At 53.3% G+C, this 57,048-nt stretch carries 52 protein-coding genes (1 of these 52 only partly in view); 32 read left to right on the top strand and 20 right to left on the bottom strand.

What is annotated here, in order from left to right:
- From MKJ04_RS14965 to gldN, 6 genes are all read left to right on the top strand, one after another.
- Positions 1-437, top strand: partial view of a uroporphyrinogen-III synthase gene (locus MKJ04_RS14965; protein WP_241642457.1) — the 3' portion only. The gene continues 367 nt to the left of window position 1, outside the view; 437 of the gene's 804 nt are visible here — the last part of the coding sequence; its start codon lies off the left edge, out of view; the stop codon is at positions 435-437.
- Positions 438-603: 166 nt separating this feature from the next.
- On the top strand, positions 604-1,569 hold the full coding sequence (locus MKJ04_RS14960) for a type IX secretion system membrane protein PorP/SprF (RefSeq protein ID WP_241642456.1): 966 nt from the start codon (positions 604-606) through the stop codon (positions 1,567-1,569).
- 230 nt (positions 1,570-1,799) lie between these two features.
- A complete protein-coding gene (locus MKJ04_RS14955; RefSeq protein WP_241642455.1) occupies positions 1,800-2,819 on the top strand; it encodes an SUMF1/EgtB/PvdO family nonheme iron enzyme in 1,020 nt (339 codons plus the stop codon).
- 82 nt (positions 2,820-2,901) lie between these two features.
- Complete coding sequence (gene gldL / locus MKJ04_RS14950) at positions 2,902-3,699, top strand: gliding motility protein GldL (protein ID WP_241642454.1); 798 nt, start codon at positions 2,902-2,904, stop codon at positions 3,697-3,699.
- Between the two features lie 55 nt (positions 3,700-3,754).
- Complete coding sequence (gene gldM, locus MKJ04_RS14945; RefSeq protein WP_241642453.1) at positions 3,755-5,350, top strand: gliding motility protein GldM; 1,596 nt, start codon at positions 3,755-3,757, stop codon at positions 5,348-5,350.
- Positions 5,351-5,371: 21 nt separating this feature from the next.
- Positions 5,372-6,232 carry a gliding motility protein GldN gene (gene gldN / locus MKJ04_RS14940; RefSeq protein ID WP_241642452.1) on the top strand — a complete coding sequence of 287 codons (861 nt, stop codon included), beginning with the start codon at positions 5,372-5,374 and terminating at the stop codon, positions 6,230-6,232.
- An 80-nt stretch (positions 6,233-6,312) separates the two neighbouring features.
- Here gldN and uvrC read toward each other — a convergent pair whose 3' ends face one another.
- From uvrC to MKJ04_RS14925, 3 genes are read right to left on the bottom strand one after another with little or no spacing between them, the layout of a single operon-like run.
- Positions 6,313-8,145: an excinuclease ABC subunit UvrC gene (gene uvrC, locus MKJ04_RS14935; protein WP_241642451.1), complete on the bottom strand. Its 1,833-nt coding sequence runs from the start codon at positions 8,143-8,145 to the stop codon at positions 6,313-6,315.
- 12 nt (positions 8,146-8,157) lie between these two features.
- Positions 8,158-10,479, bottom strand: coding sequence for a penicillin-binding protein 1A (locus tag MKJ04_RS14930; RefSeq protein WP_241642450.1), 2,322 nt, complete (start codon positions 10,477-10,479; stop codon positions 8,158-8,160).
- A gap of 4 nt (positions 10,480-10,483) precedes the next feature.
- A complete protein-coding gene (locus tag MKJ04_RS14925) occupies positions 10,484-13,369 on the bottom strand; it encodes a tetratricopeptide repeat protein (RefSeq protein ID WP_241642449.1) in 2,886 nt (961 codons plus the stop codon).
- Positions 13,370-13,683: 314 nt separating this feature from the next.
- Here MKJ04_RS14925 and MKJ04_RS14920 point away from each other — a divergent pair, with 314 nt between their 5' ends.
- From MKJ04_RS14920 to MKJ04_RS14870, 11 genes are all read left to right on the top strand, one after another.
- Positions 13,684-13,920 (top strand): AtpZ/AtpI family protein, encoded by a 237-nt coding sequence (locus MKJ04_RS14920; protein ID WP_241642448.1) that lies wholly within the window; start codon positions 13,684-13,686, stop codon positions 13,918-13,920.
- Between the two features lie 5 nt (positions 13,921-13,925).
- Complete coding sequence (locus MKJ04_RS14915; protein ID WP_241642447.1) at positions 13,926-14,309, top strand: hypothetical protein; 384 nt, start codon at positions 13,926-13,928, stop codon at positions 14,307-14,309.
- 44 nt (positions 14,310-14,353) lie between these two features.
- The gene (gene atpB / locus MKJ04_RS14910) at positions 14,354-15,394 is read left to right on the top strand and encodes a F0F1 ATP synthase subunit A (protein WP_241642446.1); all 1,041 of its coding nucleotides are present in this window, start codon (positions 14,354-14,356) and stop codon (positions 15,392-15,394) included.
- Positions 15,395-15,434: 40 nt separating this feature from the next.
- Positions 15,435-15,695, top strand: coding sequence for an ATP synthase F0 subunit C (gene atpE, locus MKJ04_RS14905; RefSeq protein WP_241642445.1), 261 nt, complete (start codon positions 15,435-15,437; stop codon positions 15,693-15,695).
- Between the two features lie 143 nt (positions 15,696-15,838).
- Entirely contained in the window at positions 15,839-16,333 is a 495-nt protein-coding gene (locus tag MKJ04_RS14900) for a F0F1 ATP synthase subunit B (protein ID WP_241642444.1), read from the top strand.
- A 72-nt stretch (positions 16,334-16,405) separates the two neighbouring features.
- Positions 16,406-16,963: an ATP synthase F1 subunit delta gene (atpH, locus tag MKJ04_RS14895; protein ID WP_241642443.1), complete on the top strand. Its 558-nt coding sequence runs from the start codon at positions 16,406-16,408 to the stop codon at positions 16,961-16,963.
- A 2-nt stretch (positions 16,964-16,965) separates the two neighbouring features.
- Positions 16,966-18,546 (top strand): F0F1 ATP synthase subunit alpha, encoded by a 1,581-nt coding sequence (gene atpA, locus MKJ04_RS14890; RefSeq protein WP_241642442.1) that lies wholly within the window; start codon positions 16,966-16,968, stop codon positions 18,544-18,546.
- Between the two features lie 70 nt (positions 18,547-18,616).
- Complete coding sequence (atpG, locus tag MKJ04_RS14885; protein WP_241642441.1) at positions 18,617-19,507, top strand: ATP synthase F1 subunit gamma; 891 nt, start codon at positions 18,617-18,619, stop codon at positions 19,505-19,507.
- Between the two features lie 169 nt (positions 19,508-19,676).
- Complete coding sequence (gene pafA, locus MKJ04_RS14880; RefSeq protein WP_241642440.1) at positions 19,677-21,392, top strand: alkaline phosphatase PafA; 1,716 nt, start codon at positions 19,677-19,679, stop codon at positions 21,390-21,392.
- Between the two features lie 59 nt (positions 21,393-21,451).
- The gene (locus MKJ04_RS14875) at positions 21,452-22,024 is read left to right on the top strand and encodes an inorganic diphosphatase (RefSeq protein WP_241642439.1); all 573 of its coding nucleotides are present in this window, start codon (positions 21,452-21,454) and stop codon (positions 22,022-22,024) included.
- A gap of 122 nt (positions 22,025-22,146) precedes the next feature.
- Positions 22,147-23,073: a hypothetical protein gene (locus tag MKJ04_RS14870; protein WP_241642438.1), complete on the top strand. Its 927-nt coding sequence runs from the start codon at positions 22,147-22,149 to the stop codon at positions 23,071-23,073.
- Here the strand turns inward: MKJ04_RS14870 and MKJ04_RS14865 are convergent.
- Positions 23,045-24,562 (bottom strand): NAD(P)H-hydrate dehydratase, encoded by a 1,518-nt coding sequence (locus MKJ04_RS14865; RefSeq protein ID WP_241642437.1) that lies wholly within the window; start codon positions 24,560-24,562, stop codon positions 23,045-23,047. The two genes, MKJ04_RS14870 and MKJ04_RS14865, sit on opposite strands and share 29 nt — an antisense overlap.
- Before the next feature lie 219 nt (positions 24,563-24,781).
- Here MKJ04_RS14865 and MKJ04_RS14860 point away from each other — a divergent pair, with 219 nt between their 5' ends.
- The gene (locus MKJ04_RS14860; RefSeq protein ID WP_241642436.1) at positions 24,782-25,723 is read left to right on the top strand and encodes a GDP-L-fucose synthase family protein; all 942 of its coding nucleotides are present in this window, start codon (positions 24,782-24,784) and stop codon (positions 25,721-25,723) included.
- 111 nt (positions 25,724-25,834) lie between these two features.
- Positions 25,835-26,947: a GDP-mannose 4,6-dehydratase gene (gmd, locus tag MKJ04_RS14855; protein WP_241642435.1), complete on the top strand. Its 1,113-nt coding sequence runs from the start codon at positions 25,835-25,837 to the stop codon at positions 26,945-26,947.
- A 565-nt stretch (positions 26,948-27,512) separates the two neighbouring features.
- On the opposite strand, the gene MKJ04_RS14850 is transcribed toward gmd, so the two are convergent.
- From MKJ04_RS14850 to MKJ04_RS14840, 3 genes are all read right to left on the bottom strand, one after another.
- Positions 27,513-29,939: a DUF5686 and carboxypeptidase-like regulatory domain-containing protein gene (locus tag MKJ04_RS14850; RefSeq protein WP_241642434.1), complete on the bottom strand. Its 2,427-nt coding sequence runs from the start codon at positions 29,937-29,939 to the stop codon at positions 27,513-27,515.
- Between the two features lie 78 nt (positions 29,940-30,017).
- Positions 30,018-30,881, bottom strand: a complete 864-nt coding sequence (locus MKJ04_RS14845) for a phosphatase PAP2 family protein (protein WP_241642433.1) — start codon at positions 30,879-30,881, stop codon at positions 30,018-30,020.
- A gap of 264 nt (positions 30,882-31,145) precedes the next feature.
- Entirely contained in the window at positions 31,146-32,327 is a 1,182-nt protein-coding gene (locus tag MKJ04_RS14840; protein ID WP_410896828.1) for an NADH-quinone oxidoreductase subunit D, read from the bottom strand.
- A gap of 334 nt (positions 32,328-32,661) precedes the next feature.
- On the opposite strand from MKJ04_RS14840, the gene nhaA reads away from it, so the two are divergent.
- From nhaA to MKJ04_RS14795, 9 genes are all read left to right on the top strand, one after another.
- On the top strand, positions 32,662-33,966 hold the full coding sequence (nhaA, locus tag MKJ04_RS14835) for a Na+/H+ antiporter NhaA (protein WP_241642431.1): 1,305 nt from the start codon (positions 32,662-32,664) through the stop codon (positions 33,964-33,966).
- A gap of 205 nt (positions 33,967-34,171) precedes the next feature.
- Positions 34,172-34,708, top strand: a complete 537-nt coding sequence (locus tag MKJ04_RS14830; RefSeq protein ID WP_241642430.1) for a hypothetical protein — start codon at positions 34,172-34,174, stop codon at positions 34,706-34,708.
- Positions 34,709-34,988: 280 nt separating this feature from the next.
- Positions 34,989-35,489: a hypothetical protein gene (locus tag MKJ04_RS14825; RefSeq protein WP_241642429.1), complete on the top strand. Its 501-nt coding sequence runs from the start codon at positions 34,989-34,991 to the stop codon at positions 35,487-35,489.
- Positions 35,490-35,862: 373 nt separating this feature from the next.
- Complete coding sequence (locus MKJ04_RS14820) at positions 35,863-36,399, top strand: hypothetical protein (RefSeq protein WP_241642428.1); 537 nt, start codon at positions 35,863-35,865, stop codon at positions 36,397-36,399.
- A gap of 125 nt (positions 36,400-36,524) precedes the next feature.
- Positions 36,525-36,890, top strand: coding sequence for a VOC family protein (locus tag MKJ04_RS14815; RefSeq protein ID WP_241642427.1), 366 nt, complete (start codon positions 36,525-36,527; stop codon positions 36,888-36,890).
- Positions 36,891-36,951: 61 nt separating this feature from the next.
- The gene (locus MKJ04_RS14810; protein ID WP_241642426.1) at positions 36,952-37,434 is read left to right on the top strand and encodes a GyrI-like domain-containing protein; all 483 of its coding nucleotides are present in this window, start codon (positions 36,952-36,954) and stop codon (positions 37,432-37,434) included.
- Between the two features lie 24 nt (positions 37,435-37,458).
- On the top strand, positions 37,459-37,902 hold the full coding sequence (locus MKJ04_RS14805) for a VOC family protein (protein ID WP_241642425.1): 444 nt from the start codon (positions 37,459-37,461) through the stop codon (positions 37,900-37,902).
- A gap of 190 nt (positions 37,903-38,092) precedes the next feature.
- On the top strand, positions 38,093-38,281 hold the full coding sequence (locus MKJ04_RS14800) for a hypothetical protein (protein ID WP_241642424.1): 189 nt from the start codon (positions 38,093-38,095) through the stop codon (positions 38,279-38,281).
- Positions 38,282-39,079, top strand: coding sequence for an SPFH domain-containing protein (locus MKJ04_RS14795; protein WP_241642423.1), 798 nt, complete (start codon positions 38,282-38,284; stop codon positions 39,077-39,079).
- A gap of 213 nt (positions 39,080-39,292) precedes the next feature.
- Here MKJ04_RS14795 and MKJ04_RS14790 read toward each other — a convergent pair whose 3' ends face one another.
- The 8 genes from MKJ04_RS14790 to MKJ04_RS14755 all read right to left on the bottom strand — a co-directional run bounded on the left by MKJ04_RS14790 (position 39,293) and on the right by MKJ04_RS14755 (position 48,308).
- Positions 39,293-39,649, bottom strand: a complete 357-nt coding sequence (locus MKJ04_RS14790) for an endonuclease domain-containing protein (protein ID WP_241642422.1) — start codon at positions 39,647-39,649, stop codon at positions 39,293-39,295.
- Positions 39,650-39,767: 118 nt separating this feature from the next.
- Entirely contained in the window at positions 39,768-40,367 is a 600-nt protein-coding gene (locus MKJ04_RS14785) for an NADH-quinone oxidoreductase subunit C (RefSeq protein ID WP_317246720.1), read from the bottom strand.
- A gap of 40 nt (positions 40,368-40,407) precedes the next feature.
- Positions 40,408-40,962, bottom strand: coding sequence for an NADH-quinone oxidoreductase subunit NuoB (gene nuoB, locus MKJ04_RS14780; RefSeq protein ID WP_241642421.1), 555 nt, complete (start codon positions 40,960-40,962; stop codon positions 40,408-40,410).
- 178 nt (positions 40,963-41,140) lie between these two features.
- Positions 41,141-41,665, bottom strand: a complete 525-nt coding sequence (locus tag MKJ04_RS14775) for an NADH-quinone oxidoreductase subunit A (protein WP_241642420.1) — start codon at positions 41,663-41,665, stop codon at positions 41,141-41,143.
- 268 nt (positions 41,666-41,933) lie between these two features.
- Positions 41,934-43,109 carry a DUF4407 domain-containing protein gene (locus MKJ04_RS14770; RefSeq protein ID WP_241642419.1) on the bottom strand — a complete coding sequence of 392 codons (1,176 nt, stop codon included), beginning with the start codon at positions 43,107-43,109 and terminating at the stop codon, positions 41,934-41,936.
- Between the two features lie 146 nt (positions 43,110-43,255).
- Entirely contained in the window at positions 43,256-43,990 is a 735-nt protein-coding gene (locus MKJ04_RS14765) for a hypothetical protein (RefSeq protein WP_241642418.1), read from the bottom strand.
- A gap of 305 nt (positions 43,991-44,295) precedes the next feature.
- Positions 44,296-45,201: an L-serine ammonia-lyase, iron-sulfur-dependent, subunit alpha gene (sdaAA, locus tag MKJ04_RS14760; protein ID WP_241642417.1), complete on the bottom strand. Its 906-nt coding sequence runs from the start codon at positions 45,199-45,201 to the stop codon at positions 44,296-44,298.
- A gap of 110 nt (positions 45,202-45,311) precedes the next feature.
- The gene (locus MKJ04_RS14755) at positions 45,312-48,308 is read right to left on the bottom strand and encodes a glycoside hydrolase family 3 N-terminal domain-containing protein (protein ID WP_241642416.1); all 2,997 of its coding nucleotides are present in this window, start codon (positions 48,306-48,308) and stop codon (positions 45,312-45,314) included.
- Positions 48,309-48,532: 224 nt separating this feature from the next.
- Here MKJ04_RS14755 and MKJ04_RS14750 point away from each other — a divergent pair, with 224 nt between their 5' ends.
- The gene (locus MKJ04_RS14750) at positions 48,533-48,817 is read left to right on the top strand and encodes an acylphosphatase (RefSeq protein ID WP_241642415.1); all 285 of its coding nucleotides are present in this window, start codon (positions 48,533-48,535) and stop codon (positions 48,815-48,817) included.
- A 268-nt stretch (positions 48,818-49,085) separates the two neighbouring features.
- Here MKJ04_RS14750 and MKJ04_RS14745 read toward each other — a convergent pair whose 3' ends face one another.
- From MKJ04_RS14745 to MKJ04_RS14735, 3 genes are all read right to left on the bottom strand, one after another.
- On the bottom strand, positions 49,086-50,309 hold the full coding sequence (locus MKJ04_RS14745) for an IS256 family transposase (RefSeq protein WP_241642414.1): 1,224 nt from the start codon (positions 50,307-50,309) through the stop codon (positions 49,086-49,088).
- Between the two features lie 230 nt (positions 50,310-50,539).
- Positions 50,540-50,914 (bottom strand): type II toxin-antitoxin system PemK/MazF family toxin, encoded by a 375-nt coding sequence (locus MKJ04_RS14740; protein WP_241642413.1) that lies wholly within the window; start codon positions 50,912-50,914, stop codon positions 50,540-50,542.
- Positions 50,895-51,260, bottom strand: a complete 366-nt coding sequence (locus MKJ04_RS14735; RefSeq protein ID WP_241642412.1) for a hypothetical protein — start codon at positions 51,258-51,260, stop codon at positions 50,895-50,897. Before MKJ04_RS14735 ends, MKJ04_RS14740 begins: the two co-directional genes overlap by 20 nt.
- Positions 51,261-51,594: 334 nt before the next feature.
- Between MKJ04_RS14735 and MKJ04_RS14730 the strand changes: the two genes are divergently transcribed.
- Together MKJ04_RS14730 and MKJ04_RS14725 are read left to right on the top strand one after the other, a co-directional pair.
- Positions 51,595-52,230 carry a YczE/YyaS/YitT family protein gene (locus tag MKJ04_RS14730; protein ID WP_241642411.1) on the top strand — a complete coding sequence of 212 codons (636 nt, stop codon included), beginning with the start codon at positions 51,595-51,597 and terminating at the stop codon, positions 52,228-52,230.
- 93 nt (positions 52,231-52,323) lie between these two features.
- Complete coding sequence (locus MKJ04_RS14725) at positions 52,324-53,247, top strand: YihY/virulence factor BrkB family protein (RefSeq protein ID WP_241642410.1); 924 nt, start codon at positions 52,324-52,326, stop codon at positions 53,245-53,247.
- Positions 53,248-53,468: 221 nt separating this feature from the next.
- On the opposite strand, the gene MKJ04_RS14720 is transcribed toward MKJ04_RS14725, so the two are convergent.
- Both MKJ04_RS14720 and MKJ04_RS14715 read right to left on the bottom strand, forming a co-directional pair.
- A complete protein-coding gene (locus MKJ04_RS14720; RefSeq protein WP_241642409.1) occupies positions 53,469-54,899 on the bottom strand; it encodes a thioredoxin-like domain-containing protein in 1,431 nt (476 codons plus the stop codon).
- 196 nt (positions 54,900-55,095) lie between these two features.
- On the bottom strand, positions 55,096-56,049 hold the full coding sequence (locus MKJ04_RS14715; protein WP_241642408.1) for an asparagine synthetase A: 954 nt from the start codon (positions 56,047-56,049) through the stop codon (positions 55,096-55,098).
- A 163-nt stretch (positions 56,050-56,212) separates the two neighbouring features.
- On the opposite strand from MKJ04_RS14715, the gene MKJ04_RS14710 reads away from it, so the two are divergent.
- Positions 56,213-56,668: an Lrp/AsnC ligand binding domain-containing protein gene (locus MKJ04_RS14710; protein WP_241642407.1), complete on the top strand. Its 456-nt coding sequence runs from the start codon at positions 56,213-56,215 to the stop codon at positions 56,666-56,668.
- Positions 56,669-57,048 lie beyond the last annotated feature (380 nt).

The raw sequence follows: 57,048 nt of genomic DNA, 5'->3' as shown, positions 1-57,048 counted from the left end.
AGCGCAAGTTGTTTGTGGGCGAGAAAACGGCCAAAGACCTCTTTGAGGTGATCAAGAAGCACAAGAACGAGACATACCTGTTCCCCTGCTCCAACATCCGCAAAGACGATATCCCGGAATTCCTGACGACGAACAAGATCAAGCACACCGAGGCGATCATCTACAAAACCGTGGCGGCCGACCTGTCTGACCTGGACGACGTAACGTATGACTGTATTGCCTTCTTTAGCCCGTCCGGCATCAGCTCGCTGTTCATTAACTTCCCGGACTTCCAGCAGAACAACACGCGCATCGCCGCCTTTGGGCCCACCACCGCCAAGGCAGTGCGCGATGCCGGCCTGGAACTGGATATCGAGGCGCCCATGCCCAATGCCCCATCTATGACAGGTGCAATTGAGGTGTATATACAGACCCAGGTGCAGGACCTAAATAAATAAGGCAATACGCAACTTTTATCCTAAGAATACATAGGTAATAAAGCGCAAATGCAAGCACTGTGAGTTGGCAGGCGGGCGTTTGCGTTTTAGTGTTTTATAACTATATTTGGAAGGCGGGTTATATGTCTGCGCGCCGCTTGCGCACGTTACCCTGATGTCAAAGCCTATGAAGAAGCTTCTATACGTTTTACTGCCGCTGTTCCTGCTCGCCCCTTTTGTGGTGGTGGCGCAGCAACAACCGCAGTTCACGCATTATGGGTTTAATGGCATGCAGATTAGCCCCGCCTACGCCGGCATCACCAACAGGCCGGAGTTTACCTCTATTTACCGCTATCAGTGGCTCGGCTACACCGCTTCTTTTGATGATGGCGGCTCCCCCAAAACGTTGCTGCTCACGGCCCACACGCCGGTGCGCCTGTTGCATGGTGGCCTGGGCCTGAACCTGGTGCGCGACCAGATAGGCAATACCACGATTTTGTCGGCAGCGGTTTCGTATTCCTACCATATCAGGATAGGGGACGCGGGCAAACTGGGCTTGGGGGTGCAGGGCAACCTCAACAACTACAAAAAAGGTAACTACCGCGCCATAGACGACAATGACCCCAGCGTGCCCTACAACAGCTCCGACACGAAGTTTGACCTGGGTGCGGGCCTGTGGTATGAGTCGGCGGCGTTTTATGCCGGTGGGGGTATAACCAACTTGCTGAACGCGCAGTTTGAGTTTGCCGATTCTACCAACATGGGCAAAGGCACCTTGTTGGGAGAGAACCATATATATATAACAGCGGGCTACCATTTGCCCCTTACAGAGGACATCACGATCACGCCCACAGTCCTGCTGAAGCACGACACCGAGGCGTTTTCTTTTGACATCGGAGGGCGGGCAACTTATTTAGGAAAATATTGGGCAGGATTGAATTATAGGCATCAGGAAGCTGTTAGTGCGCTTGTGGGAATGTCTTTGTTTCAGGACAACGCGCTTCGGGTAGGATATGCCATAGACGTAACAACTTTTAACGAGGCTGCCAAGGCGGCCACATCGCATGAAGTGATGCTGAATTATCGCTTACCGGAGCCAATCATCAGATTCAAGCCGCCTGTACGAACCCCCCGCTACTATTTTACAAAATAATTGCACCGTAAAACGCCCGTTTTTTGTACTGTTTGTAGATTTTTTCTATAAATATTGTCGCAAATCATTATTTAGTAGAATAATAATCAGCTATTTAACGCGTTTAAAAATAATAAATGCGGGGGCATCTGAATTGTTTTTTAATTGATCCTATTTCTTATATATTTGCTACACCTGTCAACGTGTATTAAATTACATTATTAAAATTTTTACTTCTTTTAATAGTCATCATGAACAAACTAATAAAGCTGTCTTCATTCGCATTGGCGGTGGTACTGCTTGCAAGCTGCGGGATGAGACGTGGGCCGCAAGGAGATCTTGTAGGAGCTGAAGACCGTCCAGAGTACAATCCGCAGGCAGTGCCATACGGCATGGTGATATGCCCGGGCGGTACCTTTCACATGGGGCAGGCAGATCAGGATATTGCAGCGTCTATGGCCAACCTGAACAAGCAGGTGACCATCGGCGGCTTTTATATGGACGAAACCGAGATCACGAACAACGAATACCGACAGTTTATCAACGTGATGATGCAGGATTCGCTGGACGTGCTGGGCGAAGAATACGTGATGACGCAGCTTTACCCGGACACTACTGTATGGGTGAAAGACTATACCTATCATATGGGCGACCCTTTGATGGAGTACTATTTCTCGCACCCTGCCTTCGACGATTACCCGGTGGTGGGCGTGGACTGGTTTGCCGCCAAACAATTTAGCGAGTGGCGCACCAAGCATAAGAACCAGGCCAACCAGGAGGAAGGCATGGCACCGATGCCGCAGTTCCGTTTGCCAACAGAGGCAGAGTGGGAGTATGCTGCCAGAGGCGGCCGCGACATGGCTGTATACCCATGGGGTGGGCCATACCTGCGCAATGGCAAGGGCTGCCTGCTGGCCAACTTTAAGCCGGGCCGCGGCGACTACTATAGCGATGGCTTTACTTATACTGCCCCTGTAGCCCAGTTCTTCCCCAACGACTTCGGCCTCTATGATATGTCGGGCAACGTGGCAGAGTGGTGCGCAGATGCTTACTCGGATGCCACTGTGCCGATTACCTGGGACTTGAACCCGGTATATTACAAAGACGATGAGCCGCGCAAAGTAGTAAGAGGCGGTTCATGGAAAGACATCGCATACTTCCTGGAGACAGGCACGCGTAATTTTGAGTATCAGGATTCTGCCCGTTCATATATCGGTTTCCGCAACGCGATGATTTACCTGGGAAGATCTTCAGGCAACGAATTCAGATAAGATTTTAGTAAACAACCATTTCAATAATCAACCCAACCCTTTTCAACCTTTTTTTAACGTTCACAATTAATTAGAAAACAAAATGAGCAAAGCTAATGGTCGTAATTTCCTGTTCGACGTCTTGATGCCCAAAGTGTATGGTCTTGGTGCTGCCGTCGTAATTGTGGGTGCATTGTTCAAGATCCAGCACTGGGACTTCGCAAACGAAATGCTTATCATAGGTCTCTTGACAGAGGCGGTAATCTTCGCCCTAAGTGCGTTCCAGCCACAGGGGCATGAGCCAGACTGGGCAAAGGTATACCCGCAACTGGCTGATGATTACGCAGGTGAGGGCCTGGTGCCAGCGCATGCGTCAAGCGGACCTTCTATTACAGGCAAACTGGATGATATGCTGCGCAACGCCGACATCACTCCGGAGTCTATCAACAACCTCGGTTTTGGCCTGAACAGACTGAGCGATACCACTGCCCAGCTGGCTGACCTGAGCCAGGCAACCGCCGCCACCGATGAGTATAACGTGCGTGTGAGAGCTGCTGCCAACCAGCTTGGCGAGATTAACAAAGCGTATGCTGCCACAGCCGATGCCCTGTCGCAAATGGCTGGTACCACGGTAGATGCCAAGGAGTACCACGGTCAGGTACAGAACATGACCCGGAACCTGGGCGCGCTGAACGCTGTTTACGAAATGGAGCTTCAGGATGCCAACAACCACCTGAAATCCATGAACAAGTTCTACGGAAACCTGAGCATGGCCATGGAGAACCTGACAGATGCCAGCAAAGACACCGCGCAGTTTAAAGACGAAGTATCTCGCCTGACGCACAACCTGCACAACCTGAACACGGTGTACGGGAACATGCTGACCGCGATGAAAGGTTAGTCAATAACCGAAGTTCTTTAATCATTACGAATTAACAGTTTATATATAGTATAAAATGGCTGGAGGAAAAGAATCACCACGGCAGAAGATGATCGGTATGATGTACCTCGTACTGACCGCTATGCTGGCCCTAAACGTGAGCTCGGCTATTCTGTTAAAGTTCCAGTTCCTCGACGAGAGTTTGCAGGAAGTGAACAAGAGGACAGTAACCGATAACGCCGGGGTTGTATCAAATATTCAGGCTGCCATTGCAGAGAACAAAACCCCATCTGCCAATGACAACCGCGTGCTGAAAAACGCACAAACAGTACGGGAGCAAACCGCTGACTTAGTAAGCTATATTCAGGGCCTTCGCAAAGAGCTGATCGAGAAGAGCGGCGGAATGACAGAAGAAGGAGGCTACGCTCAGCCGGAAGGCAACGACATTGTGGCCAACACCATGATTGGTGCATCTAACAAGCGGAATGGCGCAGGGTATGTGCTGAAAGGAAAACTAAACGAGTATGCGAAGTTCCTGAAGCAGTATAATCCGAACACGCCGGAGAAACTGGCCCTTGACGGATCAGAAGACCCGGTAGCCAGCAAAGACAAGTCGCAGAAAAACAAGGACTTTGCAGAACTGAACTTCGAAGAAACGCCGATGGTAGCCGCTTTGGCGGTGCTTTCTCAGAAGGAGAGCGAGATTCTGAAGTATGAGGCGGATGCCTTGCAGAAACTTGCAGCCTCTGTGGGAGCGGACATCATCAAGTTCGAGAAAATATTTGCCATGGCGCGCGCTGAGTCTAAAACAGTGGCGGCCGGTACCAAGTACAAAGCCGACATGTTTATCGCAGCTTCTTCAGACAATATCGTTCCGAAGATGAGCTTCCAGGGCAAGCCGGTAAAGGTATCAAATGGTATGGGCCAGGTTGAGTTCGTGGCTGCGGCCTCTAACTATGATGCGGATGGCAACTCGAAGCAGACCTGGAAAGGGCAAGTAACCATCAACCAGAACGGCCGCGACACGACCTTCACCGTTACCGAAGATTATGTGGTGGCAAAGCCGGTGATTCAGGTACAGTCTGCCTCAGTGCAGGCCCTTTACTTCCAGTGCGCCAACGAGCTGAACATCCAGGTGCCAGCCCTGGGCGCTGTGTATGACCCAAGCTTTAGCGCCAGCGGCGGTTCTGCCGTAAAAGGAGCCAAGAAAGGCGAAGTAACGATCATCCCTACGGCTACTGAGGTAACCATCAACGTAAGCAGCGGTGGCAACGCCATCGGTAAGGAAACATTTAGGGTGCGCCCTATACCAAAGCCAGAAGTGATAGCGTTAGTTAATGGCCGCCCTGTGGATATGAAGCGTGGCGTTCCGGCACAGTCTTTCAGAGCCGTTAAGTTGGATGCTGTGGCAGACGAAGGCTTTAAGCAACTGCTGCCGAACGAAGCGCGTTTCAGGGTAACAAAATGGACTGCGTACCTGGTGCGTAACAACCAGCCTGTTGCTCAGGAAGAGTTCAACAGTCCGGAGGCAAACCTGACCAGCTTTGCTGCAAAGGCGAACAAAGGAGACAGGGTAGTGCTGGAAGTGAAAGACGTGAAGCGTCTGAACTATAAAGGCGTTGCCGTTGACGCCAACGTAACCGTTGCGCCGTTCAACATTCCGTTAAACTAACAACAGAAGCTTACAAGGAGTATGAAAGTATTTAAAGCAATAGGTGTAGCCGCCGGTTTGATGTTATCTGTAGGTGCCATGGCGCAGCAGGTTTCCAACTCAACCTCCAGCAACCCTTCCGCAAGGCCAATCCCCGAATCTGATATCCTGTTCAAGAAAACTGTATGGCGCAAGATTGACCTGCGCGAGAAGCAGAACAGGCCGATGTTCTCGGAGAACAGGGAGATAACCAAAATCATTATCGGCGCTGTAAAAAGCGGCGAACTGACAGCCTACAAAAACGACTCGATCAACACGCCATTGACGCGCGAGGAGTTTGTGGCCAACATGACGCCCAAGGAATCTGGCAGTCAGTTGAGCGAAGAGGAACTGGCAGCTGGTTTCGGACAGCCCGCGGAAGAGGAAGATGCCTGGGGACAAGCGGTAGGCACATCGAACGATGCGGCAGCTTCTGGTCCTGTAAGCAATGAGTTTTTCCCGAAGCAGCTATACCTGCTGGAGGTGAAAGAAAACGCGGTGTTCGACAAAAAACGCTCGCGCATGTACCACGACATCCAGACGATCAGCATCAAGGTGCCTTCTACGCTAAACCCACTTGGTTTTGAGCAGAACGTCGGCACTTTCAGAATGGACGATCTGGTGCGGGTGTTCCGCAGCAACCCAGAGATGGCGATCTGGTATAACGCGCAAAACGATGCCCAGCATAAGAACCTGGCCGATGCGTTTGACCTGTGGTTGTTCAGCTCATACATCACCAAGATATCAAACCCGAACGATAGAGGACTGGCTGATATTTATGGTGGCGGTAAAAAAGGCTTGCTGGCTGCACAGGATGCTGCTGAAGCCCTGATAGAATACGAATACAGCCTTTGGAGCTATTAAGCTCTGGGTAGCAATACCATATAAAAAAGGGAGACTTATATGAGTCTCCCTTTTTTATGCGTTATCAGAAGCGGCAGAAATTAAGAACGAATGGCTGTGTCTTGCTTGTTTGCATCGTGAAAATAGCGGTATAGAATGGCCGCCTTGGCCTTGCCCACTTCCTGGGTTAACTCTTCCTGCGTGAGCTCCCGTAATTTTTTCACGGATTTATACTTGGTGAGCAGCGCTTCTGCAGTCTTTGGCCCCAGGCCCTTTACCTCTGTCAGTTCTGTTTTGAGGGTACCGGCATCGCGCTTGCTGCGGTGGAAGGTAATGGCAAAACGGTGCGCCTCGTTGCGGAGCCGCTGAATCAGCATCAATGACTCAGACTTCTTATCAATATACAAGGGCAAGTTATCGCCGGGGTAGAAAATCTCCTCGAGCCGTTTGGCAATGCCAACAACGGCTATCTTGCCGTAAATACCCAGGTCTTTCAGCGCCTTCACGGCCATGCTCAGCTGCCCTTTTCCACCATCAATAACGATGAGTTGTGGCAAAGGCTGGTCTTCGTCCAGGAGGCGTCTGTAGCGGCGTGTCACGATCTCATACATCGACTCGAAGTCGTTTGCCCCCACCACAGTTTTAATGTTAAAATGGCGGTAGTCTTTCTTGCTGGGCTTTCCATTTTTGAAGCATACCATCGAGGCCACCGGGTTGTCGCCCTGGAAGTTGGAGTTATCGAAGCACTCGATCTGGCGGGGCAGCTCAGTCAGGCGCAGGTCCTTTTTCATCGTTTCCAGCACGCGCAGCTCCCGCTTTTCGGTTAGGTCCTTGTTCTTCTCCTGGCGGCCTTCCCGCTCTTTGCGGAGGTATAGCGCGTTTTTCAGCGAAAGCGCCAGCAGCTTTTTCTTATCCCCGATTTGTGGGTAAGAAACCGTGACGTTATCCAGCGGAAGTGTCAGCTCGATGTTAGTGATGACCTCGCGGGACGTGCTCTCAAACTCCTGGCGCAGCTGCACTATTACAGAGGCCAGAATGTCTGCATCTGCCTCGTCCAGCTTCTTCTGTATCTCCAACGACTGGGTCAGGATGATGGAGCCGTTCATCACTTTCAGGTAGTTGATAAAAGCGCAGTCCTCGTTGCTTGTTATCGTAAATACATCGATGTTGGTCAGGGTGTTGGAGACAACTGTGGATTTAGTCTGGAAGTCATCCAGCATATCCAGCTTCTGCTTATACTGGTGCGCCAGTTCATACTGGTAATCGGCGGCGGCGGCGGCCATCTTCTCCTTAAAGTAGTTTCGGGCCACTGACAGGTTGCCAGACAGGATGTTCTTGATGTGTGCGATGGCAGCATTATACTCTGTTTCGTCCACCAGCCCTTCGCAGGGGCCCTTGCAGTTGCCAAGGTGATACTCCAGGCAAACCTTAAACTTACCCGCCGCAATATTCTCGGGAGAGAGGTTATACGTGCACGTGCGCAGGGGGTATAGCGTCCGGATCAGGTCCAGGACCACATACATGGTGGTGGCGCTGGGGTATGGGCCAAAGTAGCGCGACCCATCGTTGATCTTGTTTCGGGTGGTGAGGACGCGCGGAAAGCGCTCATTCACGATACAAATGTAGGGGTATGTCTTGCCGTCCTTCAGCAGGATGTTGTATTTGGGCTGGTACTGCTTGATGAGGTTGTTCTCCAGCAGGAAAGCGTCTGTCTCGGTATCCACGATCGTAAACTCAATGTCCTTAATCTGGGAGACGAGCTTAAGCGTTTTCTTGTTGTGCTGGGTAGAGCGGTTGAAATAGGAGGAAACCCGCTTCCGGATATCCACCGCCTTGCCTACATAGATAATGCCCTTGTCATCAAAAAACTTATAGATGCCTGGCTTGTGTGGCAGGTGCGCTATTTTCTCCTTCAGCCTTTCGTTTGCTGGCATGTGTCCTCTGGGTTAAATCTCAGCGTCCAGGTCAATCTCGGTGGGCAGGTTCAGAAACTCGTCCTGTCCCTCTGTGTCGGGCTGCACACCCTGGTTATACCTGGCACAGTCTAATTCTACAGATAAAGGCGTTAAAGGTTTAGGGAATGGCTCTTTCGAAACGTCCAATGATTTATCGGCATACACTTTCTGCATAAACGCCCCGTAGATCGGCATGGCCAGCCTACCGCCCTGGCCCTCCTTCATGGTCCTGAAGTGTATGGAGCGGTCTTCGCCACCAACCCAGGTGCCGCACACCAGGTTGGGCGTAACGCCCATAAACCAGGCATCAGAGTAATTCTGCGTGGTACCCGTTTTCGCCCCGATCTCGTTCTTGAGGCCATTGCGGTAGCGCAGGCCATAGTAGGCAGTTCCGCCCGGCTCAGCCGTGGCTTTCAACATATGCACCATCATATAGGCCGTCTCCTCGCTCAGGGCCTCCACGGTTTTAGGCGAGTGCTCATAAATCAGGTTGCCGTGCTTGTCTTCGATGCGGGTGATATAAGTCGGCTCCATCCAGGTGCCGTTGTTCACAAACGTGCCGTAAGCTCCCACCATGTCGAACAGGCTCACGTCGCTGCTGCCCAGTGCCAGCGACGGCGTGGGGTCGAGCGGGGTAGTGATGCCCATGCGCTTGGCTGTTTTCACCAGCGTTTCGGGGCCGAGCTTGTTAATCAGGAAAGCCGAGATAGAGTTTACCGACTCCGCGAGGGCCTTGCGCAGGGTATACTTCTCGCCGCTGTACTTGTTGTCGGCATTGCTTGGGCACCACATGTTGCCGTCCGGCAGCGGGATGCACACTTTCGTGTCGATCACCTCATAGCAAGGGTAGTAGCCGTTTTCGATGGCGGCCGTGTACAAAAAAGGCTTGAAAGTAGAACCAGGCTGGCGGGCACCCTGTTTCACGTGGTCGTATTTGAAGTGCTTGTAGTTGATGCCGCCCACCCACGCTTTGATATGGCCAGTCTGCGGCTCCATGGCCATAAAACCGGTTTGCAGAAAGTGCTTGTAATGCTTGAGCGAGTCCATCGGGCTCATCATCACTTCTTTCTCCCCATTCCAGGTGAAAATTGTCATCGGGATTTTCTTGTTGAGGTAGTAGTTGATGGAGTCTTCGTTATCCTCAAACTGCGCTTTCAGGCTGCGGTACCGTGAGGTGCGCTTGATGGCCTGCTGCGGGAAGCTTTTGATCTCCTGGTTCGACTGGTCTACCCAAGGGTTGCGACCTTTCCAGTGCTCGAAAAACGCCTGCTGACGGTCCTTCATGTGCGCCTCCACGGCCTGCTCGGCATATTGCTGCATCCTCGAGTCGATGGTGGTATAAATTTTCAGTCCGTCGCCATACAGGTCATACCCATTCTCACGGCACCACTGGCGCAGAAACTTGCTGGCCTCAGTCCGGAAATAAGGCGCCATACCCACGTTCTGGTTCTCAACGCGGTAGTCCAGCGCTATGTCTTGGACTTTCAGCTTATCATATTCCGCCTGGGGCAGGAAATTATACTTCACCATCTGCGACAGCACCACGTTCCGGCGGTGCTTGGCGTTCTCGGGGTTGAAACGGGGGCTGTAGTAGGTCGGGTTTTTGAACAGCCCCACCAGCACCGCCGACTCCTGCACCTCGAGGTCTTTTGGCTTTTTGTTGAAGAACGTTTGTGCCGCCGACTCAATGCCGAAAGCGTTGCTGCCAAACTCAAAGATGTTGAGATACATCACCAGAATCTCACGCTTGGTATAAGACTGCTCCAGCTTCACGGCCATCAGCCACTCTTTGGTCTTATGTATGAGCGTGCGGAGGCCGGGCACGTCGTTCAGCAGGCCATTGTTCAACTCGTCGCCGCGCGTTCTGAACAGGTTCTTGGCTACCTGCTGCGTCAGGGTGCTGCCGCCTCCCTTCGAGCGGCCGGTGGCAAGCGCCGCAGCCACGCGCGCCATCGCCTCGGGGTCAATGCCGGAGTGCTCCTCAAAGCGAATGTCCTCGGTCGCGACGAGGGCATTCACCAGGTTATCGGGCAGGTCGTCGTACTCCACCGGTGTGCGGTTCTCGCGGAAGTAGCTGCCTAGCCGCACATTATCGGCCGAGTATATCTCAGAGGCGAGCTCACTTTTAGGGTTTTCCAGCGCGCGCAGGTTGGGCAGCTCCCCAAACAGGTTCAGAAAGTTGATGCTGACGGCATATAAATAGAGAATGAAAACTGCCAGGCCACTCACAAAGAACAGCCAGAGTGCAGAGATGACGCCGCCGTAAACTTTATGGGTGGGAGAGGGTGAAGATGTCTTTTGACGCGTAGCCATGTACTTAATAATTGTTTTTAAAGAAGGCCATATAGGCCTCCAAATCTTTTTTCTGCAGGAATTTTTGGTAGTTGGCAGCCGAGATCACAAAGGTAGTGAAATCTATGCCTCTAATTCTGCCAACAGGTGCCTGCGGCGCTTTTTGTTTGATGTTGAAAGACAGTGCCGTCTTGGGGTCACTGAAAGACCGCAACAGCAGCATTGTTTTGCCTCCGTCAAAAGCGACCGCGTCGATGGTCAGCTTGTCGTTCTTAAAGTAGGTGCTGTTATACTTCTCATACTTCGGCAGGATATCCTTGAAAGCGGCGGCGTCGGTAGGGTATAACAGCACAAAGTAATAGGCAGAGTCGGGGGCCACCTCATAGGCCAGCGGGTCTGCCGCAACAGGCGGCGGCGACGGTAAAGTGGCGGCAACCGTGTCGGTGGTAGAGGCAGGCGGCGTTGCAACGGGCAGTTTCTGTTCAGCGGCTTGCTCCGGTTTCGGTGTGGCTTCGGCTTCTGGCCTGGGCGGCTCGGGTGTCTGCTGCAACGGTTTTGGGCTCTTTTCCACCAATGCCAACTCCGGCGTGGCCTTTGCCGCTGACGCTGTAGCTCTAGCAATTTCTGTGCTAACTTTCTGCTCCGGAGTCAGTCTGGCGGCCGTGTTTGGCTGGGCAGGCTGTGGCGGGGCAGGGGCATCATTCCGCAGCAGGTTATTTTGCTCCAGCTCGGTATAAGTGGCCAGCAGTTGCGCTGCCTGTGGCTGCAGGGGGCTGCCGGGGTAGTCTTTCTGAAACTGCTGGAGTTGCCGCTGCAGCAGTTCCGGTTTCTGGGTGCGGGCCGTAACCAGGGCTTCCAGAAAGGAAATCTTGTCTTTGATGTCGTTGAGCGGGTACTGGCTGACTACCTGATGCAGCACCTTCGTTGCCTGCTCATACTCCTGCGCGCTGTAAAAGCTGTAGGCAGAGTCATAAAGTGCCTGGGCTTTGCGGTTGTCCACGGCGTTTTTCGACAGGAAGTCCTCGTCGTCGAGCAGGCGGGCAAACGTGGTGTTTGGGAACTCCTCCTTTAGTTTCTTGTAGTATACCTGCTGCCGGGCCATGTTTCCGGCCTTGCCATAAAGCAGGTAAAGGCTGTAATAGGCTTCGGCCGAATGCTCTGACTTTGGAAAGAGGCGCAGCAGCTCCACGTAGGTCTGCTCAGCGCGCGCGGTGTCGTTCAGGTTCTGGGCGTAGATGTTGGCCAGCCGGAACAAGGCCTCCTCCACCAGTTTTTCCGAGCGCTGCAAATCAACGGTCGTGAGCGGGATACCCTGCAGGTAGGCATCTAGCTGGGCCGAGGAGCGCTCCTCGGGCGAGAGCTGCGTCTCAAGGTTATTCATGACAGGCGCGCGGGCGATGTTCGCCTCGCTGCCCGCCTCGCCCCGGATGCGGATGCGCCAGAAATCCTGGAGGGGGCGCTCTCCCCATCGGCGCACGAACTCCGCCCGGGCCGAGGCCATGGCGGTGGGATTGTCGAAGTACCACACGCTGCTGGCACTGCCGGAGGCGTTAAAGGCATCGCCGTTTTGGTTGCGCCTGTTGTTGCGGCTGGGTTGGGCCTCGGCGCTTTTCGCCAACTCCTGCTGGCGAGCCAGCTCAAGCTGCTGTGCCTCCTCCTCGCGCGCCACTAGGGCCTGCACAAAGGCCATGCGGTCGGCCTCGCTCATGCGGCCCAGGCGCTGCAGGCTATCCTGCGTCTGGATGGTGCTGTACTGCCTCGCAAAATCCGCCAGGATATCCCGACGCTCCGCCACGGCCTCATACTCCGGGGCCCGCTGCGGGTATACCTGCACGGCGCTGTCGTAGTACGCCGCTGCCAGGTCATACTTGTTCAGGTGGTCAAAGTAAATCTCCCCCGCCGACACGTAGCTGTAGGCTTTCTGGTTGGAGAGGACGCCAGGCGTTCTGAGGGACTGCTGCAGCAGCTCCAGCGCCTTGTCGTGGTTGCTTTGCCGAAGCTCGAACTGCGCCATCTCATAGTAAATCCTGTCGCGGTACTCCAGGTTTTTCTCGTCTTTCAGCAGCTTCTGGTAGTAGCCCGCGATGCGCTCTTTGTCCTGCTCATCCGTCAGTTCCGATACCTGGCCCAGGTTCAGTCGGCTGAAAAAGCCCAGGTCGAAGGGCGGGTTGCGGCGCAGCACCTTGCTGTACTCCTGATACGCCTCTTTTCTCTGGTCGGTCAGCTGATAAAGCTGGCCGAGCGTATACCGTACCCGCGACTGGGCGTCCTTATCCTCGAAGTTGGGGAGCGAGAGCGCCAGGTTCTCGATCACCTGCGCCGTGTCGGCCTGCAGGCGGTAGTAGTGGGCGCGCACAAGGTATAATTCCCGGGCATTGGCCTTGTTCAGGCGCTCCTTGCGCAGAAACTCCGACACCTGCTGGGCGTTGTCCATCTCCTCCAACTGTATAAAAGCGCGCATCAGCCATACCAGCGCCTCGTGCCGGTCGTCGGCGTCTTTGCTCGTGGCGTTCACATATTTAAAGGTGCGCACCGCCTCGGCAAAGTTCAGCTGGTAGTAGTTGGCCTTGCCAATCTCAATGTAGCTGTTGTCGATCCACTTGCTGTTCTTATGGTACTGAATCGGGTGCGAGGCCTTCTTCTTGATGTCCTCCAGGTCGGCCTCGAAGGCTTTGGCCGTGGTAGAGTCGATGGCAGGGTAAATGGGCAGCACCTGGTTGTAGTCGTACTGGGTCTGCTCCTGCAGGCTCTCCTGCATCAGGCGCATTTTCTCGCGCGCGAGGAAGTAGCCGTTATACCGGGCGGCCGTGTTATGGTACGTCTTGCTCAAAGGGTTGTTCCGCTCCGCAGAGCAGGCCACCAGCAGCATGGCTGCCAGTATAAAGAGGATGTGCAGTGAGTTTCTGTTCAAGGCAAAAGGGTGTGTGCCATGTGGCAGCACTATATATATAAGGTATAAACGCTGTGCCGTCCGCTTTCAGTATGGGTGCGCCGCCACGCGGTTGCCGGTCCTGAAAGCCTTAACGGAATGCTGGCTAAAAGGCCTCCAACAAAATTACAATAATATGCCAATAGTTGGGTAAGCAACAGTTTTTCAGACAGCTATTGAACTATACAAATTGCCAAATGGTTTCAGGCGGGGCAACACATCGCGCAATCGGCTGTTTCGGGCGCTTGCGCCAAAGTTCGCCGCAAAATACGTATCTTTGCAATCCCCTGACAAATATGGACAATACGCCAGACCAGAAACCAAAGACGCCGCGAGAAGATAACGTGAAGCCGTACCTGAAGTACTCTGGCCTCGCCTTCCAGATGATCGGGGCGATGGTGCTGGCAGCCTTTGCGGGGATGAAACTGGACGCGCATTTCCAGACCCGGAACCCGTGGTTTACCATCGTGCTGCTGGTGCTGGCCGTGGTGGCGTCCATGGTGTTGGTTATCCTGTCATTAAATAAAAAATAGCTTACGTGAACTTCGTTCGGAACTTGTTGATTTTCTCGGGCCTTGTGGGCCTTGGCATCGGTGCCCTGGCCTATTTTACCGGCGATGCGGTGGTGCATGCCTATGTATGGTACATGCTGGCCTTCTTCGTGCTGGTAACGGCGGGCACCTTTTACATTACCCGGCTCGGCATCAGCTACGACCAGGACAATTTTCAGCTTTACTACTTCGGCTCCATGGGATTCCGGATGATGCTGAGCATCGCCGTGGTGTTCATTTATGTCTTCCTTTTCTCCGAAAACGAGCTGCAGTTCGTGCTAAACTTCTTCGTGTTATATTTTCTGTTTACCGCGTTTGAAATTTACAGCTTATTGGCTAACTTGCGGCCCAATTTGAAAAAGCAGGACTAGGTAGAAGGGTTTTCCTTTTCAGTCCTGTTGCTAAATCTCTCTTGATGAAGAAGTTATTCGTTTTCCTGTTGTGTCTTTTTACGATTTCAGCGCATGCCAATGAGGCCCCAGCTGAGGAAGGTGGCGTTTTCAAGCCAGGCGACATGATCACACATCACATCGCGGATGGGCATAAGTGGGAGTTCGCGCACGGTGTCAACCTTTATTTGCCGGTTATTCTGGTAGATAACGGGCAACTGAATATTTTTTCTTCCAGCAACTTTTTTGATGCCCACGGCGAGGAAGTGGCCCACAAGGGGTATGTGCTGGAGCATGGGCATGTTTACAAAGCCAATGCCGAAGGCGAGCCTATAGAAGGCCATGCCGGTTTGTATGATTTGTCGATCACAAAGAACGTGGCTTCCATGTTTCTGAGTGTGGCGCTGCTGCTGGGCGTGTTCCTGGTGATAGCAGGCCGTTACAAGAGCAACCCGGGCAAAGCGCCAAGCGGCATCCAGTCCTTCTTCGAGCCCATCATTATCTTTATCCGCGATGATATCGCCAAGGCCAACATCGGCCCGAAGTACGAGCGCTATATGCCGTTCCTGCTGACCATCTTTTTCTTTATCTGGTTTAACAATATGCTGGGGCTGATGCCGGGCGGAGCCAACCTGACGGGCAACATCGCCGTGACGCTGGTGCTGGCCGTGATGACCCTGCTGATCACCGTGTTTAGCGGTAACAAGAGCTACTGGGGGCACATATTTGCCACACCGGGTGTGCCGGTATGGCTGGCCCCGATCATGATTCCGGTAGAGCTGATCGGTATCATCACCAAGCCTTTCTCCCTGATGGTTCGTCTTTTTGCAAACATCACTGCGGGCCACATTATCATCCTTTCCCTGTTTAGCCTTATCTTTATCTTCGAAAGCCTCGCGGTTGCCCCGCTGAGTGTTGCCTTTGCCACGTTCATGAACTTCCTGGAGTTGTTTGTGGCTCTGTTGCAGGCATACATCTTCACGCTGCTGTCGGCCATGTACTTTGGCGGCGCCGTGGAAGAGCACGACCACGTGGATGACATGGGCCACGGAGATGGCGGGCACTAATCTGAATTTTTATTTTTTTTAACTATATATAACTATAATTATGTTATTAGCAATTCTGCTTCAAGCTCTATCATCAGGCGCAGGTTTCGCGATCATGGGTGCCGGTATCGGTGCTGGTCTAGTGGCGCTTGGCGCTGGTTTGGGTATTGGTAGAATCGGTGGCTCTGCCATGGAATCTATCGCGCGTCAGCCTGAGGCTGGTGGCAAAATCCAGACAGCCATGATTATCGCTGCGGCCCTTATCGAGGGTGTGGCGCTTTTCGGCGTGGTGGTGTGCTTGCTGATCTCTTTCAAAGGCTAGTAATAGTTTTTGCAGATCTCTCGTCCGGGCGTATGGCCCGGACGGAGAGATCTAAAGTATAGTGTATAGTTAAAAGGCAAACGTGCTGCAGTAGGGCAAACGGGGCCAACCCAATTAGAACCTGATTTTCAAATTATAGAGCAATGGAATTAGTAACCCCTGGTATAGGTCTGATTATCTGGCAGGCAGTAACGTTCTTGATCGTTTTGTTCCTGCTGACGAAGTTCGCCTGGAAGCCGATCATGAAGGCGCTGCACGACCGCGAGGCGTCTATTGAGAACGCGCTGAGCGCCGCCGAGCAGGCAAAGCTGGAGATGCAGGGCCTGAAGGCCGAGAACGAGAAACTGTTGGCGCAAGCGCGTCTGGAGCGCGACAAAATCCTGCGCGAGGCCACAGAGGCCGGTAACAATCTGGTAGAGGCAGCCCGCGAAAAAGCCAACCAGGAAGGCGCCCGCATGATCACAATGGCCCGCGAAGCCATCGACAGCGAGAAGCGTGCCGCCATCGCGGAAGTGAAGAACCAAGCCGCTTCCCTTTCCATCGAGATCGCAGAGCGCATTCTGAGAAGAGAGCTGAGCGACCCGAAGGCACAGCAGGAGCTGGCCCAGGACTACGTGCGCGAAGTAACCCTTTACTAAACAGAACATACATTGGTGCGCGCCGCGCACACCCGGAAAGGGGAGCAGGCGCACGTCATTATACACAGAAATATGTCAGATATTAGAGTTGCTTCCAGGTATTCGAAGTCGCTGATCGAGCTGGCCAACGAGAAAGGGGTGTTGGAAGAAGTGCATCAGGACATGATCCTGTTCTCCAAGGTCGTTTCTCAGAACAGGGATTTTCAGTTGCTGCTCACCAACCCGGTTGTCAAGTCAGACAAGAAGCTGGCGGTGCTCAACAGTATTTTCACTGGCAAGGTGCAGCCCATGACGCTGATGTTCTTCAACATTGTGGCGCAGAAAAAAAGAGAGTCCGTGCTTGTGTTTATTGCCGCTGAGTTTGAGAAGCAATACAACGAGATCAAGGGCATTCAGGTGGTGGACGTAACCAGCGCGATATCGCTCTCGGCTACCCAGCGCGAGTCCCTGATCAAGCGGCTTACCGCCGAGACGGGCAAGATCATCCAGCTGAAAGAATCAATAGACCCGTCGCTGATCGGGGGCTTTGTGCTCCGCGTAGGCGACAAGCAAATAGACAGCTCTGTGAAGAACAGCCTTCGCAAGCTCAGAAATGATTTTAAAGACAACTCCTATATTAATAAACTATAATCATGGCAGAAGTAAGACCTGATGAAGTATCAGCCATATTAAGAGAACAGTTATCTAACTTCCGAACTGAGGCAGAACTGGAAGAAGTAGGAACTGTCCTGCAGGTAGGTGACGGTGTCGCGCGTATCTATGGCCTTTCCAAAGCGCAGTCTGGTGAGCTTTTAGAGTTCGAAAACGGACTTCAGGCCATGGTTCTTAACCTGGAAGAGGACAACGTAGGTGCCGTATTGCTGGGAGACTACAGCGAGATTAAAGAAGGCTCCACTGTTAAGAGAACAAGCCGCATTGCCTCCATTAAGGTGGGCGAAGGCATTATTGGCCGTGTGGTTAACACACTGGGCTTGCCGATTGACGGTAAAGGCCCGATTGCCGGTGAGTTGTACGAGATGCCACTGGAGCGCAAGGCACCAGGCGTTATCTTCCGCCAGCCCGTAAACGAGCCGATGCAGACAGGCATCAAGGCCATCGACTCCATGATTCCGATTGGCCGTGGCCAGCGTGAGCTGATCATCGGTGACCGCCAGACAGGTAAGACTGCCGTGGCGATTGACACGATTTTGAACCAGCGCGAGTTCTTCGACAGAGGAGAGCCTGTGTTCTGTATATATGTGGCCATTGGCCAGAAGGCATCCACTGTGGCGCAGGTTGTAAAAGCCCTGACCGAAGGCGGTGCGATGGATTATACCGTAGTGGTGGCCGCGTCTGCCGCTGACCCTGCCCCAATGCAGTTCTTCGCGCCATTCACGGGTGCCGCCATCGGCGAGTTCTTCCGCGATACCGGCCGTCCTGCACTTGTTGTATATGATGACCTTTCGAAGCAGGCTGTGGCATACCGCGAGGTGTCCCTGCTGTTGAGAAGACCGCCAGGACGCGAGGCATACCCAGGTGACGTTTTCTACCTGCACTCTCGCTTGCTGGAGCGTGCCGCCAAAGTGAACAATTCCGACGAGATCGCGCGAAACATGAACGACCTTCCGGAGTCTATCCGTCATTTAGTGAAAGGCGGCGGCTCGTTAACGGCCCTTCCGATCATCGAAACACAGGCGGGTGACGTATCGGCATACATCCCGACCAACGTGATCTCGATTACTGACGGCCAGATCTTCCTGGAGACAAACCTGTTCAACGCGGGTATCCGTCCGGCCATTAACGTGGGTATCTCGGTATCGCGTGTGGGTGGTAACGCTCAAATTAAATCGATGAAGAAAGTGGCTGGTACGCTGAAGCTGGATCAGGCGCAGTTCCGTGAACTGGAAGCCTTTGCCAAATTCGGCTCCGACCTGGATGCCTCTACCAAACTCACTATTGAGCGTGGCCGCCGTAACCTCGAAATCCTGAAGCAGGCGCAGTTCTCGCCAGTGGCAGTAGAGGAGCAGGTAGCCATGATCTACTGCGCTACCAACGGTTTGCTGGACGAGGTTCCGGTGACAGAGGTAAGAGCGTTTGAGAAGGATTACCTGCGCACCCTGCGCGCCCAGCATGCAGACGTGCTGAACGCCCTGCGCGCCGGCAAGCTGGATGATCAGATTACAGGAACCCTGAAGCAGGTTTCAAGAGAGATTTCGGCGAATTACAAAAGATAGTCTTACAGACAAGGCGGCGGCTAGGGGCGAATACCCTTAACCGCCGCCTTTATGCTACAATAACCACCATATGGCAAGTTTAAAAGAAGTTAGAAACCGCATCACATCGGTATCTTCGACACAGCAGATCACCAAGGCCATGAAAATGGTGTCGGCTGCGAAGCTTAGGCGTGCTCAGGATAACATTTTGCGCATGCGCCCCTATGCGCAGCGCCTGAGCGGGATTCTGGCAAACCTGTCGTCGCAAACAGAAGGCTCTGTTTCTAACATCTACTCTGAGAAGCGCGAGGTGAACAGGGTGCTGATTATTGCCGTTACCTCAGACCGCGGTCTGGCAGGCGCGTTTAACGCGAACGTTGTGAAAGGCGTTGTGGCACTGATCAACAGCAGGTTCAGCAGCCAGGCAGCCGCCGGAAACGTTACCGTGCTGGCCATCGGCAAGAAAGGGCTGGACGCTTTCAAGAAAAGAGAGATCCCGGTTATCAGCAACTTCAGCGGAGTGTTCTCTAACCTCTCCTTTGATGTGGTGCGCGAGGCTGCCGAGCATGCCATGGACGGCTTTGTGGCCGGAGACTTTGATCAGGTATACCTGGTTTACAACGAGTTCAAGAACACGGCTACGCAGATCGTTCGCCAGGAGCAGTTCTTGCCGATAGAGGACAAGCCCGTAGAAGCTGCCGACGCCTCTGCCTTGCTGGTAGACTATACCTTTGAGCCGTCGAAAGAAGAGATTATCCGCGACCTGATCCCGCAATCGCTGAAAATACAGGTATACAAGGCGGTGCTGGAGTCGAACGCCTCTGAGCACGGTGCCCGTATGACCGCCATGGACAAAGCAACAGAGAACGCAGGAGAACTCCTGAAAGAACTGAAGCTGACCTACAACAGAACGCGTCAGGCCGCCATCACCAAAGAGATTCTCGAGATCGTGGGAGGTGCCGAGGCGCTGTCAGCAAAATAAGGACAGAAAAGCTATATGGAGCAGCGCCCAACAGCAATGTGGGCGCTGCTTTTTTTTCGGGGTACCGGTGCCGACATGTTATTAAATTGTAACTTATATGCATCGGCCACAATAGATTGAAAGTGCAAAGCCATGCCTGCTATATTTGCAGGAGGTTAGGAAAAAGGAAATGAGCCAAAACAAGTTTTTCAGCAACAGTATGTTCGTGAAGGCCGCCGCCATGTGCCTGCTCGTCCTGAGCGCATGTGCCGGAACGCCTTCTGCCACAGCCCCCGAGGCCAGCACAGCCAGCCATGCGCCAGACTTCAGCAAAGGCCTTCCGCGACCCAAACTGGTTGTGGGCCTGGTCGTGGATCAGATGCGCTACGATTACCTGTACCGCTACTGGGACAAGTATGGCAACGACGGTTTTAAGAAGCTGTTAAGTCAGGGCTTTAATTTCAAGAACAACCAGTACAGCTACGTGCCGACGTATACCGGCCCGGGGCATGCCTCTATTTATACCGGCAGCGTGCCCGCCATCAACGGCATCATCGGCAACAACTGGTATGCGCGCGGGCAGCAGAAAATGGTTTACTGCGTCGACGACGAAACCGTGAGCACGGTAGGGAGCACCTCCACCGCCGGGCAGATGTCGCCGGCCAACCTGCTTACCACCACCATTACCGACGAGCTGCGACTGGCAACCAACATGGGTTCCAAAGTGATTGGCATCGCCCTTAAAGACCGTGGCTCCATACTGCCAGCCGGCCACCTGGGCAACGCCGCCTACTGGTTCGACTCGCCGAGCGGCAACTGGATCACCAGCACGTATTACCGCAACGACCTGCCCCAGTGGGTTCAGGAGTTCAACAACAGCAAGTACCCTGACCAGCACCTGAGCGAGGTATGGAACACGCTGCTGCCGATCGAGGCCTATACCGAGAGCACGGCAGACGACGTGGCTTGGGAAGAAACCCTGCCCGGCGAGCAGAAGCCAGTTTTTCCGCACAATGTCCCGGCCATCCGGGGGAAAGATTACGAGCTGTTGCGGTCGCTGCCCGCAGGCAACACCATCACCAAAGACTTTGCACTGGCCGCCCTGCGCGGTGAGCGCCTCGGCAAAGGGGATTTCACTGATTTCCTGGCCATCAGCTTCTCCTCCGTGGATTATATCGGGCACAAGTTCGGCCCTAACTCCGTGGAGGTGGAAGACGCGCTCCTGCGCCTCGACCAGGAAATGGGAGAGCTGATAAAGGCGATTGAGGAAGAAGTGGGCAAGGGAGAGGTGCTGTTCTTCCTGACGGCAGACCATGGCGCCGCCCATGTGCCGGCTTTCCTGAAGGAAAAGAACATCCCGTCGGGCGTGACAACGCAAAGCGTTATCCGCGACTCCGTAGAACAATACCTGAACAAGCAGTATGGCCCCGGGAAGTGGGTGGAGCAGTATGCCAACCAGCAGCTATACCTCAACCACAAACTGATAGACGGCAAGAAACTGAACCTGGCGGATGTGCAGCAGCGCGTGGCCGCTTACGTGATGCGCTTCGAGAGCGTGATGCGTGCGGTGTCGGCGGGGGCGCTGCAGAACTCGAACTGGGGCCAGGGTCTAATGGCGCGTGTGGAGAATGGGTATAACGCCCAGCGCTCCGGCGACGTGATTGTGTTGCTGCAGCCCGGCTGGTTTGAGGGCTGGGGATCGAAAAACCCCAAAGGCACCACGCACGGTTCGTTCTCGAACTACGACACGCATGTGCCGCTGGTATGGTATGGCTGGCGCGTGCAGCCCGGCGAGAGCTCTGTTGCCACCGAAATTGCCGACATCGCACCGACCATTGCCTCGTGGCTATACCTACAGGAGCCTAACGGGAGTGTGGGAAGGCCTTTGCAAGAGTTTATGAAATAATAACAATAGCGCACGAAGCGGAGTGTGAACCGGAGCGCGCATCAAAATTAAAAAACGATATGGAGAATACAGAAAACAACAACCCCTGGCATGGCGTGAGCTACGGAGACGAGGCGCCGGCAATCCTTTCGGCGATCATCGAAATCCCAAAGGGCTCAAAGGCCAAGTATGAGCTGGACAAGGATAGCGGCATGCTGAAACTTGACCGCGTGCTTTTCTCGTCTGTAAATTACCCGGCCAACTACGGCTTTATCCCGCAGACGTACTGCGACGACAAGGACCCGCTGGACATCCTGGTGATCTGCTCGATCGACGTGCAGCCGATGTGCCTGATCGACGCGAAAGTGATCGGGGTGATGCAGATGATCGACAACAACGAGGAAGACGACAAGATCATCGCCGTGGCCTACAACGACATGTCTGTGCGCCACATCAACGATATCTCTGAGTTGCCGCCGCACACCCTGCTGGAGATGCGCCGCTTCTTTGAAGACTACAAGAAACTGGAGCACAAAGAGGTAGTGGTAGAGCAGTTCCTGGGCCGCGAGCACGCTTACAAGATCATTCAGGACAGCATCGAGCTATATAACGCCACCTTCGGGGAGCCTAAGAAAAAAGAGAAGGCGCTTTAAAAAATATTACTTTTCCTGTAAAGCCTGGCGTGGATCTTCCGTTGCCGGGCTTTTTGGTTTTTAGCGCAGATGCGCCCGGGTATTTGAATGAGGGCGGATTTGTTGCGTAATTGCAGGACAGGATGGAACAGCACACGAGCATCGGCACCGGCAACCGCATGGCGGGAGTGGCACCTCACCCACTGGGCGAGCGCGTGCTGGGCTGGCTGCTGTACAGCAGCGTGTTCATCTCGTGCTGCGCCTTTAGCCTGACCGTGGAAACATACCTGCTGGCCGGGGTGCCGGTGTCGCTGCCGATGGCGGGATTTGCTTTTCTGGCCACCCTGTTCATCTACAACCTGAGCAGCGTGCAAAGCATGCTGCGCCACCCACGGCAAACAAGGTATAAGCAAAGCGACGACTGGGGCCAAAAAAACAAGAGGCTGCTGGCGGCGCTGGGCATCGTCAGTATAGGCGCTGCCGCCGTGGTATACATCCAGTTTGGGCTCCGGATCAACGGCTGGGTAATGGCGCACCTGGCCCTCATCTCGATCGGGTATACCGTGCCCATCATGTTCAAGGCCCGGAAGGTGCGGCCCCTGCGCAGCGTGCCGCTGCTCAAGGTGTTCCTGATCGCCTATGTATGGGCGGCCGTTACGGCGCTTTTCCCGCTGATGCAGGCGGGCATGCAGGTATGGGAGCCAACGGCGCTGTGGTTCTTCCTGCGCCGTTTCCTGTTCATCCTTGCCCTCGCGCTGCTCTTCGATATCCGGGATTATACCTACGACCGCACCACCAATACTCTCACGTTTCCTGGCTGGGTAGGCGTGCGCAACACCAAGCTGCTGTCGCTGGGCTTGCTAGCAATTTATACCATGCTTTTAGTGAGTTCAGAGCAAGGTGCGGTGCTGTGGGCGCTAGTCAGTAGTGCCGCAGCCGCCGCGGTGGTCGTCTCTTTGTCCTCCGAAAACAAACCGCGGATATACTATGCCTTGCTGGCGGATGGTGCCATGCTGCTGCATGCGGGCCTGGTATACCTGGCTATGGCGCAGGTTGCTGCAAACACATAAACGCTTTGGGCAGGTGCTCAATCAGGTCGGTCGCCATCATGCTGATGGCGCCCACAGTTTGCAGAGCCAGGTCGCCGGCCAGCCCGTGCACATACACGCCGAGCAGGCAAGCCTCCTCCAGCGAATAGTGCTGGGCCACCAACGCCGTAATCATACCTGTCAGCACGTCGCCTGTGCCGCCTGTGGCCATCCCGGAGTTACCGGTGGTGTTAAAGAACACATTCCCCTCCGGCGTGCCGATGGCGGTATGGCTCCCTTTTAAAGTAACGTAGCACTGGTGCCGCTGGCAAAACGCACGGAGGCGCTCCATGCGTTCGTAGTCATTTTCTGATTTGCCGGCTATCCGCTCAAACTCCTTCGGGTGCGGCGTAAAGATCACCCTGTTTTTCGGTATCTGCCCCAGCAGCCGGTCGCTGCCAGCAATGATGTTGATAGCATCGGCATCAATAACCAAGGGGTGTGTGGCGGTGGCGAGCAACTCTCCGATTGCGGTTTTGGTGGGAGGGGCTGTTCCGATGCCCGGCCCAACGCCGATCACGTTAAACTTGTCAATTTCCTCCGGTAGCTCAGAGAGGTGCTTGCGGTTTGCGTCTGTCAGGGTCATGGCCTCCGGCACCGCCGTTTGCAGCACGGTATACCCCACCGACGGCGCCTGGATGGTCAGCAGCCCGACACCGCTTTTCAGGCAGGCCCTTGCGGCCAGCACCGCTGCCCCCATCTTGCCATACCCTCCGGCCAGCAGCAGCGCATGCCCATACAGGCCTTTGTGCGAGAATTTTTTCCGGTGCTTCAGCATGTGCTGCACATCCTGTTTGGTGGTATAGCAAAGGTGCGTTTTCACACCGGCGATGTACCGTGCGCTAAGCCCGATGGGCACCACATGCCATTCGCCCACAAACTCCTCGTGCTGCGGCAGAAAAAACGCCAGCTTGGGCAACTGAAAGCTGACGGTATACTCCGCCCGGATGATGGTGCTGTCCTCGGGTGTTTGGCTATCGGTGTAAAGGCCGGAGGGAATATCGATAGCGGTGATGCAGGCCCCGCTGTTGTTGAGTTGCTCCACCACTTCCTCATACAAGCCCGTTACGGGGCGGGTAAGGCCGGTGCCGAAGAGCGCGTCAATCACGCAGGCGCACAGTGGCAGTTCTGGTATTTCCTGCTCCGCCTGAATGTGTTGGGGCGTTATCTCCTCGGGCAGGCGGCCCAGGTTGGTTTTGAAATCTTCGGAGGCTTTGGCGGTGTCGCCCACCAGGTATACCTGCACGGTATAGTTGCGCTGCTGCAGCAACCGGGCCACAGCCAGGCCATCGCCGCCGTTGTTGCCGGGGCCGCAGAACACGAAGATTTCCTCGGAAGGCTGAAATTTGTTCTCGAACCAACCAGTAAAGGCTTTGGCGGCACGTTCCATCAGGTCTACGGAAGGTATGCCCTCTTCGCGGATGGTCTGTGCATCGGCTTCGCGGGTTTGAGCGGCGGTCAGGAGTTTCATAGGGATAGCGGTTGCAGGTTCCCTCCCTATACTAACTTTAAGGCAGGGATGTTTATCTTTGTGGAGGTAACAAGGGCCGGTAGTAGCCTAAATATATGATCATGGTTATATATAGTTTGAGTTATTAAAGAATGATTCAAAGCGGTGCAACTCTGCTGAGGGAAAGCAGTACAAGCTCTTGTTAATCTTCTCAACTGATTAACGTTCTATACATTATACATGCAAAAAGATTCGAAGATATACGTGGCGGGGCACCGGGGCATGGTGGGCTCGGCCATCGTGCGGGCGCTGGAGGCGGAAGGCTATACCAACATTATCGTGCGGCGCTCTGCGGAACTGGACCTGCGGGACCAGGCGGCGGTGAAGGTCTTCTTCTCCGAGGAGAAGCCGGGGTTTGTTTTCCTGGCGGCGGCCAAGGTGGGGGGCATCGTGGCCAACAACACCTACCGCGCCGACTTCCTCTACGACAACCTCATGATTGAGGCTAACATCATCCACGCTGCCTACGAGACGGGCGCGAAGAAGCTGCTCTTTTTGGGCTCTTCCTGCATCTATCCCAAGCTCGCCCCGCAGCCCCTGAAAGAAGAGTATCTACTGACCGGGGAGCTGGAGCCGACCAACGAGCCCTACGCCATCGCCAAGATCGCGGGCATCAAGCTCTGCGAGGCCTACCGCGACCAGTACGGCTGCGACTTCATCAGCGCCATGCCCACCAACCTCTACGGTTACAACGACAACTACCACCCGCAGAACTCGCACGTGCTGCCGGCCCTCATCCGCCGCTTCCACGAGGCAAAGGAGAGCGGGGCGGAGGCGGTCACGATCTGGGGCACGGGCAGCCCACTGCGCGAGTTCCTCTTCGCCGACGACCTGGCCCAGGCCTGCCTCTTTTTGATGGAGACCTATTCGGGCCGCGAGCTGGTGAACGTGGGCACCGGCGAGGATTTGTCCATTAAAGAACTGGCCGAGCTGGTGAAGGAGACGGTGGGCTACACAGGCGAACTTCGCCTCGACACCACAAAGCCAGACGGCACCCCCCGCAAACTCATGGACGTGACCAAGCTGCACAACCTGGGCTGGCACCATACCACCGAACTGAAAGAGGGCATCGCCCTGACCTACGCCGACTTCCTCTCCCAGGAGACCGTAGCCGAAAGATAAGCATACACAAGACAGATATATAACATAGCGTTCCAGGGAAAAAACTCGGAACTCGTAACCCGGAATTCGGAACTGACATTCGTAATTCGTAACTCATAATTCGTAACTCACATGAAAGTAGCCCTTATCACAGGCATCACGGGGCAGGACGGGGCGTACCTGGCCGAGCTCTTATTGGAAAAAGGATACATGGTGCATGGCCTCAAGCGCCGCAGCTCCATGTTCAACACCGACCGGGTGGACCACTTATACCAGGACCCGCACGAGAGCGACGTGCGCTTCAAGATGCACTACGGCGACCTGACCGACTCCACCAACATCATCCGCATCATCCAGGAGACGCAGCCCGACGAGATCTACAATCTGGCGGCCATGAGCCATGTGAAGGTGAGCTTCGACACGCCCGAGTACACGGCCAACGCCGATGGCATCGGCACGCTGCGCATACTGGAGGCCATCCGTATCTTAGGATTAACTGAAAAGACAAGGGTTTACCAGGCATCAACGTCTGAACTGTATGGTTTGGTGCAGGCGGTGCCGCAGTCAGAGACGACGCCTTTCTACCCGCGCTCGCCTTACGCGGTGGCAAAGCTCTACGCTTACTGGATCACGGTAAACTACCGCGAGGCCTACGGCATGTTCGCCACCAACGGTATCCTGTTCAACCACGAGTCGCCACTGCGGGGCGAGACGTTTGTGACGCGCAAGATCACAAGGGCCGCGGCGCGTATCGCCATGGGCTTACAAGACAAACTATACCTGGGTAACCTGGACTCCAAGCGCGACTGGGGCCATGCCAAGGACTACGTGGAGGCCATGTGGCGCATCCTGCAGCAGGACACCCCGGAGGACTTCGTGATCGCGACAGGCGTGACCACCACGGTGCGCGACTTCGTAAAGATGGCCTTCGCCGAGGTAGGCGTGGAGCTGGAGTTCAGAGGCGAAGGCGCCGAGGAGAAAGGCTTCGTGAAGGTCTGCAACAACTCGGAGTACCAGTTGGAGACCGGCAAAGAGGTGGTGAGCGTAGACGCAAACTACTTCCGCCCGACGGAGGTGGATTTGCTGATTGGCGACGCGACTAAATCAAAAGAGAAACTGGGCTGGGTACCGAAATACGACCTCAAGGCGTTGGTGCAGGACATGATGCAGGCAGATGTGGCCCTCTTCAAGCGCGACACCTACCTGGCCGAAGGCGGTCACCGTATTCTAAACTATCACGAATAGAAAAAACAAGCCTAGCGCTAGGTATAAAATCCCCCTGTTTCTTAACTGAGGCAGGGGGATTTTTTTGTCTGTGTTTGGCTGAAATGAGTTGTTGCGAGGCGGTAGTATATCCATATCAATTTATCATACCGTATAACCATTCCTTTCAATAAGTACAATTCCTCTCCCCGGAGCAGGGCCGTTTCATTCTAGTATTACCTGGCGCGAATCTCTAGATTCGTGACTAACAAGTAAGGTTGAGTCTCTGACTCGACTGGCTCGGAGAGCCAAAAATGCAGGTTGAGTGCAAGACAACTTACAACGCAAGTATAGATTTTATTAGAATGAAACGGCCCTGCTCCTCGGCGGGGTTAGGGGTGGGTTACATTTTAGCAGACTCTCCTGAAAGCAGGGCTGCTTCATACTCCTATTCCTGTCATCCTGAAAGGATCTTGGTTGAAGCATGGCCATACCCCCACAAGTAGTATGAGCTTAACCTCCCGGAGGAAAGGGCTCTCTGTTTCTGCCAAATTTCTTTACAGGATGACAGATGGGGCAGTGCCTTGTTTGATAGATCGAAACGGCCCTAAAACGCCAGCGAAAGCGTTAGCTTGATCTTGAGGTTATCCTTCACCTCATTTAATGCATAGGGGCCGTAGCGGTAAATCGCCCCGACGCCAATACCAGAGAAAGGCGTGCTGATGATATTGTTCAGCAGCAAACCCGACTCAAAAAAGCCTTGCTGCATGGTCTGGAACGTGGCATCCTGCGGAAGCACCTCCTGCAGGGATTGGTGCAGGTCGCCGAAACCGATGTTGGTGAGCAATACCACGTCGGGCTTAAAGAAGCCGGTGCGGAGCAGGCGCTTTCCGAGGTTTTGGGAGAAGAAGAGGGCGGCGTAGCGGTCAGAGAAAAACTCATACGGGGCCATCGTCTCGAAGCCATCGCCGGCATACACGTAATAATCCGGGTTGTAGCTGCCGTAGCCGTTGTAGAGGCTCACAAAAGGAGCTGTGCCCTTCACCAGCCCGCCAGCCAGTATGAAACGGCTTTCGCCAAAAGTACGGTGGCGGAACGAGGCCTCGGCCCGCACATCATACTTGTTATAGCCGTAATCCCCCTCCAGCAAGCCATCGAGGCCACGGGTATACTGCAGCCACAGCACCGGGTACTCGCTTGGCATGAGCATCAGTTGGTTAAACTGCTGCATAAACTTCTCGCCGTAGGCATACCGGAAACTCATCACGGCCTCCGTCAGGTTACACACTGGCTGGGGCATTTCAGTACTGCTAAAGGCAAAGGTCGGGCGGCGCTGCTCTTGCCGGAGCATGGCCTGTGCCTGCCCATAGCGCAGCAACCTGCCAGACAAAGCGGCGCTGTAATGGGTGGTATAATCGAGGGCGGGCAGCACGGCGGGACGCACATTGCCGAGCAGGCTGCGCTGCTGCCGGAAAGGAAGGCGGATGCCCCCGGGCTCCAGCACATCCTCAAAATACACCGCTTTTAACTGCAGTGTGGCAGGCTTGTAGAGCACTACCGAGGCATCGGCGCCATACTTTGCCTGCTCATCCTTAAAGCCATACCCCCAGTATCCTCCAAAATTCAGCCGCTCCGAAAGCCGATCATTGGTATGGGCGCCTATTCCTAAACGCAATCCCTCAAAGTCACTGAGACGGAGCAGGCGGTTCAGGTCCAGGCTGATGGGGCCGAAAGGGATTTGCTGGGCCGTCAGGTACTCCACGATGCGGATGGTCTGGTCCATTTTCTGGGCTTTGCCCACGCTGTCGAGTTGCTGGTAGGTGCGGAGTTCGAAGGCGGTGAGGGAGTCGGGGCGGAACCGCTGGAAGTAGCTGTCGGGCTGCAGGTGCGCGTCGGGTTTTTGCTGCAGGGCAATCACGCTGAAATTTGATTTCCGGAGGGCAGGGTTCAGGTTGATGTTGGTGATATAGGTGCGGAGGTGGGCGTAGGGTTGGTGGCCTTTCCACTCGATCTGCGGCACCGTGATCTCCACATCCAACTCGGTTGGGAACCACTGCCGCTGCGGGCCTACCTGCTGGTACTGCTGCTGCAACTGCACCCCGCGCTTGTCGTTGGCAGCGGATTTTGCCAGCACGTTTTGCACTGCCCAGCCGTTACTGTTGATATAGAGCAGGCCCTGCAAGCCATCGAAGTTCTTACCCTCCATGGGCTTAAACGAAATGACATAGACCGTGTCCTGGCCCAGCACATTGGTTTCCTGCAGCACAAAATCATACTTGCGGGTGCTGCCCGTGCTGATCGGGCTGAGGTAGCGCTTGCCAAAGAACAGCGGCATGTCGTCGTACACCGAAAAGTCGCGGGCCTCAGCGGCCACGATGCCAAAGCTCGGCTGCTGCAAGCCCGACACGCGCGTGGCCAGTATGGTTTCTTTCGTGAGGTTGGGTTGCAGAAAGGCGTAATCCGTGACGCTCTCCAATAAGAACAAGTGCTGCTTGCTTAATAACTGGCGCATCCGCAGGTAGGAAGAGTCCTGCGGTTCCAGCCGCAGCGTATCGCGCATGTCCTGCTCGTTGGGGTCGGTGGCCGTCAGGATGAACTTGTTGTAGGTGCGGTAGGTATAGGCTTGCAGGTTCTCGAGGCGGTGCTGCTCGCGGTTTTGGTTAGCCAGCCGGATGATGCGGTGCGCCGGGTTCTCGCCGCTTCCGAACACGACCACCTCCTGTAGCTGTGCCGACGAAGGCCGCAGAAAGATGTTGATAACGTTTGCAGAATCAGGGGAAATCTCTTGAGTCGTGTAGCCCACGTAGCTAAACCGGAGGGTATGGATCGGGCGGTTGTGGCGCAGTGTATATCCGCCGTCCAGGTTTGTGGTCGTGCCCGTTTCGCCGTTATTGGCCGTGATGCTGACAAACGGAAGCGCCTCTCGGGTCTGGGCATCGCGCACCACGCCCTGTACCTCCCGCACCTGGGCAGCGGCAGCCATCCCGCAGAAACAGATCAGGAGCAGCGATAGGAAGAGGCGTTGTAGAGGCATGGGGTAAATATAAAAAGAAAAAGGCGCTTCCTGCTGAAACAGAGGAAGCGCCTTTTTCTTTAGGCCAGGGCTAGTGCATTAAAATTGCATGGAAAGCCGCATGCCCATGTTGCCGGTTGGCAGCACCGTGGGGGCAAAAGAGGTGTTCAAGCCTGCGTTTTTCAGGGCCCGGCTGTTTAGTAGTTTGGCGTGTACCCAGTATACCGTGTTTACCGATAGGATACCGACGCCCGCACCCGCCAGCACATCCGACATCCAATGTTCGTTGTTGAGCACACGCATCACACCGGTGGCTGTGGCGATGGAGTAACTGCCGATGCTCACCCACGGGCTTTTGTGCCGGAATTCCTTATCCACAAGGGTGGCGATGGTGAAGGCGTAAGCGGTATGGCCCGACGGAAAAGCAGTCGGGTCGCCGTTGGGCCTGTCGATGTCGGTCAGGGTTTTGGTGGGCCATACCACGGCAGAGGTGAGGGCGATGGAGGCAAACAACAGTCCTGTCTGGCGGCCAATGTCGTGGCGGTTCTGCGAGGAGAGAGCATCGAAACCGTACAAATACGCAATCGGCACGAAGAACAGGTAATCGTCTAGTTTGGTGCTGAAGTTGGGCGTGCCATTGTTGCGGGCGTCGCGTGCATCAAAGCTGCTGAAAATACCGTTGCCCTGTATGGTATAGAGCCCCACCCCAATCAGCGCGGCAGCCGGAATCACGGCTCTCTTGAAGTAGCGTTTGTTGTCGGCCTCCAGCCGCTGCGCATCCGTGAAAGGATTTTTCTGGCCTGCTACAATCGAGTCGGCAGGTATGGCATTGGTGGTGTCGGAGGCAAGGATATCCAGCGAATCAGAAGAAACGAGCTGGAGCTGCTGTGGCTGTGCAATGGCCGGGCTAAACAGCGCAGTTAGCCAAAGCAGGTGTACCGTCAGGAATTTATTCAATCTCATATAAAGGCAGTAGGGGTTAAAACTATTTGTACTGTTAACGCTACGGTAACAATCTGTAAAAAGTCTAACACATACTACCGCCAAGAGATGCACCTGGCAATATTCCTTTTATGTTGCTACTTCTTCTATCTATGATTTTATACTGTTATGAAGTGATTTTTGTGCATTACAGTTTCTCAACAAGTTACCTTATTCCCTTTCTCGAAGGGGCAGGTTGTTTTCTCAGGGCGCGCTGTAGCGCTAATAAATATGAACAACTTGAGTTTACCGGTCCAGCTCGCCCAGCACGATATCCACGGAGCCGACGATGGCGATGAGGTCGGCGACCATGCAGCCTTTGGCGATCTCGTGCAGCACCGACAGGTTGGAGAAGCACGGAGAGCGGCCCTTACAGCGGAAAGGCACGTCGCTGCGGTCGGTGGTGCGGAAGAAGAAGCCCAGTTCGCCGCGTGGTGTCTCGGCCCGGAAGTAGAGTTCTTTGCTGCCCGTCATGCGGAGTTTCTTCGGGCAGGCAGCCTGTGGGTCGAAGTCGGGGGTGCGTTTGTGGTCGCCCTGCAGTTGGTCGAGGCACTGCTGTATGATCTTCACCGACTCGCGGCACTCCAGTGCCCGCACATAGTTGCGGTCCCAGCAATCGCCCACGGTGCCTACCATGCCGGTGCCGGTGGGTACGTCAAACTCCAGTTCGGGGTATACGCTGTAGCCATCCACGCGGCGCAGGTCATACTTCAGGCCGGAGCCGCGCAGCATGGGGCCGGAGCAGCCGTAGTTAATGGCCACATCCAGGGGCAAAACACCCACATTGGCGGTGCGGTCGATAAAGATCTTGTTCTCCAGCAGCACCGTGTCTATCTCGTCGAGCTTCGGTTTCAGATAGTCGATAAACTCCTGGCAGCGCTGCTCAAACCCGATGGGCAGGTCATAGTATAAACCGCCCACCCATATATAATTGTAGAGCATGCGGGCACCCGAGGTCCACTCGAGCAAACGCTGAATGTGCTCGCGGTCGCGCAGCATCCACAGGAAAGGCGTGAAAGCCCCGATGTCGATGCCATACGTGCCGATGGCCACGAAGTGCGAGGCAATGCGGTTCAGCTCCGCCACCAGCACCCGGATATACTCCACCCGCTTTGGAATCTGGTTGGTGATGCCCATCATCTTCTCCACGCCCATACACCAGACGTGCTCTGAGTTCATGGCGGCCAGGTAGTCCATGCGGTCCACGTAGGGGATGGTCTGGTTGTAGGCCATGTGTTCGGCGTGCTTCTCGAAACAGCGGTGCAGGTAGCCCACGTGCGGGGCCACATCCGTGATGATCTCCCCGTCCGTCACCACTTCGAGGCGCAACACGCCGTGCGTGCTCGGGTGCTGCGGGCCCATGTTCACGATCATCTCGCCCGCCTGCAGGTTGTCCAGGTTGAATTTGTTTGGCTCCGACTGCAGCAGGTAATCTTTATATATAGTTGACTGGCTCAAGTATTTAGATTTCGGTTAAGAAATACGACTGCTAGCAAAGTTCGCGAAAATGGCTGAGAGTTTCTAAGGTGAGCAGGGGCAAACGGCAGGATGTAGCGCGTACTGTAGGAAAGTTTGATTAGGATGCGTTAAATGCCTTAAGATATATGGTATATTCGGTAGCCCAGTTACGGTTATCTGCCGATTTCGACAAAAACTGTATGTTTATTCCGTTTAGCTACAAGTTAGTGGCAATGCTAACCAACAGATTAAATCAGAATGGAATAAAATTTTATATTAAAAAAACTTCATATAATGTTCAATTATGAGATCAGACCCTATTGACAAAATTTTGTTAATTCCAATTGCCCGATTTATCAATAATTCAACAACAGGCGGGATTTTATTATTTGCCTCCGCTGTAACAGCCCTGATTCTTGCTAACTCCCCTTTTCAAGATGATTATCATCATTTTTGGGAGTATACTTTTTCGATAGGATTTGATGAGTTTGTCATGTCTAAATCTTTACATCATTGGATTAATGATGGACTTATGTCTGTTTTCTTTTTTGTGATAGGGTTAGAGCTTAAAAGGGAAATAATGGTGGGTGAACTTTCCAAACCTAAAAATGCTGTTTTACCCATTTTTGCAGGATTAGGCGGTATGGTTATTCCGGCATTATTATTTTTAACTTTAAATTTATCAGGAGGGGCTTTTACCGGATGGGGAATACCAATGGCAACCGACATTGCTTTTGCACTGGGAATACTCTACCTATTAGGTGATAGAGTTCCTGTATCGCTTAAAGTGTTTTTGACAGTACTAGCTATTGCTGATGACCTGGGAGCAGTATTGGTAATTGCCCTTTTTTATACTTCAGATATCTCTATGATGAGCCTGCTATTTGGAGGTGGATTTCTAGTTATTCTTATAGTTGCCAATGTGTTAGGTGTGCGCAATACGGTTTTTTATGGAATAGTTGGAATTGGTGGCCTGTGGATGGCTTTTTTACTTTCGGGAGTTCATGCAACAGTTGCGGGAGTTATTGCAGCCCTTACCATTCCGGCAAACGTAAAGATTCAAGACAAAAAATTTGTCGTAAAGATGAATGCACTAACCAATGATTTTGAAAAGAGTACACCGAATAATGTTACCCTTCTCACCTACGAACAACTACATATTGTGGATAGAATAAGGTTTTATTCAAAAGCTGCATTAACTCCGCTTCAACGACTCGAGCACTCAATGACTCCATTAGTCGCTTTTGTAGTTATGCCTATTTTTGCTCTTGCCAACGCGGGTATAACTTTTTCTGGGAGTTTTGCCGAAAACTTGATTAGCAATGTTAGTCTAGGAGTAATATTAGGTTTGGTATTAGGCAAGTTTATTGGAATTGTTGGAGTTTCAAAAATTATAATCAAGCTAAAACTAGCAGAGCTTCCTGAGGGGCTTAATTGGCGACATATCTATGGAGTAGCATTGCTCGCAGGTGTTGGGTTTACGATGTCCCTATTTATTACAGACCTTGCTTTCGTTAGCTTAGAGCATATTATTCAAGCAAAAATTGGAATTTTTGTAGCTTCAACTATTTGTGGTATTAGTGGGTTTTTGGTATTACGGAAATCCTAAACATAATAGATTTAGTTGGATTATACATGGTAGTCGGTAGATAAAAAGAGAGTTTTGTGCTCTCAACAAACATCCTGCTCGGCTGACAGGAAAGTGCCGAGAAAACCCTGTGATTTTTTATACAGAGCCGTCAGACTGTCTAATAACATCTTTCTTCCTGCATCCTTTATCAGGCTCAGTGATAATACACTTATCCACTTGAGCTATGAAATTGAAACAAGCCTATAGCCGGGACGAGCCTCCGAATGGCGGGGCCAGCCTGGAGGAGCTGATTTGCCTGGACAACGAGGTGCGCTTCATCAACGCCTTCATCGATTCGCTCCCGCTCGGGGAACTGGGCTTCCGCACTGATTTCCCTGACAATGGTCGACCGGCTTACCATCCCACTGTTTTATTGAAGCTGCTGGGTCAACTGGCACCCGACCACAACACCATTGCCAAGTTCCGCAAGAACAACTCACAGGCCATCACCCGCCTCTTCCGGGACACGGTTAGGACAGCGCAGCATTTTAACCTTGTCGGAGGACAGTTGCTGGCCGGAGACTCCACCAAGCTCCGGGCCCATAACTCGAAGAAGAACAACTACAACCGAGCCAAGATCGCCCGCCACCTAGCTTACATCGAGGACAGGCTCGCAGATTGCCAGCTGGCCTATGTTCACGATCATCTCGCCCGCCTGCAGGTTGTCCAGGTTGAACTTGTTTGGCTCCGACTGCAGCAGGTAATTTTTATATATAGTTGACTGGCTCAAGTATTTAGATTTCGGTTAGGAAATACGACTGCTAGCAAAGTTCGCGAAAATGGCTGAGAGTTTCTAAGGTGAAAAGGGGCAAACAGCAGGATGTATGCGTGCTGTAGGAAAGTTTTAGCAAGATGCGTTATATGCCTTAAGATATATAGTATATTAGGTAGTCCAGTTACGGCTATATGCCGATTTCGACAAAAAAACGTATGTTTATTCCGTTAAGCAAAAGGTGGCAGTAACTAAAATCAATATTAAATTCAATACATAGAAAATTAGAATGAAAAAGGTATTACCCCTTTTAGCAGTTGCTTTCTCAGGCTTCCTTGTTTATTTGTTTGATAAAATTTGGGGTGCATCAATAAAATGGGATAAAGTTAAATCTGTAAAAGTTGGGGAATTTTTAACTAAAGAAATTGAAGTTTATCAAATCCTACTTTTCTTAGGTCTTGCATCTTTGATATACCTGATTGCTTGGAGGGGCTTTCACAAGGGCAACCAGTTCTACACCAAAAAGCAAAGAAAGCTAAGAGAGTTTAATAAAACAGAAATCACTGAAGCTAGCATCTTACTTAGATGGGGCGTCTTCTTCGATATTGATACACCTTTTATTTCTGATTTAACACCTTATTGTACTAAGCATGAAGGAGCTCCTATTCGTTTTATTCATAACAGATGCCCTATGCAAGGTTGTGAAAACAGTAAGATTCAGTTCAATAAATACGGAATGAAAAACTTGATTGAATCTGACTTAATTGATAAGTGGGAAAAAATAAAATAGCTTCTGCCAACAACTAAGGCTTCGTTGGGTACGGAATGCCCATAATGAAGCCGTGGTTATCCTTACCGATTAGCCGATACTATATATAATGGAATGGGTATATAATGGGTTTTCCGTTTTCCTGAAATGCTCTATAAATAACAGAAAATCAATTTGTTGTGTTAGAAAATCTGCCTAAAAATTTTTTTCGATATATTGATAATCAGTTAGTTGAATTAATCTAGATGTGCTAATGTATACCAATGAGGTGTACGGTGTGTGTATGTAAACTACTGAAGGTTTAGTGCAACATTGTATAAACATTATGCGTTGGCCGACGGCCTAGCACACTGTTTATACGAGTCCATTGTGAGCCATTAAAACAAAAGGAAAATTGAAAGAACCAATTATAACCAAAAGTTTGACCAATAAAATAACAAGAATGATCCTTAGGACTATGCCTATTATTCCTGGACCAGAATTATATGACTTATTTATTGAATTAAAAGATGGCAAGAAAACAATTAATTCCAAAATTGAACAAGCTTATAAAGCCCTAAAGGAAACATCGAATTTAGTTGCAGACTTAGAGTCTGATTTGATAGAAAGAACCGAGAAAGTTAAGGAGCTTAAAGAAACTTATGAGGAATATTCAAAACTTGCAGAAATAGAAGAAGACAAGATTCAGCCACTTATAAGTCAATTAGAAAAAACCGTAGGTAAAAGTAGAAATGTAGAAAGAGTTGTATCGTTTTTTATTAATCTGATAGCTGGATTACTACTTTTTATTATTGGAATATGGGCTGGTCCAACTGTAAAGGATTGGATATGGCCAAAAGAAAAAATTGAACAAATGGAAAATATTCAAGGACTTAAAGAAAATGTTAAACCTAAAATTGAAAACAGTCAACCTTCACCAACTGACAAATAAGAAAAAGTAACGGTTTACAATAAGATATATAGCTCCCGCTAGTGCGAGCTTGCGGCTCGTACTTCTTCGGTAAGCATGGCACGGCCAGCGGAGGAAACTACTATACAGCATTATAAGAAGGGAAAATGGAACATCGCGCGAAATCAATTCGACCATTTATTGGAGCCAAAGACTTTGAACTATCCAGGAGTTTTTACCGGGACTTAGGTTTCCAGGAAATTATTTTGGGGCATAACATGTCTTATTTCAAGACGGAAGGAATAGGGTTTTATTTGCAGGATGCTTACGTCAGGGATTGGATAGACAATTCAATGATTTTTTTAGAAGTCGAGGATGTTGGCCGTTATTGGGAGGAGCTTTTGGCTTTAAACCTGACGGTTACATACAAAGAGGTGAAGCTAACGCCGATTCGGGTATATGACTGGGGGAGAGAGTGCTTTATGCATGACCCGTCTGGAGTGCTCTGGCACTTTGGGGAATTTTATATATAATGCAGCCTCCGTTGGCGCAATTTCGCGCCAGCGAAAACAAACAACTTCTAACCTCCACCAAATGCAAGAACCCCAAATCCTTACCATAGAAGAAAAGAAGCTGATCGGTATGCGGGTCATCACGTCGCTGGCAGACGATTCGGCACGTGCGCTGTGGCGGCAGTTCATGCCCAGGCGGAGCGAGATTAAAAATAAGATCGGCACGGAATTATACTCGGTGCAGGATTTTGGCAATGGTATAGACCTGAGCCAGTTCACGCCGCTGACGCAGTTTGATAAATGGGCGGCGGTAGAAGTTTCTGACCTGGGCGCTATTCCGGAGGGTATGGAGGCGTTTACGCTGCCGGGCGGGCTTTACGCCGTGTTCAGGCACAAGGGGCCAGCAGCCGCCTTTCCGGAAACGGCGGAATATATTTTTGACCAATGGCTGCCACAATCCGGGTATAGCTTGGATGGGCGTCCGCATTTCGAGATATTAGGGGAAAACTACCCTGGGCCAGACGATCCGAACGCAGAAGAGGATGTATGGATACCACTGAAATAATCTCTATACCTAAACCAACGATTTATGGCAACCATCAACACGTACCTTACTTTTAAGGGCAATTGCGAAGAAGCCTTTACCTTCTACAAGTCTGTGTTAGGCGGCGAGTTTCCGTACATCTCGCGCTTTAAAGATATGCCACCAGCGGAAGGTCAGCCCGCCATGACCGGCGAAGCAGGCGAAAAGGTCATGCATATCTCCCTGCCGATCAGCAAAGAAACCGTGCTGATGGGCAGCGACACCGGCGGCGAGTGGGCAGCCAACTACAAGCAAGGCAACAACTTCAGCCTCTCCCTCAACACCGAGAGCAAGGAAGAGGCCGACCGGATCTTCAACGGCCTCTCAGCCGGCGGACAGGTAACCATGCCGATGGACAAAACCTTCTGGGGGTCTTACTTCGGGATGTTCACCGATAAATTCGGGATTAACTGGATGGTGAGCTTCGACGAGAAACAGCCGCAGAGCTAATACCTCCTTACACCGGAAAATGGTGTTCAAAGCATTTGGCAGGCCCGGGCATGAGTCCGGGCTTTTTTGTGCGGAGGCATGAAAGCAGTGCGTTTCAGAAAAGGGAAGTAAGGAAAAGTAGAGGCGGAAATGGTAGCTATTGTATATAATTTATAATATATTTGGATAAATAGCCAGTCCTCCATACCCTATGAAAATCCCATACATCCTCCTGCTTGCCCTGCTGCTTCTGGTAGATATCCTGAGCTTTACCGAGATTGTCTCGCTGGTGCGGCAGCCTTCTGATATGGCCGTGGCCACCGGCTTGCTCTTGCTGGGCGTTGTGGCCGTAGCCAATTACTTCGTGATCCGATACGCATATTCTAAACTAAACGCCTAAATGAACAAACAGATCCTGACAGGGAGTTTCTCCTTCATCCTCATCCTGATAGTTATCATTACCATGTCGCAATCCTGCACCCGGATTGATGCGGGCCACGAAGGCGTGCTGGTAAAACTCTACGGCAGCGACAAAGGCGTGCAGGACGTGAGCCTGGTGACAGGTCGCGTATGGTATAACCCCTTAACCGAGGAGGTGTTCCAGTTCCCGACCTTCGTGCAAACCATCGACTACAACGAGTTTACCGTGAATGCCAAAGACGGCTCCGTTTTCTCCGTAGACCCCACCATCTCGTTCAGGGTGATACCCGGCGAGAGCCCGCGTATTTTTGGAAAGTACCGCAAAGACATCGATCAGATCACGCAGACAACCCTCTACAATTATACCCGCGACGCGTTCCGGATTCAGTTTAACCAGTACAGCACCGACAGCATCATCTCGAACCGCCAGAGCTTCGAGGACAAAGTGCAGATAGCCCTGGATAAAGCCCTCCGCAAAGAAGGCTTCGAACTGGAGCAAATGACCAGCGGCTTGCAGTACCCCGACGTGATTGTGCAGGCCGTAAACCTGAAGAACAAAGCCGTGCAGCAGGCCATGCAGGTAGAGAATGAGCTAAAAGTGGCCGAGGCACAGGCCCGCAAAAAAATAGTGGAAGCCGAGGCCGAAGCCAAAGCCAACGACCTCCGCCAGCGCACCCTCACGCCCATGCTCATTCAGCAGCAGTTCATCGAGAAATGGGATGGCAAAACGCCGCTATACGGCAATTCGCCGGTGTTCTTTAAGAACGTGGATCAGTAAGACCCCTCCCCAGCCCTCCCCTTTGTCGAGGGCCCCTACCCCCAAAACAGGGGAGGGAGAAAATACGCATTAGGCTGCTGGTTCTTACGGCAGCCTTTTTTGTTTTAACTGCTTTTTATGGGCCGGGTCCAACCACCCCCTGCCCCCTCCTTGTCCAAGGAGGGGAGTCTGCTTTTGCTACTTTGGCGGTAAGTGGGGTATAGCTACTGAGGTTTAATTTGTGAAATTGTTGCTAATTTCCTGGAGGACTGCATCTAGGTGTTGGAAAACCTCTTTGTTTTCGAAACGGAGGACTTTTATACCTAATTGGCTCAGGATCTCATCTCTTTCCATATCCATTTGTTCTGCTGCTATGTGCTGATGCACCTCCCCATCGAGTTCGATGGCTATCTTCTCCGAGGGGCAATAAAAATCCAGAATGAAGTTGCCGATACTATGCTGCCGTCTGAACTTGCGCCCTACCAGTTGGCTTCCTTGCAGATGTTTCCATAGCTCCGCTTCAGCGGGAGTAAGATTAAGCCTTAGTTCACGCCGATTCTCTTTCAAGTACTTTCTATTGTGCAGCATCATTTTCAGCCTGTTGCACTAAAAGCCAGCTAAAAGCAAGAAAGTTTCAAGCAGTAATAAAAACTCCCCTCCTTAGAAAAGGAGGGGCAGGGGGTGGTTGGACCCGGCTTAAGAATACACTTTACTCCGGCTTCTCGCGCATATCCGGGAACTGCTCGTTTTCCTTTTTGATGATGAGATGCGGCTCGCCTTTGAAGCCGTTTAGCTCGTTGTGCAGGTCGAAAGGCACTTTGATGCCGTGGTAATAGTCCTGCAGCTCGTAGTCTTTGCGGAGCGGGTGGCCCTCCCAGTCGGCGGCGCAGAGGATGCGGCGCATGTCGGAGTGGTCTGTAAAGTAGATGCCGACCATGTCAAACGCCTCGCGCTCGTGCCAGTCGGCGGTGCGCCAGATGTGGCTGACGGTGGGCACGTGCGGGATGGACTGTTCCGGTGTGTTGTTGCGCGGCACCTGCACTTTCAGCATCAGGTGATGGTCGTAGGGGATGGAGTAAAGGTTGTATGCCACCTCCATGGTGCCCGCTTCGGGGCCGTTGTCGATGCCGGTAAGGCAGGAGAGGAAGTCGAAGTAGGTGAGTTCGTGGTCGTGCAGCGTGAGGCATACCTCCGCGAGGCGCTCTGTTTGCACCACCAGATACGATTGCAGCGCATCTTCTTTTGCCTCTACCAGCACCTCTGCCCCAAACTGGCTAACAACGAAATCTTTTAACTCCTCGAATGACACCGCTTTCTAATTTTGAATGAGTGAATTTTGAATAACTGACTTAGGAAACCTGCTGCTCAGCATTAGCCACGGACTGACCTTGCGCGGCGGTGCGTTTGGCCATCAGTTGTTGCACGGCTCTGGGGGCACGTATGGTTTCTTGCCGGATGATTTCCTGCAGTTGCATAAAGCCGCCGATCAGGGCCTCTGGCCTTGGCGGGCAACCCGGCACGTATACATCCACCGGTATGATGCGGTCCACACCCTTCACCACGTGGTAGCCGTGCTCCCAGTAAGGGCCGCCGCAGTTAGAGCAGCTTCCCATCGAGATCACGTAGCGCGGCTCGGGCATCTGCTCGTAGAGGCGGCGCACGCGATCGGCCATTTTAAAGGTAACGGTACCAGCCACAATCATCACATCCGACTGCCTGGGAGAGGCGCGAGGTATGATGCCAAACCTGTCCAGGTCGTAGCCAGCGGCATAGGCCCCCATCATCTCGATGGCGCAACAGGCCAGGCCGAAGCCCATCGGGAACAGCGAGGTGAGTCGAGCCCAGTTCAGCAGGTCGTCCAGCTTGGTGATAACAATGCCGCCTTCTCCAGTCTTTGCGTCCATGTATGAATCAATTACGAATTACGAATTCCAAATTACGAATGAACAGGTTCATCGTCATTACTTCCTGTCATTTCGAGCCTTAGCGATAAATCTGAAGCCTGTAAATGTGTTGTTTCAGATTTCTCACGGCTACGCTGGCTCTCTTCGGCTCTCGCCTCAAAAGTGTTCGAGATGACAGCTATGAGCCTGCTATTTCTGAGGCACTGCCTGCAGTTGTTTTCCCCGGTCCGTATTGCCGTTCGTTTACGCGCTGGTATACATCCAACGGGATTTTAGAGCGGCTTTTGGGGAGTATGGGGTGCGGCTTGATCCAGTCGAGGTGGCCTTTGGCCCAGGCGTAGGCCAGGCCCAGCACCAGAATGCCGATGAACAGGAGCATCTCGACCAGGGCAAACCAACCCCATGCGCCATCGGTGGCCTCGATCAGGTCTCTGCGCCCGAACACGGTTGCCCACGGAAACAGAAACGCCAACTCCACATCAAAAATAATGAAGATAAGCGCCACTACGTAAAATCGCGGGTTAAACTGTATCCAGGCGTTGCCAATCGGCTCTTCGCCACTCTCGTAGGTGGTCAGTTTCTCCGCGTTGGGCCTGTCAGGGCGTATGAGTTTGCTGGTCAGCAGGCCGATCATCACGAAGATGGCACCGCCAATCAGGAAAAGCAGGATTGTTCCGAAGTCAGATATATAGGTTTCTGCCATAGCTGCAGCTGTTTACGCGAATTTACAACAAAAACCCGGGATTGTCTGCCTGAGTACGTTTCTCGTAGGGACAGGTCGCGACCTGTCCGCGCATCAGCTGTGGCAAAAAGCTGATACGGATGTTTAAGATAAGCCGTTCGTTTATTGAGTCTGGTCCTGGTAGTTTAGCTCGGGAACGATTGGACAGGTCGCGACCTGTCCATACAAATGAAAACCGCTTGCAGCATCACAGCCACAAGCGGTTTTATATATAATTACTGATGTTTGACTACCATTTGTAATACCCGTTCTCCTCGCCGTCGTTCAGGAGATCGGCGGCAGTGTCGGGGCTCCGGTGGATGTCTTTGAGCTTGCGTTCCTTCCAAACGGCGGCCGACTCGCGCACGACCTCCAGGTGGGCATCGGACTTGATGCGCTCTTCCTCGCGCTTGGCGTCTACCTCGTAGTCGGTGCGGGACGCGAACTTGGCGTTGGCTACCGTGGTGCGGGTGTCGTACTGCTGCTGGCGCTCGGCCACGCGCTGCATCTCCTGGGTGGTGCGCTCGTGCTCAATCCCTTTCAGGATATCGTCGTAAGGGCCTTTGCTGGAGATCAGCTTGGTGAAGATCGGGGCGGTTTCGAGGCAGATGAACAGCAGTGTGATGAAGAACACCGGAAGCCATGGTAACTCGTCCAGGGCGTTGATGCGGGCCATCAGGCCGTCGTACCTGGAGAAGCTTTCCTGCCCCTCGGCCACGGTCTTGTCGTAGTTTTGCATGAGCTCGTTGATGCGCTGCTCCCGCTGCAGAATGCGCTCATTGGCGTTGGCCTGCAACAGCTTCAGCTCATCATCCACTTTGTCGTACTGGCGCTTCTTCTCCTCAAAAATTGGCCCTTTGCCTATCTTGCCCGTTCCGCCTGTACCGTCGGCCTCGGCGGCAAGGGCATCATACAGCTTATTGCGCTCCTGTGCCTTGGCCTCTACTTCCAGGCGTATGCCGGCAATATCCGCCTTGATCGAATCGACCTCTACAAACTGTTTGCCCACCAGTTGCTTGTGCGCGATGGCCAGTTCCGCTTGTTTCTCCTTCAGCACGGCCTGTATCTCCTTGTCGAAAATTTTCAGCTCCAGGGGTTTTGAGATCACCACGGCCAGCACCAGCGCCAGGAAAATACGCGGCATTACCTGCAGCAGCTCTTTCCAGAACCTGCCCTCCTTGCGCAGCGTGGACACGATGAAACGGTCGAGGTTGAAGATGACGGCACCCCACAGCAGGCCAAAGCCAATGGCCATCAGAGCCGAGTCGAAGACGGTATAAAGCGCGTACCCGCCAGAGATGCTGGCCAGCAAACCCGTGAAAAGGACGGTCGCGCCAATTCCGGCGTATTTGATGTGCTCTGATTTGGAGCATTTTTCGAGGATGGTGTCATCGGCGCCGGCGCACCACCAAAAGAATTTCTTCATGTATAAACGGTCTGCTGAAAAAGAGAAAAAGGCTTGCGGAGAAGCTGTGATCTAAATAACGTATAAAAGCTTACGATTCATACGTGATTATTGGTTTAATTCCTTAAAAGTCAATCCCCTATCTTTTGTTGCCAACAGGATGGCGGCTAATTAAATTCAAAACCTGCTACGGTTTCGTTGAGCTTCTCATATAGCAACAAAGATGCCATGCCGCTGACCAGCACCATCCGCGCATCGGGGGCGAGTTTTGGGCTTACCCATACCTTGCCGTTGTTGATGACCTGCACCGTGGCTACCACCGCATCCCCGTTTTTGAACTCATACCCAACCACATCACTCATCGGCAGGCCCCCACCCGCGAACCTGTACACCGGAGCAATGGTATAGGTAGTGCTGCGGTTGGATAACTCGCCCTTGAATTTCTTCCGCTCGAGGTACTGGCCGGGGTCCATGGTGAGCAGGTGCCACTGGCCGCTCTCGGGGGAGGTGAAGTGACAGGCGTAGTACTCCATGTTCGGGGCAACATCAATGGTGACGCCGGTATTGGACATGAGCGATTTCTCATTTAGTTTGCTGGCGCCAAACACATACCACTCGCTGCCCTCGCCATCCTGCAGGCTAAATTCATACTGCTGCTTTGCCCGAACGTTGTTGTAGCTGAAGATAGAGAAGCCGCCCAGGTTCCGCCAGCCGCGGTGCACGTTGGCCACGGTATAGCCGCCGATCTGGAAGTTGCCGTTTGGCTTAAGTACCTTGCGGCCCGACACCGGCAGTTCCGCTGCGGTTTGCTGAAACTCCGGTGCCACGGCCATCTGGGACACCGTGCAGTTTGCGAGCGCCAGCAACCCGGCCAGCGAGGCTAAGCGTAACATGTTTTTCATACGGGTAGGCGTTAAGCGGATGTTTGGTGGAAACACACTGTCAGGTATTTAGAAAGATGCTGTGTGAGCGAGTTTTGTTGCCTCTGGATTAGAAAATATAAATTTATTTGGATGGAAAAGCAGAAAGCGCTTTCGCCTTCTGCTTTTCCATCCAAGCGCTGATTTAGTTTGGCACTACTTTGCTTTCATCTGCAGGTAATGGCGTCTGCAGTTTTCCTTTATCGTGATAAAACCATTAAGGTCGGGAAAGGTATGATGATGCACTCTTCTTATACATTTACATTCTCCGAAGTATACTTCATCGTTTACACATCGTCCTCGTCCGGCAAGATGTCCACGTCCTGCACCAGCACCAGTTTCTCTATTTCGCGGGCTCTGGGGGTGTTGGCCAGTCCGCCCTCTGCCGTTTCTTTATACTTGCGCTCCATGCTTTCGCCCACCTCGCCGAGGGCCGCCACGCACTGGTCTACCGGTATCACGGCATTAACACCGGCAATAGCCATCTGGGCCGAGGAAAAGGCAATGGCGGCCGCGCTGGCGTTGCGCACAATACAGGGCACCTCCACCAGACCCGCCACCGGGTCGCATACCAGGCCCAGCATGCACTGGATGGTGATGGCCACCGCCGTGAACACCTGATCCACGTTGCCGCCGAGGCAGTATACAATGGCTCCGGCGGCCATGGCTCCGGCACTGCCCGTTTCGGCCTGGCAGCCGCCCACCGCGCCCGCCAAAGAGGCGTTCTGCTCGATGATCAGGGCAATGCCCGCAGCCACCAGCAGGCTTTCGTGGATCCTGCGGTCGTCCAGGCCATGCAGCTCCTGCAGGGTGGTGAGGGTGCCGGGCAGTATACCGGATGCGCCTGCCGTGGGGGCAGCCACCACGCGGCCCATGCACGAGTTCACCTCTTTGGCACCAAGGGCACGCGAGATCAGCATCTGAAACTCCGGCGACAAGACCGTGATGGGAGACTTCGCTACTTTTTTGGCGCTGTTGTTCACCATGCCCGAGCGCGACTGCATGTTCTCGGTGAGGCCGGTTTGCACGGCGTCCTTCATCACATCATAGGCATGGGCCAGGTTCTCCCAGATAAACTCTTCGGAGCGGCCTTTCTGCTCTATCTCATAGTCCAGCACGGGTTGGTAGAGCGGCTCGCCGGTTTGGGCACAGTGCGTTTCCCAGCTTTTAAAATCAGTGAATAGTAAGGACATATAGGGTTTTCGCTTAAACTGTCTGTGGTATACCTTCTCTTGCGGGCCTCGCTTCAGGATATAGGCCTCTCAGAGAACAAAACATAACGCGCTTCGGTGCCGCACTGCGCTTACTGCACTGGCGTTTTGCGGGCCGCCTCTATCGCATCGTAAATCACCTGCTGCACATTGGTGCGCACGTTCATCTGGCTGATCTTGTTGTTCTCGCGGGTTGGGTATACCCGGTTCGATAGGAACACATACACAAGGTCATGCTTCGGGTCGATCCAGGTGAAGGTGCCCGTGAAGCCGGAGTGGCCGAAGCTCTCGGGGCTGGCTCCTTTGGCTGCGTTGCCGTTCTCGATATATGGTGCGTTGATGCGGTCGAAGCCCAGGGCACGGCGGTTGTCGGGGCAGAACTGGCAGCGGGTATAGGCTGTTATCACGTCTTCGCTGATGAGGCGCGTGCCGCCGTACTGGCCCTTCTGGAGGTATAGCTGCATCAGCTTGGCCAGGTCGTTGGCGGTGCCAAACAAACCTGCGTGGCCCGACACGCCGCCCAGCATGGCCGCGCCCTCGTCGTGCACGGTGCCGTGCAGCAACTGCTTCCGGAACAGGGTGTCGATCTCGGTGGGCACGATGCGCGATTTCGGGAAGTAGCGCTCTGGCGTGAACGTCAGGGTGGTGGCCCCGATTGGCTTGTAGATCTCCTCCCGCACATAGTCTTCGAACTTCTGGCCTGTGATGCGCTCCACAATCAATGGGTATAAATAGAAAGACAGATCGCTGTATACATAGCCCGGCTCCGGGTTCAGCGGCGACTTCCGGATCTCTTTGTACAGCTTTTTAGAATATTTGCGGTGGATGTATAAATTCTGCGCCACCTTGCTCGGGAAGCGGGCCGAAGAGTCGGCTTTGAACGTGCGCCACTTAAACTTGCCGTTCTTCTTCACGGTCTCCTTCCAGAACGGTATCCAGGATTTCAGCTTCGCCTGGTGCGTCAGCATCTCCCGGAAGACCAGGTTCTCTTTGTTCGAGCCTTCAAACTCCGGCAGGTAGTCGGCCAGGCGCTTGTTGAAATCAAACTTGCCCTCGCTCTGCAGCTTCATGAGGGCCGCCAAAGAGGAGCTTACCTTCGTCACGGAGGCCAGGTCGTAGATGTCGGTGTTCTGCACGGCTTGCGCCCTGTCGTAGGTATGGTAGCCAAACGACTTCTGGTAGATCACGTTTCCGCCCTTCGCCACCAGCACCTGCGCACCCGGAAGCGCCCCGGCCTTTATCGCCTGGTTCACCAGCGTGTCGATGCCGCTGAGTACCTGCGAGCTCAGGCCAACTGCCTCGGGGTAGGTATACCGGAAGCGCAGGCCATCTGGGGTGTTCACTCCCTTGTTCAGGGTATAGGCCGGGGTGGCGGTAACCGGCATATGGCCTTTCGCGGCAGACCCTCCAAAAATCAGCTGGGCCGCTACCTGCTGGGTGTTTTCTGTTTCCTGGTAAGCCATGATCAGGGTGTTGATCTTGTCCAGCCCCTGAAACTTCGACACGGAGTAAGCGTTGCCGAAAATGCTCATCATCACATTGCTGCGCTTGCCTAGCTCCTTCACAAATACCATCGTTTCCGGCGTGATGCCGTAGTTGGTGGCGGGCCGCGTGCTCACGTTATGGATGCCCACGATGATGGTATTATACCCCTTCAGGCGCTCTTTCAGGCGGTATAAACTGTCGATGGGGCTGTTGGCGGGCAGGAAGAAGTTCTGCACTGGCATGTACTCGGCAAGTTTCTGCTGAAAAGGCGTGGGCTGGGTGGTGCCAATCGCGAGTGCCGCTACCCGCAGCGTATCGATGCGCTGCAGCGGAATCTGGCTGTTCCTGTTCTGCAGTACCGTCACGGAGTTTTCCGTCAGCCTCCGGTTCAGGTACTCGGCCTGCGGGTTGTTCAGGTCCTGATGCAGGTTGGCCAGCTTCACCGGGGTATACTTGTTTAGCCCGGCCCAGTATTTGGCCTCCAGCACGCGCTTCACACGCGCATCCACGGATTGCTGCGTTATCAGGCCACTGGCCACTGCCTTTTTGATGGCTGCAAAGCTGGAGTCGATGTTCTCCGGAAACTCCAGGATATCCATCCCCGCCATCAGCGAAATAGCATCGGCGGAGCCGCCGGGAAAGAACTTGGTCACGCCCTTCATGTTCATGGCATCCGAAAACACGAGCCCCCGAAAGCCCAGCTTCTCCTTCAGCAGCGATGTGATCACGGGTTTCGAGAGGGAGGAGGGCAGGTTGGTGGTGGTGTCGAGGGAGGGGATGCTGAGGTGCGCGATCATCACGCCGCCCAGTCCCTGCTTCATCAGGTGCCGGAAGGGGTATAGCTCCAGCGTGTCGATGCGTCTGGCGCTCTGGTAAATGCTGGGCAGGTCAAGGTGCGAGTCTACGTCGGTGTCGCCGTGGCCGGGGAAGTGCTTGGCCACCGCCATGATGCCGTTGTCCTGCATGCCGCGCATGTATGAGGCAGCTTTGCGGGCCACGTTATACTTGTTCTCGCCAAACGAGCGGAAGCCGATCACGGGGTTATTGGCGTTGTTGTTCACGTCTACCACCGGCGCAAAGTTCACGTGCATGCCGAGGCGCTTAAACTGGCGGGCCACTTCCACACCCATCTCGTAGATCAGCGTGTCGCTTTGCACGGCTCCCAGCGTCATCTGAAACGGGAACTTCAGCACACTGTCGAGGCGCATGCCGATGCCCCACTCGGCGTCCATGGCCAGCAGCAGGGGCACTTTGGCTATTTTCTGGTAGCGGTTGGTGAGGTGCGCCTGTCGCGCCGGCCCTCCCTGGAAAAACACCAGTCCGCCGATGTTATACCGGAGAATCTGTTGCGCCAGTGTGTCTTCAAAGGCGCGGTCGCGGTTCGAGTAGGCGGCCAGCATGATCAGCTGCCCGATGCGCTGGTCGGGTGTGAGGGTGGCAAACACAGAATCGACCCACTTTTTGCTGTTGTCCTGTTGTAAAAAAGGCGGTTGCACGGTGGTGGGTTTCGCGGGTGCTTTTGCCTTTTGCCCGAAGGCAGCGGGAGCGGCGGCACATGTCAGCCACAAAAGAGACAGAAACAGCGTAAGTCGTTGGAGGGTCATAGAACAAAGGTTTACAGGCACGTTTTCACCAAATATAAACTTTTCGCTTGTCACGCGGAAACGTTGGCGGCACAAGCGGCCCTTTCTTTTTGTCGGCAGGTATCAGGCTGGTGAGCTCCTTTTTTGCAGGTAGGGAAAGGGAGCGGAGCTGCGTTGCCATTTTGCTAAAGAAACCTGCCAGGGCCTGCGCCGTTTTTCTGAAGAAGCGTTAAAAATTAAAAAGCATGAGCAACAGCATAAAGCATATCGCCATCCGGGTATATGGCAAAGTGCACGGCGTGTTCTTCAGGGCCAGCACCCGGGAGAAAGCACACGAACTCGGCCTGACCGGCTTCGTGGAAAACGTGAAGGACGGCACGGTATACATGGAGGCCGAAGGCCCCGCTGCCGCCCTGAAACAGTTGGAGAAATGGGCCCACGAAGGCCCCCGCCAAGCTAAGGTAGAGAAGGTAGAGGTAAAGGAACTGGACGAGTTGAAGGGGTTTAAGGAGTTTAAGGTGAAGCGGTAGGAAGGCAATATCTATGTAAATGTGGGTTATATTGCCCGCCGTTGTCGGTGTTCTCACCGACAACAAATTCTTCAGTGTCCTGCTTGCTGGAGAAAACACGCAGCAAGAGCGGCGACTGGTAGGACTTCAACCATCAAAAAGCAGCTTATATATATAAACATAGGGAGTGTAATTTAAACTGTGTCATTTCATTATTTCAATTTACTGGCCCTGTTGGTGTACTGGTGTGAATCCTTACAGCAACAGGGCCAAACTCTTGAAGTGCGTATCACTTCAAGTCCAGTTGCATCCTGTCTCCAAACCAGATGGCCAGCTGCTGGGCCGTCTGGCTCCAGTTGGCAAGGGGCATGACCCACTTTTTGCTGATGTTCTGGTGGGAGAGGTAAATCAGCTTCAGCAGGGCCATGTCTGAGGGGAAAGCCCCCTTCGTCTTGGTCACTTTCCGCACCTGGCGGTGAAAGCCCTCGATGGTGTTGGTGGTATAGATCAGGCGGCGGATCGGCTCGGTGTACTGAAAGTACGTGCTCAGCTTTTCCCAGTTCCGTTGCCAGCTCTCGAGCACCTTGGGGTACTTTTTGCCCCACTTCTCCTCCAGCTCCAACAGCCTGAACTCAGCCAGCTCCCGGCTCTCGGCCCGGTACACGGGTTTTAGGTCGCCCATGAACTCCTTCTGATCCCTGGAGGCCACGTACTTGAGGCTGTTGCGGATCTGGTGCACAATGCAGCTCTGCACCTGGGTCTGGGGAAAGACACTGCTGATGGCCTCGGCAAAGCCCTTCAAATTATCGATACAGGCGATGAGCATGTCTTGAACGCCGCGCTGCTGCAGGTCGGTGAGCACCGCCAGCCAGAAAGTGGCTCCTTCGCTTTCCGACACGTAAACGCCCAACAGCTCCTTGTGGCCGTGCCGGTCGTTGCCCAGGATGTTGTAGACGGCCTTGGAGACAACGCGCCCTTCCTGCCGCACCTTGTAGTGCATGGCGTCGAGCCAGACGATGCAGTAGAGCGCCTCCAGCGGCCTTGCCTGCCATTCCTTGACCTGGGGAACGATCTTCTCTGTCAGGGCAGCGAGCGTGTCGTGGGAAATGTCCATGTCGTACACCTCCTTCAGGTGCGAGGAAATGTCCCGAAGGCTCATGCCCAGCCCGTACATGCTCAGGATGCGGGGCTCGAGGTTCTCGGCCAGCACTGTCTCCCGCTTTCGGATGATCTGCGGCTCGAAGCTTGCCGAACGGTCCCGTGAGCTTTCCACTTCGATGACCCCATCTGATGTACGGACCTGCTTTGAGACCTTGCCGTTGCGGCGGTTGCCTTGCTGCCGCTCTTCTGCGTCCAGGTGCAGGTCCATCTCCGCGTCCAGGGCGGCTTCCAAAAAGTGCTTCAGCACGGGCCCAAGGGCTCCGTCTTTCCCGAAGGTGGGTTTGCCGCTCCGGAATTCTTCCAGGAACTGCTGCTTGATCTTCTCCAGATCCAGCTGGTTTTTCTCTTCCATGTCTGTTGTGTTAAAGGTAGTACTCCTAATCCTTTGACACAGTTCATTTTACAGCCTCAAAACATATATAATCTGCTCTATAAAAACTCATACACCAAAAACTATTCTGCCTCTGAGATAAAGTAGTTCATTGGACATATATCCTACACAAGCCTCGTCAAGTATATTAGGTCAGCCAGCGTCGCAAGAAAGAGGTTATCGCCAACGCATTCGCTGTTATGTGATGGTAGTCACGTTGTTTCGTGTAAGCTTGGTATATTTCCGCGTCTTTCTGAGATCAGGTTGTTGAGTTTGCTGACTACGCGTGACATGAAATCATCTGTAACTGCTGAGTCCTTCTTGATTATCAGGGACTCATGACAGAGAAAGATTTTATGCACTCTGGCAGAGCTTGGCAATTCTAATGGTTCAAAGGTATAATCAGAATCTGATATACCGATACTCAGATCATCAGATTTGACTTTACTGGTAACCATCATCATCAGGTAATCACCCGTCACATTAATGCTATCATTACTGATGATCAATGCTGGTCTCTTCTTGGCATCACTCAGGTCAGTGAAGGGGAATGGAACCCTCACCACATCACCTCTTCTGTATCTCATTTTTCAAGTCTCTCTGCCTGTACATTTCGTCATACCGATCATCTTCTTCTGAGTCCCATTCCTCGGCTAAAGATGGTTGTGACATAAGGGTAACCTTATCTATTTTCCTTTTCGGCAACTTAGGCTTATTACTATGATCAGCCTCCTCAGCTGACCCAACAACAGGCGCTGACAGTATCAGATTGCTATCAGTTTCAGCACTTGCAGTAGTAGCTGACCCTTTCTCGGCATGAATCACTGATTCATTCGACTCAACCCTGATAGACACCACATACTTCAGGTTATCGAGCAAGTCCATAACCTTCTCATAGTTCGCGTCACTGACATCTATTTCTATCGTTCTCATATGCCGTTAATTTAGTAACTCGATAACATATATACTCAATCTGAGTTCAATTAGGTTAATGTTCAGAGTCAGTGTTGAGCATCCGTAAGTGAGGCAGTACTGGTGTGCATGCTCAGCGATGAGGTGATTCTGACCCAATAACGGCTCCCGCCGTTGTTGGTGTTCTCACCGACAACAAATTCTTCAGCGTCCTGCTTGCTGGTGAAAACACTCAACAAAGGCTTATGAATGTAGCTGAATATTCACACGCAACAGGGCAAAGGTTCCCATCCCTCAAAACCTTTCAACCAAAAATCGCTTTCTTGCGTCGCGAAACCAGAACCTTACACTTGCGATGCGCGACCGGGTAATACAATACACCTTCTTCTTTCTGGGCCTAATCCTGTTTGGGTTTGGCAATGCCATCGCCATTAAGGTGAAGTACCTCGGCCTGCATCCCTGGGAAGTGCTGAATGTGGCGCTGTACCAGAAATTTGGCTTCACGATAGGGGTATGGAGCGTGCTGGTGGGGCTGTTGGTGCTGGCCGTGTCGTGGTTCATGAACAAGAAATACATCAACATCGGCACTTTCCTCAATGCCTTGCTCATCGGCCCCATCATGGACTTCTTCCTGTGGCTGGACGTGCTGCCCAACGCCTCCCATACCCCCTGGGACTACCTGCAGCTGGCCACTTCTATCGTGATTGTAGCCGTCGGGGGCGGTTTATACGTGGCAGGCGGTATCGGGGCTGGCCCCCGCGACGGGTTTATGCTGTCGGTGTCGGAGCGCACCAAACTATCGGTGAGCCGCGCCCGCATTATAGTAGAGTGCATTGTGTTGGGCATCGGTTATCTGCTGGGTGGCCCGGTGTTTATCGTCACCTTCTTTTATACCTTCCTCATCAGCCCGATCTTCCAGGTCACGCTCAGGTTTTTCCGCAAACTGCGCATTACCCTCTCCGAGGAGCAGCCCGAAGGGGTAAGTGCCTGAGCACGCCGCGTACTCATCTTTCCTAACCTCTGGCACGATTGCGCGTTCTTACACCATGCCTTTTCCTACTACCCCCTGCCGTTCCACTACCCGATGATGCATTTAACGAGCTTTTTGAAGCAGACCTGGCGGGTATTGAAAAGGGCCAAAGAGAACATGCAGGACGACGAGCCGATCGTGTATAGTGCTGCCATTGCTTTCTTCACCATCTTCTCGCTGCCCGCCATTCTGGTGGTGCTCACGTTTGTGGGCTCCATCTTTTTTGCGGAGGAGCGGGTCCGGGCGGAAATCGTGAAAGAGGTGGCTGACTTGATCAGCGTCAAGGCAGCCGGGGAAGTAAGCACGGTGCTGGAAAACCTGACAGCGCTGCAGCTGGACTTCTGGGAAGTGCTGGTGGGGATTGTGGTCGTGGTGCAAAGCTCTTCCATCATGCTTTTCACGATGCAAAAGGCACTGAATGCTGTTTGGAAAGTGAAACTCAAGCCCGGCGTAAAGCTTTTCCAAATTTTGAAGTACAGGCTGACGGCCCTGGGAATAGTGGTGGGCCTGGGCTTCCTGCTAACGCTCAGCCTGCTGCTCGACACGGCGGTTACCGTGTTCAGCGAGCAACTGCGGTATCTTTTCGAGGAGCACCTCACGCCTGTTATCCGGATTGTGAACACTGTCTTTTACCTGACCGTGGTACTGGGCTTTTTCACGACGATCCATAAAGTGCTGCCCGACGCCAGAGTGGCCTGGAAAGACGCGCTGGCAGGCGGCGTGATCACATCGATTCTCTTTTTGATCGGTAAGGAAGTCATCAACTACGTGCTGGGGAATGTGCGGATTGTGGGGTTGTATGCCGCGGCGGGCTCGTTGGTGGCCATGCTGCTTTGGGTGTTTTATTCGGCGGTGGTGTTTGTGCTGGGCGCCGAGATAACCAAAGCCTACGCCAACAGCCGTGGCCGCGACGTGCAGCCCAAGACTATTGCGGTTAAGTATGAGGAGGTAAGCCAAGCGGAAAAAGAAAACGCTTGAAGTGCAGGTATGGCCTGGCTTTATTGCAGTTGATGGGCCTCCGGCCCAGTCGAGTCACAGACTCGACCTTATAGATAAGTCTCAATTCTGAAGAATTGCGCCAGATAAAGCATTAATTACACCTGCGAAAACTCCCCTCCTGGGGGTAGGGGCCCTCTATTGGATAAGGAGGGGGCAGGGGGTGGTTTGACCCGGCTTGTACACGCATTTAAAGCCAGCGCCTAAGATTCCTCCGAAAACCGCACCACCACCTCTTCCTTTACGCCACTATGCAGATCCACTTTAAACAGCTGGTGGCTGTTGGTGCTAGTCACCCAAAGCTGCCCGTTCAGGAACAGTACATCGTTCGGTTCGCTCAGGCCGTCGGCTAAGGTGCGTACGCGCTGGTGACTCATATCGAGCACCTTGATTTTGCCGTTGTACGTGTCGGCGATGTATACGGCGCTGTCTATCACCTCCAGCCCCACGCAGTGCTGCAGCAGCGCATCGTCCACGTGCCCGTCCAAGTCCCCGAAATCGAACAGGCCCCTGCCCAGTGGCGTGAGCACCATGCCGGTCTTTGTGTTGAGGGTGCGGATGGCGCTGGCCTCGGCGTCGGCAATGTAGAGCACGTGGCCGTTGTGTGACAAGCCGCTGGGTTGGTTGAAGGCCGCTTCCAGCAGAGGTCCGTCGGTGAGCGCCTCGCGGCCACTGCCAGCAAAACGATAGGCCTGGCCGGTAGCCAGGTCCAACCGCAGGATCTGGTGGTTGCCGGCATTGGCGATGTATAAATCCTCCTCCAGCACCAGGAGATCCCAGGGGCTGTTCGGGTTCACGGGCACATCCAGTTGTTCATCCAGAAAGTAATAGGCCAGTTCTCCCGTTCCGGCAACCGTGCTGACCTGCCGACTGGCCAGGTCCACTTTGCGGATGGCGTTGTTCTTGGTGTCGGCGATGTATAAACTGCCGTGGTAGAGAGCCAGGCCGTGCGGCTCGTAGAATGTCGCCTCGGTATAGCTGCCGTTCGCAAAGCCCTGCGCCCCGCTGCCGATCACCTCCAGCACCTCGCCCTGCTGGTTTAGCTTCAGGATGCGGTTGTGCCCGCTGTCGGAGAGGTATAGGTGGCCTTCGCTGTCGTGGGTAAGTTTAGAGGGGTATAAAAGCGTGGTCTGGGGCTGCGGCGGTTCATCGCGGAAGGTAATCGGCTCGCGGTTCAGTTCCCGGTCAAACTCCGCTTTCATCTTCTGGATGTAGGGCTGCACGGTTTTATACACGCCCTCGCCCGCGTGCTGCCCCACCACTTTGCCGTTTGGGTCGATGAGCACCACGGTGGGCCACGCCCGGATGCCGTACTCGTTCCAAAGCCGGAAGCTGGCGTCGTTCACCACGGGGTGCTCAATGCCGAACTTGCGGATGGCCTGCCAGATGGTTTCGTTCTGCTTCTCGGCGTCGAACTTGGCGGAGTGCACCCCAATTACCACCAGCACGTCGGCATACTCCTGCTCCAGCCGTTTGAGGTCGGGCAGAATGTGCTGGCAGTTGATGCAGCCAAAGGTCCAGAAGTCGAGCAGCACGATCTTTCCCCGAAACTCTTTCAATGACCATTTTCGGGTGCTGTTCAGCCAGTCGAATTCGGTGTTCAGGTCAGGTGCGTTTACGCGTCCGGTTAGCATAGGCGGGTATGGTTTGGCTCTTTCAGGTACCTACGGGAACTGGCGGTGCTGCGGTTTGTAGATGCGGCGGCGGCGGAGTCTGCCATTACCCGGGGAGAAAAAACAGCCTCCCCCGAAAGGAAGCGTTTCTTTTGGGGGGAGGCTGGTATAGCTGGTATATATGGAAGGGCGGGTATGGGCCACCCCAGGCAGCATGTTAAAAAAGGGAAGGGAAGAAGGGTTTGCGCGAGAATGCGGTTACCTCGTTCACGTCGTTCAGCCGGCAGATAAACCGCGTCATGCGCTCTACCCCAAAGCCCCCGCCCGCCGATTTCGGCAAGCCGCTTTCCTGTGCTACCTGCAGGTAGTGGCGGAAGGTGCTCTCGCTGGTGCCTACTTCCTGCATGCGCTTCCGGATCTGGTTATACTCGTTCTCGCGCTCTGCCCCCGACAAGCCTTCGCCAAAGCCTTCCGGCCAGATCATGTCGTAGTTGAGGAAAGTACCCGGCTTTTTGGGGTCTTCCTTGTCATAAAACTCGCGGCGGTGGTTCAGGAGCCAGAACGGCATCGGGGCCGACTCCGACTGCACATGCTCATAGTCTGGGCCAAGGGTCTCTTCCAACTTCTCGGTGCGGTATACGGGCCATTTCTCATACTGCGGCAGCAGCTCCCCCCGAAGGTCGAGCAGCACATCCGGTATCTCTTTGTTGAGGCGGTCAAACACATAGTTTACCAGCTCCTCCATAAACTCCATCACATAAAACCGGTCCTTGTCTTTAAACTCAAAGTCGATCTGGGTGAACTCGAAGAGGTGGCGCCCCGTGTCGGCGCGGTCCGCAAACTCAAGGCGCACGTTTGGCGACACGATGTAGAGGCTGTTCAGGTCGGGGTTGAGGAGGGCCAGCTGCTTATGAAAAATCATGGATTTGGTCAGGCTCCAGAGTTGCTCGGCGTAAGTGATAGAAGCATCCACCACCCCGTGGTTCAGCGGGTCCGTGATTGGCGAAAGCATGAGCGGCATAAGCTGCGTCAGCCCTTTTTTAAACATGAACACATGCGTGGCGCGGACAATACCTTGTTGCACTTGCAGCACTTTTGGCAATATGGCGCGGCTCAGGTGGCTTAGTGCCACATCTAGTTCTTCAGGCTTAACTGGTTTTTGTTGCTCCATCAATAAGGTGTTTATAGTTATAGTGCTGTTTTATACCCGTTAAATGTAGGGGCGGTTGTGGTATGTTACTGATGCAGCAAAAAAAAAATTTATTAGTTAAGATATTTTTAAGTTATAGGTTGTATATTTGTAACTTTGTTAAAAATAGAAAGTATAGGAGCATATGAATTATGAGATTGATAATCTGGATAAACAGATTTTAAGGCTGTTGATGCAGGATGTGACTCGTGCTTATACTGATATCGCCAAAGAACTGAACGTGTCTGGTGGTACAATACACGTTCGCATGAAGAAGCTGAATGAGATGGGCGTGGTAAAAGGAGCACAACTGCTGGTGAATCCCTCCGCAGTCGGGTTTGATATCTGTGCCTTCATCGGGGTTTTCCTGGAGAAAGGCTCGGAGTACAAAGATGCCGTGGAGCAAATCCGCGCCATCCCCGAAGTGGTGGAATTGCATTATACCACGGGTACCTACAGCATGTTCGCCAAACTGATCTGCCGCGACACCAAACACCTACGCGAGGTGCTGAACGAGAAGCTGCAGGCCGTGGAAGGGGTGCAACGCACCGAGACCCTGATCTCGCTCGATGAAAGCATTAGCCGCCAGATCCTGATTTAACAGAGGCAGTCCCACCGCAGCAACTGCCGCGCGCATGTTTCTGTCAGGGCCAAAAGGCCGAGGGCTGAGACACGTGCTCGCTCTCTGTTCAGGGAAAGGGCTGGCTACAAAAGCATCATACCACAAAACCTCCGAGGCCGCTGCTTCGGAGGTTTTGCTGTTTCAAACGCATCCTGTTTCACCTGGCGCAAGCTAAACCTGCCTTTGTCTTCAGGCAGGACTTTCGCAAAGCAGCCCTTGTTGCGTCTTTTGACCAACAAAAGGCCGAGGGCTGAGACACGTGCTCGCTCTCTGTTCAGGAAGAGGGCTGGCTACAAAAGCATCATACCACAAAACCTCCGAGGCCGCTGCTTCGGAGGTTTTGCTGTTTCAAACGCATC

It is taken from the genome of Pontibacter sp. E15-1, assembly GCF_022601975.1.
GTDB lineage: Bacteria > Bacteroidota > Bacteroidia > Cytophagales > Hymenobacteraceae > Pontibacter.
Note: the sequence above shows the minus strand (reverse complement) of the source record. Positions and strands in the feature narration are given on the sequence as shown.

What these genes read in the sequence shown, in the direction of transcription:
- MKJ04_RS14960 (WP_241642456.1), top strand. Translation starts at nt 604, where the DNA reads ATGAAGAAGCTTCTATACGTTTTACTGCCGCTGTTCCTGCTCGCCCCT.
- MKJ04_RS14955 (WP_241642455.1), top strand. Translation starts at nt 1,800, where the DNA reads ATGAACAAACTAATAAAGCTGTCTTCATTCGCATTGGCGGTGGTACTG.
- gldL (WP_241642454.1), top strand. Translation starts at nt 2,902, where the DNA reads ATGAGCAAAGCTAATGGTCGTAATTTCCTGTTCGACGTCTTGATGCCC.
- gldM (WP_241642453.1), top strand. Translation starts at nt 3,755, where the DNA reads ATGGCTGGAGGAAAAGAATCACCACGGCAGAAGATGATCGGTATGATG.
- gldN (WP_241642452.1), top strand. Translation starts at nt 5,372, where the DNA reads ATGAAAGTATTTAAAGCAATAGGTGTAGCCGCCGGTTTGATGTTATCT.
- uvrC (WP_241642451.1), bottom strand. Translation starts at nt 8,145, where the DNA reads ATGCCAGCAAACGAAAGGCTGAAGGAGAAAATAGCGCACCTGCCACAC.
- MKJ04_RS14930 (WP_241642450.1), bottom strand. Translation starts at nt 10,479, where the DNA reads ATGGCTACGCGTCAAAAGACATCTTCACCCTCTCCCACCCATAAAGTT.
- MKJ04_RS14920 (WP_241642448.1), top strand. Translation starts at nt 13,684, where the DNA reads ATGGACAATACGCCAGACCAGAAACCAAAGACGCCGCGAGAAGATAAC.
- atpB (WP_241642446.1), top strand. Translation starts at nt 14,354, where the DNA reads ATGAAGAAGTTATTCGTTTTCCTGTTGTGTCTTTTTACGATTTCAGCG.
- atpE (WP_241642445.1), top strand. Translation starts at nt 15,435, where the DNA reads ATGTTATTAGCAATTCTGCTTCAAGCTCTATCATCAGGCGCAGGTTTC.
- MKJ04_RS14900 (WP_241642444.1), top strand. Translation starts at nt 15,839, where the DNA reads ATGGAATTAGTAACCCCTGGTATAGGTCTGATTATCTGGCAGGCAGTA.
- atpH (WP_241642443.1), top strand. Translation starts at nt 16,406, where the DNA reads ATGTCAGATATTAGAGTTGCTTCCAGGTATTCGAAGTCGCTGATCGAG.
- atpA (WP_241642442.1), top strand. Translation starts at nt 16,966, where the DNA reads ATGGCAGAAGTAAGACCTGATGAAGTATCAGCCATATTAAGAGAACAG.
- atpG (WP_241642441.1), top strand. Translation starts at nt 18,617, where the DNA reads ATGGCAAGTTTAAAAGAAGTTAGAAACCGCATCACATCGGTATCTTCG.
- pafA (WP_241642440.1), top strand. Translation starts at nt 19,677, where the DNA reads ATGAGCCAAAACAAGTTTTTCAGCAACAGTATGTTCGTGAAGGCCGCC.
- MKJ04_RS14875 (WP_241642439.1), top strand. Translation starts at nt 21,452, where the DNA reads ATGGAGAATACAGAAAACAACAACCCCTGGCATGGCGTGAGCTACGGA.
- MKJ04_RS14870 (WP_241642438.1), top strand. Translation starts at nt 22,147, where the DNA reads ATGGAACAGCACACGAGCATCGGCACCGGCAACCGCATGGCGGGAGTG.
- MKJ04_RS14865 (WP_241642437.1), bottom strand. Translation starts at nt 24,562, where the DNA reads ATGAAACTCCTGACCGCCGCTCAAACCCGCGAAGCCGATGCACAGACC.
- MKJ04_RS14860 (WP_241642436.1), top strand. Translation starts at nt 24,782, where the DNA reads ATGCAAAAAGATTCGAAGATATACGTGGCGGGGCACCGGGGCATGGTG.
- gmd (WP_241642435.1), top strand. Translation starts at nt 25,835, where the DNA reads ATGAAAGTAGCCCTTATCACAGGCATCACGGGGCAGGACGGGGCGTAC.
- MKJ04_RS14850 (WP_241642434.1), bottom strand. Translation starts at nt 29,939, where the DNA reads ATGCCTCTACAACGCCTCTTCCTATCGCTGCTCCTGATCTGTTTCTGC.
- MKJ04_RS14845 (WP_241642433.1), bottom strand. Translation starts at nt 30,881, where the DNA reads ATGAGATTGAATAAATTCCTGACGGTACACCTGCTTTGGCTAACTGCG.
- nhaA (WP_241642431.1), top strand. Translation starts at nt 32,662, where the DNA reads ATGAGATCAGACCCTATTGACAAAATTTTGTTAATTCCAATTGCCCGA.
- MKJ04_RS14830 (WP_241642430.1), top strand. Translation starts at nt 34,172, where the DNA reads ATGAAATTGAAACAAGCCTATAGCCGGGACGAGCCTCCGAATGGCGGG.
- MKJ04_RS14825 (WP_241642429.1), top strand. Translation starts at nt 34,989, where the DNA reads ATGAAAAAGGTATTACCCCTTTTAGCAGTTGCTTTCTCAGGCTTCCTT.
- MKJ04_RS14815 (WP_241642427.1), top strand. Translation starts at nt 36,525, where the DNA reads ATGGAACATCGCGCGAAATCAATTCGACCATTTATTGGAGCCAAAGAC.
- MKJ04_RS14810 (WP_241642426.1), top strand. Translation starts at nt 36,952, where the DNA reads ATGCAAGAACCCCAAATCCTTACCATAGAAGAAAAGAAGCTGATCGGT.
- MKJ04_RS14805 (WP_241642425.1), top strand. Translation starts at nt 37,459, where the DNA reads ATGGCAACCATCAACACGTACCTTACTTTTAAGGGCAATTGCGAAGAA.
- MKJ04_RS14800 (WP_241642424.1), top strand. Translation starts at nt 38,093, where the DNA reads ATGAAAATCCCATACATCCTCCTGCTTGCCCTGCTGCTTCTGGTAGAT.
- MKJ04_RS14795 (WP_241642423.1), top strand. Translation starts at nt 38,282, where the DNA reads ATGAACAAACAGATCCTGACAGGGAGTTTCTCCTTCATCCTCATCCTG.
- MKJ04_RS14790 (WP_241642422.1), bottom strand. Translation starts at nt 39,649, where the DNA reads ATGATGCTGCACAATAGAAAGTACTTGAAAGAGAATCGGCGTGAACTA.
- nuoB (WP_241642421.1), bottom strand. Translation starts at nt 40,962, where the DNA reads ATGGACGCAAAGACTGGAGAAGGCGGCATTGTTATCACCAAGCTGGAC.
- MKJ04_RS14775 (WP_241642420.1), bottom strand. Translation starts at nt 41,665, where the DNA reads ATGGCAGAAACCTATATATCTGACTTCGGAACAATCCTGCTTTTCCTG.
- MKJ04_RS14770 (WP_241642419.1), bottom strand. Translation starts at nt 43,109, where the DNA reads ATGAAGAAATTCTTTTGGTGGTGCGCCGGCGCCGATGACACCATCCTC.
- MKJ04_RS14765 (WP_241642418.1), bottom strand. Translation starts at nt 43,990, where the DNA reads ATGAAAAACATGTTACGCTTAGCCTCGCTGGCCGGGTTGCTGGCGCTC.
- sdaAA (WP_241642417.1), bottom strand. Translation starts at nt 45,201, where the DNA reads ATGTCCTTACTATTCACTGATTTTAAAAGCTGGGAAACGCACTGTGCC.
- MKJ04_RS14755 (WP_241642416.1), bottom strand. Translation starts at nt 48,308, where the DNA reads ATGACCCTCCAACGACTTACGCTGTTTCTGTCTCTTTTGTGGCTGACA.
- MKJ04_RS14750 (WP_241642415.1), top strand. Translation starts at nt 48,533, where the DNA reads ATGAGCAACAGCATAAAGCATATCGCCATCCGGGTATATGGCAAAGTG.
- MKJ04_RS14745 (WP_241642414.1), bottom strand. Translation starts at nt 50,309, where the DNA reads ATGGAAGAGAAAAACCAGCTGGATCTGGAGAAGATCAAGCAGCAGTTC.
- MKJ04_RS14740 (WP_241642413.1), bottom strand. Translation starts at nt 50,914, where the DNA reads ATGAGATACAGAAGAGGTGATGTGGTGAGGGTTCCATTCCCCTTCACT.
- MKJ04_RS14735 (WP_241642412.1), bottom strand. Translation starts at nt 51,260, where the DNA reads ATGAGAACGATAGAAATAGATGTCAGTGACGCGAACTATGAGAAGGTT.
- MKJ04_RS14730 (WP_241642411.1), top strand. Translation starts at nt 51,595, where the DNA reads ATGCGCGACCGGGTAATACAATACACCTTCTTCTTTCTGGGCCTAATC.
- MKJ04_RS14725 (WP_241642410.1), top strand. Translation starts at nt 52,324, where the DNA reads ATGATGCATTTAACGAGCTTTTTGAAGCAGACCTGGCGGGTATTGAAA.
- MKJ04_RS14720 (WP_241642409.1), bottom strand. Translation starts at nt 54,899, where the DNA reads ATGCTAACCGGACGCGTAAACGCACCTGACCTGAACACCGAATTCGAC.
- MKJ04_RS14715 (WP_241642408.1), bottom strand. Translation starts at nt 56,049, where the DNA reads ATGGAGCAACAAAAACCAGTTAAGCCTGAAGAACTAGATGTGGCACTA.
- MKJ04_RS14710 (WP_241642407.1), top strand. Translation starts at nt 56,213, where the DNA reads ATGAATTATGAGATTGATAATCTGGATAAACAGATTTTAAGGCTGTTG.